Here is a 57,671-nt window from a genome sequence, read left to right on the forward strand (position 1 = left end):
GCAGGTGCAGTATGATTTCTAGAAATTACTGGATTTTCCGAAGCCCCGATTATTGCGAAACAGCCGGCTAAACCACCCCCCGCTCCTCCAGCATACGCACAAACATGGTGAGGCTGCGGGACACGGTGCCTTTGCGCCACACGAGCCAGGTGCGCAAAAAACGGAACGCTTCTGCCATCGGCCAGACGCTGACAGTGGTACAGCCCGGCATGCTCTGCAACATGCTGCGCGGCATGAGCGCCAGACCAGCACCAGCACTCACACAGGCGAGCATGCCGTGATACGACTCCATCTCGAAGATCTTGCCGGGCACTGCGGCGTCGTCGGCGAACCACTGTTCGAAGTGATGCCGATAGGAGCAATTGGAACGGAAGGCGTAAATATTCTCGCCGCTGACATCCAGCGCTCGACTGATCGGCGCGTGGCTGAGCGGCGCAATCAGCACCATTTCCTCCTCGAACGCAGGCACGCCTTCAAGTGCGGGGTGTAAAACCGGACCATCGACAAACGCCGCCACCAGCCGACCGGCCAGTACGGCATCGATCATGGTGCCGGACGGCCCGGTGGAAAGATCCAGTTCGACTTTCGAGTACTGCTGGTTGTAGGCCGCCAGCAGTTCGGGAATCCGCACCGCCGCTGTGCTCTCAAGTGAACCAAGGGCAAATGATCCCTGAGGCTCTTCACCGGCAACAGTGGCGCGGGCCTCCCCTACCAGATCAAGAATGCGCCGGGCGTAATCGAGAAAACTCCAGCCTGCTGGCGAAAGACGCAGACGGCTTTTTTCGCGGATAAACAGGTCCACGCCCAGATCCTGTTCCAGCTGTTTGATCCGGGTGGTCAGGTTTGAAGGCACGCGATGAATGTGCTGCGCCGCAGCGCTGATGCTGCCCTGCTCGGCAACGGCCTTGAACATTTCCAGCTGAACCAGATCCACACTATTCTCCTTTCGTGAAAGATACGCTCAGTATTATTCAGTTTTCATAAAAATCACAACACCGTAACCTGAACTCATTCCCCACCCAGCAGGACGGTGCAATGACTACTATCTCCAGCGTTTCCCATGCCATTTCGATCAACCCCGCCAACGGCGAACAGATCGGCCATTATTCTTTTGAATCTGATTCCGCTCTGGACGCCACTTTGTCCCGAGCGTCCAATGGTTTTGCTGTCTGGCGTAAAACGCCGGTCACGCAGCGCGCACGGCTCATGATCGCCCTGGCCAAAGTCTTGCGGGACAGCGCCGCCAACATGGCGAACATGATCACTCAGGAAATGGGCAAGCCAATTACCCAGGCCCGAGGCGAAATTGAAAAATGTGCGCAACTGTGTGAGTGGTACGCCGAACATGGCCCGGCGATGCTCAGTGCTGAACCGACGCTGGTTGAAGGTGGCAAAGCGCAAATCGAATACCGCCCGCTCGGCCCGATCCTGGCGGTGATGCCATGGAATTTCCCGATCTGGCAAGTGCTGCGTGGCGCTGTTCCGGTATTGCTCGCCGGTAATACCTACGTGCTGAAACACGCACCCAATGTGATGGGCAGTGCTTATCTGATGCAGGACGCCTTCAAGCGCGCGGGTTTTACGGACGGTGTTTTTGAAGTCATCAACGTGACACCTGAAGGCGTTTCCAAAGCGATCGCCGACCCGCGCATCGCAGCGGTGACGCTGACCGGTAGCGTGCGTGCTGGCATGGCCATCGGTGCCCAGGCCGGTGCAGCTTTGAAGAAATGCGTGCTGGAGCTGGGCGGCTCCGACCCGTTCATCGTGCTCAATGATGCGGACCTGGATGATGCGGTAAAAGCCGCCGTCATCGGGCGTTTCCAGAACAGCGGGCAAGTCTGCGCAGCGGCCAAGCGCCTGATTGTCGAGCAAGGTGTGGTCGAGGAATTCACCCGTAAATTCGTCGAAGCAACACGTCAGCTGTCGGTCGGCGATCCATTGCTGGCGGACACTTACGTCGGCCCGATGGCGCGGTTCGACCTGCGTGATGAGCTGGACGGCCAGGTCCAGGCCACTCTGAAAGAAGGCGCAACGTTGTTGCTTGGCGGCAAAAAAGCCCAAGGCGCGGGCAATTTCTATGAGCCGACAGTTTTTGCCGATGTCACCGACCAGATGACTTCGTTCAAGGAGGAGTTATTCGGCCCGGTTGCCTCGATCATTACCGCCCGGGATGCCGAACACGCCCTGGCATTGGCCAATGACAGCGAGTTCGGTCTCACCGCGACTGTCTATACCCGCAACGTTGATCAGGCGCGCAAAATGGCTGATGAACTGGAAACCGGTGGTGTATTCATCAACGGCTACAGCGGCAGCGACCCGAGGGTGAGCTTTGGTGGCGTGAAGAAAAGTGGTTTTGGCCGTGAGCTGTCGCACTTCGGTCTCAGGGAATTCTGCAATGCGCAGACTGTGTGGCTGGATCGTCGTTAAGCGACAGGTGACAATTCTGCCTTCCCTGCCCTCATCAGGGTGTCCTGTGGGCAGGGCTTTTACACAGGATTCACTGACGTGGGACCGGCTTTAGCCGGGAAGAGGCCGGGACATCCGCTGAATATGTGGCATCTGACAGGCAGCTTTCCCGGCTAAAGCCGGTCCCACATCATCAGTGTGTCCTGTGGGAGTAACCGGGGCGGCGCTCCACCTTGCTCGCGACAGCGTTTAATCAAACTATAGAGGGCAAGAACCAGCGCTCTGGTTTGCAGTTCTCTGATAAAAAGCCCGTTGCGCGAATATACGCAATGAAAATCGTTTCAGCTCATGCATAACCCCCTGCCAGACGGCGATCATGCAGTTTGTGCATGGGCCATTCTCAAACGTCATAACCCTATATTTTCGTGCGTGGTAGTCTCGCGCCACTACGAATAGAAGATGCCTAGAATCAGGAAACCTCATGCCCAGAATTTCCCACTTGGCGCTGCGCCAGAATTTTCGCGCGCTGCTTGCTTCACAAACCTGCTTCGAAACCGCATCTGTCTTCGATCCGATGTCTGCACGCATCGCCGGAGACCTGGGTTTCGAGGTTGGCATCCTGGGAGGTTCAGTGGCATCGCTGCAGGTATTGGCAGCGCCGGATTTCGCGCTGATTACCCTGACTGAGTTCGCTGAACAGGCCACCCGGATCGGCCGCGTTGCACAGCTGCCGTTCATCGCAGACGCCGACCACGGTTACGGTAATGCCCTGAACGTGATGCGTACCGTTGAAGAGCTTGAACGCGCTGGCGTTGCGGCACTGACGATTGAAGACACGCTGCTGCCTGCCCAGTTCGGCCGCAAATCCACCGACCTGATTACCATCGAAGAAGGCATTGGCAAGGTCAAAGCCGCTCTGGAAGCACGCATTGACCCCGAGCTGTCGATCATTGCCCGGACCAATGCCGGCGTCTTGCCGGTCAAGGACATCATCGAACGCACCAAGGCCTATGAAAAGGCTGGCGCCGACGGCATCTGTATCGTTGGCATCAGTGACTTCGAACACCTTGAACAGATCTCGGAACACCTCACCGTGCCGCTGATGCTGGTGACCTACGGCAATCCAAAGCTCAATGACTCGCAGCGTCTGGCAAGCCTGGGCGTGCGCATTATCGTCAAAGGCCATGCCGCCTACTTCGCAGCGATCAAGGCGACTTACGACTCCCTGCGCGCCCAACGTCAGGTCACACACAGCACGTCGAATCTGAGCGCTACCGAGTTGACTCACACTTACACCCTGCCTGAGAACTATGTGGCCTGGGCCAAAGAGTTCATGGATGTGAAAGAGTAATCGCGACGCGAGGCTTAGGCTGACATTCACAAGGGAAAATGACGCTGCCTTTCTTGTAGGCAGCGTTCAGATGAACGGCAGGTTCCTGCGTTTCTGAATCGAGCATCAGCTCTGACGTGATCACCCTGGCCCCGCAGTAATCAAAGATGCCGTGATCTATCTGCGTCTTCATGGCTGACGCATAGCCGTGACGCTCATAGGTTCCAGCATCTGCACCGCCGACTCCTACCAGATGCACCTCGAGGTCCGTGAGTTTCTTGATCAGGGTCGCCTCAGCGCTGAAGTCGAACGCCCAGCCGTTGGAGAAGACCCGATCTATCCATCCCTTGAGCAACGCGGGCATGGACCACCAGTAAACCGGATACACGATGATCAACGCGTCTGCGCGATCAATGCGTGCCTGCTCGGCTGCCACGTCTGCCGGGAACGGCCCTTCTTTTCGATGAACTGCGATATCAGCAGCGGTAAAGCGTGGATCGAACCCCGCAGCGGCCAGGTCGACCAGCTCGACCGTGTTGGCCTCGCTTGCATCGCTGATGCCTTCTGCGATGCGCCTGGCAATGCCATGAGTGAGGGAGCTGGAATCGTGATGGCTGACGACGATGAGTGCGTGCATGGTAAAGCTCCGACGCGGAATGATTGCTGATGGATGTTCACAGCTATATACTTTTCGTACATTAAAGTTAAGTTACCTTTGGTATATAAGCGTGTCAAGCCAGCCAAAAGACGCAAAGCCGCGCCAACGCATGTCCCGGGAAGGTCGCCTCAGTCAACTGCTGGAAGTGGCATGGCAAATCGTTCGCGAGGAAGGCACGGAAAGCCTGACACTGGGGCATCTGGCGCAAATCGCAGGGGTTACCAAACCTGTCGTATATGATCACTTCCCCACTCGCCCGCTGCTGTTGGCCAAACTCTATGCAGATTTTGATGTTCGACAAACCGCTCGCCTGGACGAAGCATTGCGCAACAGCGATTCGACCGTGCAGGCACGAGCGAGGGTCATTGCCGACTCCTACGTCGATTGTGTGCTGCTGCAAGGCCGGGAAATTCCTGGCGTGATCGCAGCGCTGAGCAGCTCTCCTGAACTGGAGAAAATCAAACGTGATTACGAGCTGATCTTCATGGGCAAATGTCGAGCAGCACTGGGAAGTCACAGCAAACCGAGTCAGATTTCGAACGCCCAGTTACGCGCCATGCTCGGCGCGGCGGATGCACTTTCCAATGCCGCCGCAGTGGATGAAATTTCCGCAGACGAGGCGAAGTCCGAGCTTTATGAAATTATTCTGGCCATGACTGAAAGAGCTCATTACGTGAGAACCCAATGATCAACGTCACAGAAGTTTCCATCGCGGATCTGCGCGCTGCGCTTGAGTCAGGCCAGACCACGGCCGTCGAGCTGGTTGAGGCGTATCTTGCCCGGATTGACGCTTACGACGGTCCGGATACACCTACCGCGCTGAATGCCGTGGTGGTTCGCAACCCTCAAGCCATTGCCGAGGCCCGGGCGTCTGACGCTCGTCGCGCGAATGGCCAAACGCTTGGCCCGCTGGACGGCATCCCCTACACCGCCAAGGACAGCTATCTGGTCAAAGGCCTCACCGCCGCGTCAGGAAGTCCTGCATTTGTCGACCTGGTCGCTCAGCATGACGCCTTTACCATCGGCCGACTTCGCGCCGCCGGGGCGATCTGTCTGGGCAAGACCAATATGCCACCGATGGCTAACGGCGGCATGCAGCGTGGGGTCTATGGTCGCGCCGAGAGCCCTTACAACGCTGAGTACCTGACCGCTCCGTTTGCTTCCGGCTCATCGAATGGCGCTGGCACCGCAACCGCCGCCAGCTTTGCCGCGTTCGGCATGGCTGAGGAAACCTGGTCCAGCGGCCGAGGTCCTGCCTCCAACAACGGCCTGTGTGCCTACACCCCATCGCGAGGAGTCATATCGGTGCGTGGCAACTGGCCGCTGACGCCGACCATGGATGTTGTGGTGCCCTACGCCAGAACCATGGCTGACCTGCTTGAAGTGCTCGATGTGATCGTCGCAGAAGATCCCGACACCCGAGGCGATCTCTGGCGGTTGCAGCCGTGGGTAGAGCTTCCGAGTGTGGCTTCGGTGCGCCCTGCTTCCTATGGCGAACTTGCAGTGAGTTCACAGACGCTCGCGGGCAAGCGCTTCGGTGTGCCGCGTATGTACATCAATGCCGATCCGCTGGCAGGTACGGCGGAGAAACCTGGCATTGGCGGTCCAACCGGCCAGCGCATCATCACTCGCCCGTCCGTCATTGAGCTGTGGCAAGAGGCGCGCAAGGCGCTCGAAGCCGCTGGAGCTGAAGTGATCGAAGTGGATTTCCCGCTGGTATCGAACTGCGAGGGTGATCGTCCAGGTGCGCCGACGGTGTTTACCCGCGGGCTGGTCTCAAAGGAGTTCCTGCATCACGAACTGTGGGATTTGTCGGCCTGGGCCTTTGATGAATTCCTGAGGGCCAATGGCGACCCGGCGCTGAATCGTCTGGCCGATGTCGACGGGGCGAAAATCTTCCCCCACGACCCAGGCACCCTGCCCAACCGTGAAGACGATCTGGCTGCCGGTATGGATGAGTATGTGCGCATGGCCAAGCGCGGGATCACGCCCTGGAATGAGATCCCTTCCCTGCCGGATGGCCTTCGCGGGCTGGAGCAGACGCGTCGCATCGACCTGGAAGACTGGATGGAAGGTCTGGGCCTTGATGCCGTGCTCTTCCCGACCGTTGCCGATGTGGGCCCGGCCAATGCCGATGTCGACCTGCAATCAGCCGATATCGCCTGGAGCAATGGCGTGTGGGTGGCCAACGGTAATCTCGCCATACGCCACTTGGGCGTGCCGACCGTCACTGTGCCAATGGGCGTGATGGCAGACATTGGCATGCCGGTGGGGCTGACGTTCGCAGGACGTGCGTATGACGACTCGAACCTGCTGCGCTTTGCTTCGGCATTTGAGTCGATCGGCAGCAAGCGGATGATTCCGCCAAGAACGCCGACACTGAAGTGACGCTATTTAGAGCTCAGCTCGCGAGACGGGCTGAGCTCTTTTCCATATTGGCTGCGCAATGTTTGAGCAAGGCTTTGATTGAGCCACGAACATTACGCTTGCCCAGTTCTTTGGCTTTAAACCAGCGACAGTCATCAATCTCGTTGGACGCTCGCGGCTTCTGATGCTCTGCGCGCTGAGCCTCAAAGAGGAAATGAACGGCCTTGTCGTCCTGGTATTCCGAAACGTAGGCAAGCTGATCGAAGGTCAATCCGGTCTCTTCTGCCATTTCACGCATGGCAGCCTGCAGCGGTGTCTCGCCCTGCTCGACACGGCCACCTGGCAGGTTCCATTTAGCGTTGCGCTTGCGAACGAAAAGGATCTCGCCATGATGACGGCAGATCACGGTGGCACGTCTTTTCAGGCTTTTATGCCCGGAGGTTGCAGCTTCCGTTGCGCCCATGTGCGTTCCTTCAAACGTTTATCCAAAGCCAATCCGGCAAATGCTCTTCGACGACAGTGCGCCATGCTTGTGTCGATATGATGACCACAGGGCTCGACGGGAAGTTCAGCTTCAGGGCGGGATGCGATGCTCTGAGCTAACCCTCATAATTGTAAGAGCGCACGAGCAATGCGAGGCCGCGATGACGGTGCGTCAGGCAGAACGCTATCGCGGCCTCGCGGTGCTCGTGCGCTCCTACAGGCCCCTTGTGTGCTGAGCGGCATTCATCTCACTGTCACTACGCCGTGCAACGCTGGACGCTATCGGTCCACCATCGCCCCATTGCTTGAGGTATGCCCATGAGACTCGCCTCCTACAACGTCGAAAACCTGTTCAATCGCGCCAAGGCGATGAACCTTGATGGCTGGGCGGAAGGCAGGCCAACACTGGAGCGCTTCGCGAAACTGAATGCGCTGCTGGGACAGGAAACCTATTCCGTCGCCGACAAGACAGCCATGGTCAAATTACTGGTTGAGCTAGGTCTCAGCCGCTCCGACCGTGGCCCATTCGTGATGCTTCGGCAAAACCGCGGCAATCTGGTCAAACGCCCTCGCAACGGAGACATGACAATCGTTGCCAATGGCCGTGCGGACTGGACCGGATCGCTTGAACTGATTCAGGCCCCGGTTGACGAAGAAGCCATGCGAAATACCGCCAGGGTGATGATTGACCTCCAGGCAGACGTACTGGCGGTGGTAGAAGCAGAAAGCAGGCCGGCCCTCCGTGACTTCAATGCCGAAATCATCGGCGGGCTTGGCGGCGATGTGTACAGCCATGTCATGTTGATCGACGGTAACGACGAGCGTGGCATTGATGTCGGCGTCACGACCCGGGCAGGATTCCCCATCGGTCTTATGCGCAGCCACGTTGACGACAGCGTTGACGGAGGCCAGCTGATTTTCTCCAGGGATTGCCCTGAGTTCTACCTGTCCATGCCTTCCGGCGCGCAACTTGTGCTGCTCGTCAATCACCTGAAAAGTAAAGGCTACGGCAGCCTCGCCGACTCGGCGAAAAGACGGCTTGCTCAGGCCAGCAGAGTGAAGGAAATCTACAACTCGCTCATCGAGCAAGGCGAACAGTATGTTGCAGTGGTGGGCGACTTCAACGACACCCCCGACAGCGAAGCCTTGAAACCGCTGCTTGAGGATACGACCCTGAAGGATGCATTTACCCACGAGCATTTCAACGACGGCGGCTATCCGGGAACGTACGGCTCGTGCAACGCTTCCAACAAAATCGATTACCTGCTGCTGTCCCCGGAACTGTTCAAAAAAGTGAGTGCTGGCGGGGTTTTCCGCAAGGGCATGTGGCCAGGATCCAGACCTGTGCGCTGGGAAACGTACCCCGAGCTGACCCGCAAAGAGAACGCCAGCTCTGATCATGCGGCGGTCTGGGTTGATCTGGATATCTAGCCATGAAGAAACCCGGAGCAGCGCAACGGATACTCGAGGAATCAATTCTCAAGCTTCAAACGTTCCGACATCTTGACCAACGTGGCCAGCGAATCCGCGCTCATTTTGCGCATCAGCGCACCGCGCCGAACCTTTACGGTTATTTCGCTCAAGCCCAGTCGTGCGGCCACCTGCTTGTTGAGCAGCCCTTGAACCACTAATTCCATGACCTCTCGCTCGCCGTCGGTCAGGCTGGCGTAGCACTGCTTCAACTGATCAATCCGGGCCGCCGCTTCACGGGTTTGCCTGTCCTGACTCAAGCCCTGACTGATGGCGTCGAGTAGATCCTGCTCGCGGAAAGGCTTGGTCAGAAACTCGATGGCGCCCGCCTTCATGGCTTTTACCGACATGGGAATATCACCATGGCCCGTGATGAAAATCACGGGCAGTGAAATGCACAGGCGCGCCATTTCCCGCTGGAAATCCAGCCCACTCATGCCCGGCATACGCACATCCAGCACCAGACAGCCGGGCACATCGGGCAATGTGGCGTCAATGAATTCGCGAGCGGAGCCGAACGTCATGCATGCCAGGCCAACCGACGCCATGAGGTCTTCCAGGGACTCACGCACCGATCGGTCGTCATCGACGATGTAAACCATGTCGGCAGCGATTTCACTAACAGTTTCAGGCATCGGATTCTCTGGCAATAGCGGGCAGCGTGAAGTGAAAGGTAGCGCCAAACGGCGAGTTGTTCGAGGCCCAGATCCGGCCATCATGGGCTTCGATAATGGAGCGGCTGATGGCCAACCCCATTCCCATGCCTTCCGGTCGGGTCGTGTAGAAGGCTTCGAACACCCGCTCGCAATCCCGTGGCGACAAACCGTTGCCTTGATCGGTAATCGAGAAGCGCAGTTGCTGGGGCGACTCAAGCACTACGTGGCAGTCCAGTGTTCGCCGCTCGGAGCTTACCTGGCGCATCGCATCGACCGCATTCATGGCCAGATTGAGGATAACTTGCTGAATCTGCACCTCATCAGCCAGCAGCGGAGGCAAGCCTTCTTCAATCTGCACGTGCAGCGCGATCTCTTGCTCAGCCAACTCACCGGCGATCAACCGGAGCGCCCCCTTGACCGCATCTTCGACGTTCAACCATTGCTTGCTCGGCGCCTGATGCCTCGCAAGGCTGCGCAGCCGGGCGATGATTTCACTGGCGCGATGTGTGTCTTCGATGATGCGCTCCACTGCCTGTCGGGCTTTGGGCAGGTTGGGAGGATCAGCCGCGATCCAGCGCAGGCAGGCGCTGCCGCTGGTCGCGGTGGCAGCCAGGGGCTGGTTCAATTCATGGGCAATCGAGGCGGCAAGCTCACCCAGCACATTGACCCGGGCGACATGCTCAAGGTGCGCACGGGTCTGATGCACTGCGCTGACGGCTGCGGACAGGCGCAACGCCAGCCATGTCGTGCAGCCAATGGCCGCGAGGCTGATCAGCACATTGACCAGCCCCGACTCCATATCGCCAAAACGCGTGAACCGGTAACTCAGAATCGTCAGCACCATACAGACGAGGGATATCCCCGCCACCGCCCGCGCGGGCAGGAACCTGGCGGCGATCAGCACCACGATGACCTGAAAGACCCCAACCGCAATTTCAAGATCGGTGACCGTGTCAATCGCGGCAATGCCCAATGCCAACGCAAACAACAGGACCAAACGAAGCGTTAATCGAGTCCGTTTCACTGGATCACCATCGCGCATCACCCCCAGCAGGATTGCAGACGCAGAGTGTATAGCGGCCGCCGTCGCCTGTTCACTGGAAACTTCAATCCACTCAGGAAGGGTTGTCCAGGCTGAACTGATCGGCCACGTCGTCATAGGCGAAAAGCTCGGCGTAGCGCCCCCACTGGGTCACGCAGTCCAGTGTGACGGCCGCATCGCTCTGCGACATGAAATCTTCCAGCTCGTCACGGAAGCGTCTGGCCGGTGCCGTGCGCCCAGGACGATCATCCAGCACCCGACGGATATGGCTGACCAGCGGCACATACCTGAGCAGGTGCTGGGCAAACAACTGTTTGCGCTCATCCACGTCCGACTGGGCATAACGTCGCCCGGCTGGCAGAAGCGTGATATCTCCCTCCCGCATTTCGGCAAATCGCATCAGTTGCAGCACTTCGGCCAACGAAAAAAGATCACCCGAGGTGGAGCGCAATGCCGTGGCCAGTTCGCGCAAATCGGCCTGCCCGTCATACGGGGGATTGTCTACTGCCTCGATCAGCCCTGCCAAAGCGTTGGTGGAAGTCAATGGCAAGACCATGCCGATGCCATTTCCTGCAAACAGACTTTCACGCGGCGAATGAACGGCGCTGCCGCCCGCCATGTGCACGTAAATGCTTTCCACCAGTGCCTGAAAAGCAGGGTCTGCGCGGTTTCGCGGCTGGGCGAGATCGACCTTGACCTCACACATGATCCGCCCCGGATTGGAGGAAAGAATCAGGATGCGATCACACATCAACACCGCTTCTTCGATGTTATGGGTGACCATCAGAATTGACTTGATCGGCATCCGGCCTTCGCTCCAGAGATCGAGCAAGTCAGTGCGCAGTGTTTCGGCGGTCAACACGTCCAAGGCGGAAAACGGCTCATCCATCAGCAGAATATCGGGGTTGACCACCAGTGCACGGGCCAGACCGACTCGCTGGCGCATGCCACCGGACAACTCTTTCGGATAGGCACTCTCAAACCCGTCGAGGCCGATCATATCGATGGCCGCCAAGGCCCGCCGACGCCGCTCGGGCGCTGCCACGCTCAATGCCTCAAGGCCGATTTCCACGTTCTGCAACACGGTCAGCCAAGGGAACAAGGCAAAGCTCTGGAACACCATCCGCACCGAGGTGGAAACGCCCGGCGTATTTGCCGGGAATGCTACGACACCGGTGGTGGGCGACACCAACCCGGCGATGGAGCGCAACAACGTGGACTTCCCCGACCCCGACCGCCCCAGCAGCCCGATGACCTCGCCGTCGTTGAGACGCATGGCGACATCATCCAGCACCACGCGTTTGGTGCCCCCAGCCGTGCCGTAAACATGACCGAGCCCCTGCACGTCCACCAGACAACGTTTTTCGATTACTTCCATTGGAATACCCTCAATCAATTCGAAGCCGACGTTCGGCAAAACGGTACAGCGGACGCCATAGCAGGCTGTTGAAACCGACCACAAATACGGACATCACGACGATGCCCAGCGCCACCCGCTGGAAATCACCCGCCGTCGTGGCCTGGGCAATGAACGACCCCAACCCCGACGCATACAGATGATCGCTGCCCCATGACACCGCCTCGGCGACGATGCTGGCGTTCCAGGAGCCACCCGCAGCCGTCAAAGCGCCGGTCACGTAATAAGGGAAAACACCCGGCAGCACGACTTTGCGCCACCATTGCCAGCCCCGCACGCGGAACACCCGTGACGCTTCGAGCAAGTCGGTCGGCAACGCGCTGGCACCGGCAATCACGTTAAAAAGGATGTACCACTGGGTACCCAGGATCATCAGCGGCGACAGCCATACATCAGGGTTCAGCTTCAAGGTGACAATCGTGACCACGGCGAACGGGAACAGAATGTTTGCCGGGAACGCTGCCAATAATTGCGCGATGGGTTGCAAACGTTCTGCCCAGCGCGGATTCAGGCCGATCCAGACACCAACGGGTACCCAGACAAGACTGGCCAGGACGATAAGCACCGCCACACGCGCCAGAGTGGCGAGCCCCAGACCAAACGCATTGACCACCTCCTCCACACCCAGCGTGCTGCCGATGAAGCACGCCAACTGATAGATGCCGGTCATGCACGCAATAACGATCAGGACTATCCACGCCAGATCGATGTAACGCTGCCACCGGCTATTGATCGTGAAGCCCATGCGCGCCATTTTCGGTATGCGCATCGCTGGCATCCACTCGCTCACACTGCGCAGCGACGCAAACAACAACGGGACAATTCGTGTGGACCTGAGCAGGTCATAAACCCGGGACCGCGGCCGTTTATGGGAAGCGGTCTGTTCAAATCGAAACTTGTCCGCCCACGCCACGATCGGCCGGAAAAACAACACGTCGTACAGAACGATTACCCCGACCATAGCCAGCACCGCCCAACTGATCGCGGCGATATCCTTCTGCTGAATCGCGAGCGCCAGCCATGAACCGATACCCGGCAAATTGACGGTGCTGTCCCCAACCGTGATGGACTCGGACGCCACGACAAAAAACCAGCCGCCTGACATAGACATCATCATGTTCCACACCAGCCCGGGCATCCCGAACGGCAGTTCGACCTTGATGAACCGCTGCCAAGGCGAGAACGAAAACTGCCGACTGACATCGTAAAGGTCGTTAGGCACTGTCCTCAGGGATTGGTAAAAACTGAAGGTCATGTTCCAGACCTGGCTGGTAAAAATGGCAAACACCGCAGCGCATTCCAGCCCCCACTGCCGCCCCGGAAAAATGCTCATGAAGAACACCACGGTAAACGTCAGGAAACCCAGCACCGGTACCGATTGAAGAATGTCCAGCGCCGGTAAAATTACCATCGCGGCCCTGCGACTTTTGGCGGCCAGTGTGGCGATGACAATGGAAAACACAAACGACACAAACAATGCGGCAAACATGCGCAAGGTGGTGCGCAACGTATAGGCGGGCAATTGCACCAGATCGAGTGACATCGGCGCAGAATCAAGAACGCTGAGCGGCTGATTCATTTGCCCGGCACTGTAAAAAACAAACAGCGCCAGCAAACCAATGGCGGCAATCAGCGCGCCCTCGGCGAGCAGGGATGCAGAGCGGGGTTGAGCCGTGTTGTTTACCGGGCTTCTCAGGGATAAAGGCAGGGAGAAACGCATAATATAGCCTCTGTCGGGCGTCTCAAACGTAGGCATCCACCTGTCAGGTGAAGCAAACGCATGAAGCACTTCGATCCAATAATCAGTTTTGCTTTACTTGGGTAAAGCATAAGGACTGACGCTGATCGGATCGACAGAAACTAAGGACGTCAAAATATACGTTGGTATATCAGGTACGTGTCTGGGTTATTGAATTATGTGTGCCGTTACTATCAATGAATGACGCAATTGCATGGCGGGTAACATTACTCACAAATGGGACTCAAAATCCAGGCTAAGGCTTGGTAAGAACATGGCCGAAATTGAAATTTCACAATGGCATCTGGCTGTTGCCTTAGAGCCATATCAGCGTTGACTGAATAGCATTTAAAAGAAAAAGCCCTGAGGGGTTCAGGGCTTTGGCCTTCACAGTCTTGGCGCAAGACTAGCGATTGCTTACTGGCTTTTCATTGCCAGCACGGCAGCCTGTTTCGCCTGTGTTGCATCCATGGTGCCGTTTTTTGAGGCTTTATCGAGCGCAGCAGACGCGGCCATCAGACCAGAATTGAGCGACGCCAAAGCTGTTTGCAAACCGGCCACTTTTGCCTGACGAGCCTCTGGGCTCATGCTTTTATTAGCCATTGCCGCTTGCAGCTCAGCCATCTTCTCGGCGATCTGCTGCTTCAATTCACGGATCCTGATCAGGGTTTGCTGGACCGAACCGGGCAAGCCACTTTCGGTGATGTCGCTGTTATCGTTTTTAGCCTTGGCTTTGTTCAGACCTGCCGCGGACAGCGAGACCTTTACGCCCACTGGCGCAGCTGCAGACTCTGCAGCATTCGGCTCACCCTGAGTGGCTTCAGTGTCTGCTTTTTTCGTGACGCCTTGCAGTAACGTCAGATCGTTGTTAACAGGCGATTGGGTACTAATAGTGGTCATGGCCATCCTTATCAGAAAAAGCTCTGGAAGGCGTATCGGCAGATGATTACGTATGTTTAGTGATCAGTGTGAGCTGCTGAATAAATACTTCGCGCTTAAGTTATTAGCGCCTCAAGCAGACGGGTCCAGAGCACTTTCAAGAATGTCCAGGAAGGCAGTCACTCGCAGTGGTGTGAAATGCCTTGAGGGGATCGCAGCCCAGACCGATAACGATTCCATGTCGGCGTCCAGAAGGTCAACACGTAAAAGTGAGCCCTCTTCCAACTGCTGACGTACATCCCAGTAGGTCAGCATGGCCAGCCCGAGACCTTGCAGGCATGCCGCTCGAATTGAATCGACGGAGCTTGCCGAAACACTCCCATGCACGCTAAGTAGTCGCACCTGACCATCAACGACGAAGGGCCACTGCGGCATCGCGTGCAATACAAGACATGAATGGCCGACAAGATCCTTCATCACTTTTGGCACACCGTAGCGAGTCAGGTAATCAGGTGATGCGCAGAGCAATCGCGGGTTGTCTGCAAGGCGCCTGGCGATTAATCCGGAATCCCGCATGGGGGCGATTCGGATCGCCAAATCCAGGCCTTGACCCACCACGTCCATCAGGCTGTCAGAAAAGGCCAGGTCGACTCGCGACGCAGGATTTCTGGCAAGAAACGCCGGAATCAGCGGCATTATCACAGCCTGACCGAACACTGATGGCGCAGTCATCCGCAGCGTGCCGCTGGCACCACTTGAAGTGGGTGCCAGCATCGCCCGTGCAGCCTCCTCTGCCTCCAGCATGGTCTGGGCGTAGGGAAGAAATGCTTCGCCCTCGGGTGTCAGTGCAACGGAGCGCGTGGTGCGATGCAGGAGTCGAACACCCAAATCATGCTCCAGTGCCGCCAGACGGCGAGAGACAGACATAGGACTCGTGCCCAGCTGCCTGGCAGCGCCGGATAAGCTTCCGCAAGACGCAATGGTTGCGAGGACAGCAATATCAGTTAGTTGCATGGTTATATCACTTATCGTTAAACAGGCTTATCAGCTCCAGACAGTACTCCCGCTGAAGGGTCATCGCTATCCTGTTGCTATCTATCAACAGCCGCTGGCAGTCGTCTACTTTCAGCTATCAGATTCAGGATAACTCGATGACCGATCACCACAACCATGCTTTCTCATCATTCGATATAAACGGCACATTCATCAGAAACCGCTTTGCGCTGGCGCCGATGACCCGCGTCAGTGCAAGTGAAGACGGCACTGTGACCAAAGAGATGGTGCAGTATTACGAACGCTTCGCCCGGGGCGGCTTCGGACTTTTGATGACTGAAGGTATCTATACAGACCAACGCTATTCTCAGGGCTACCGCTCGCAACCCGGCATGAGCGACGACATTCAGGCGCAGTCGTGGCAGGCGCTCATAACAGCGGCTCACACTCACTCAACACCGGTCTTTGCACAACTCATGCATGCAGGAGCCTTGTCGCAAGCCAACCGGTTCAAGCCCGAAAACATTGCTCCATCCGCCATCCAGCCCAGCGGCGAGGAAATGGCGTTTTACTATGGGAGCGGACCATACAAACAGCCACTGGCAATGACTGATGAGCATATCGCTGACGTAATTGCAGGCTTTACGCAGGCGGCACATAGGGCAATTTCAGTAGCAGGATTTGATGGCTTGGAGATCCACGGCGCGAATGGCTATCTTCTGGACCAGTTTCTGACCGATTACACCAACGTGCGCGGGGACAAGTGGGGCGGCGATCTTAAAAACCGCCTGAGGCTAACGGTTGAAATTCTTAAAGCCGTGAGGCTAAAAGTGGGAGACAACACCCCGGTCGGGGTGCGGATATCGCAAGGCAAGGTCAATAACTTCCTGCACAAATGGGAAGGCCGTGAGGCTGACGCTGAAACCATCTTCGGAACGATCGCCGACTCTGGCGTCGATTTTATCCATGTGACTGAGCATGATGCTTTGGCTCCCGCCTTCGATAATGGCGGACACAGCCTGAGCCGGCTGGCAAAGCGATTCGCACCCGGCATAGCCATTATCACTAATGGAGGTCTGCATGACCCCGCCAGAATTGCACAAGCCCTCGAAGAAGGCGGTGACATGATTGCTATCGGCAAAGCGGCGCTGGCCAATCCTGACCTGCCTGACAAACTTCAAAAAGGCATTGCGCTGGATGAGTTTGACGCCGCCATTCTGGGTCCAATTGCCAACATCAAAGAGGCAGAACTCGCCTGAAAAACATAACCTGCTGGATAAATGGTGGGCCTGTAGGACTGGGTTTAGCCGGGAGCAGGACAGTACATTCGCCGAGTATCCTTCTCCAGACATGATGCCCTCCCGGCTAAAGCCGGTTCTACGGGTAATATTTCCCGCGCGATCTCTTGTCAAACACAACGCAATCGCCGCAAGTGCCACGCCGTCATAAATCCATCATTTGACGCTCAAACGGTGTGATGTGTGACGGCACCCTCTACAGGCAACTCAACCGGCTTGCGATTGGTAATCCCGAAAGGAATATGAACCGAAGGTGCCACGGCACTCGCGGACTTCAGGTGCCCGGACTGATCGTCGAAGAAGATGTGTGGCTTCAGTACGGCAAGCACTTTGCCCTTCTCGATGCCGCCCAGGAAGAACGCGTCGTTGACCATCACGCCCCAGCTTTTCAGGGTGTTCAGCGCGCGCTCGTGTGAAGGTGCGCTTCGGGCAGTGACGATGGAAACCCTGATCCGGTTTTCATAGTCAGGGTTGAGCTTTTTGTGCTCCTCCTCAACGGACTGGATCTTCGCCATCCGGACCATGAATTCCTTCAGAGGACCTGGGTTGTGTGGCTCCATGGCGTTTTTCACTTCATGCGCATGGAATTCCACCAGACCGGACGATTGCATGACAGTCTCGGCCTCATCCCCCGCCAGCACCCCATCAAAGTCGAAAGCGATACGCAGGGTCTTGTCGTCTTCATCGTCATCAAACTGCGAATCCAGCACTTGGCCAGCCGGATGCCCGGCCTTGATCGCAGCCTCGACGTCAGCCTTGTTACCTGACAGAAACAGGGCGATGTTCAAAGCCGGAATGTATTCGTAAGGCGACCGCCCCTGCATGAAGATAGCGCGGGTCATGCCCAGCCCGTAATGCTCGATGGTCTTCATCACCCGCAATCCCGTGTCCGGGTCGTTCCGGGATAACAGCACCACCTCGACCAGTGGATCGGAGGGGTCTTCACACAAGTCATTCAGCGATAGCAAACGCTTGATGAAAGGAAAAGCGATCCCCTTGGGCAGCGGATTGTTCAGGTTCTTCTCCTGAAACTTCCGGTACTCCTCCTCACCCTGACTGCGAAACACAGCGTCCGAGTCCAGCAGATCAAATACCGCGCTGGAGGCGACGCCGATGACCAACCGATTGTCCAGCTCGTAAGGCATTAGGGTTCTCTTTGTCAGGCCGTGGGATACACGATGAAGTGCGTCAGGGATGAGTGATTTAAATAAACTTTCGCGTGCCTGCCTTTACGGCAAGCGGTCAGGCAGGTTATAGCTTTTACGCCATGCGCACCTCGTTTAACAATTCCGGGGACGGTCCAGAACCTTAAGCAACTTTTGGACTTGGCGCCACGACGACATCAGTGATCCCCTCAAAATCGAAACCTAACGCGGCGCCATCCGACAATGCTGATCTGGTTGAACGCACCTTTCCAGCCTCCACCAGGCTCTTGACGACCACTGGCTTGCAATGCGGTGTTTTTTCTCTACGAGCAGAAATCAACCTACCAGGTTTAATTGGGCAAGTAGGTTAACGACATTGCTCGCGGGTCAATACATAACTATTTATATGAGCGCATGGTTTTTGCAGTGCCCTATCTGCGTGGCAGCTGAATGATGATTCTTGTCGCTGCCTCGCTTAGATGTGTGCCACTAAACAGCTACAGCCGTGAAAAAATCCTCACACTTCCTCCCGCAACACCGCCAACCTGTTCAGTACATTAAGCACATAGCCCTTCTCGATAACCAGGCCATGATGCCCATCACTGAAACGCTCTCCTCTGAGGCACAGCGTCAGCATCGCCTGAATGTCTGCCAGGCTCGCCCGAGCGATGTAGCCTTCGTCCTTGAGCATGATTGCGGCACCGTGCTTCATGTAATCGATATCGGTCCAGCATTCTTTTTCCAGCACTCGGAAGAAGTCCTTGAAGACATCGAAGTACACGGGCCAACGATCCTCAAGCACATGGGTTTTTATTGCCACCCCGCCGGGATAGAGCGTGGGCAGCCAGGCCAGCAGTTCGTCCATGTCGGCGGCCTGAGGCACGGGCTCGCTGGGCGGACGCACTAATGGGGCGGCACTCTCCGAAGTGGCGCTGTGCAATTCAACTCTGTGGAGATGTGACGCTACGTATAGCTCAAACGCCTGGACCTGACCGGATCTATAGGGGTTTTTACCGTAGGAATGAACATCTTTGCTGTAGCGGAGAAAAGCTTCCGATTGTGGCCCCTCTGCAAACAGCGAAACGATCGCTGCACTTTGCAGCAGCCAGTAAATATCCTCCGAGCCCTCTCGCCCCTTCATGCTGGAGAGATCGAGAACACTCGAAAACAACTTCCCCGCCAATTGGCGACCTGCTTCACGAAACTCCCAACTCAAATCATGGGGTTCAGCTTGTTCAGCCTGGGCGACCCAGGCTTCGTAGCGACTGATCAGGGTGGTGTCATCCAGCCCTATCGGCGGGCATGCTGGCGGAGTGAGTGACAGTGGTTTTGGCTCCTCATAGACCGGCAGCCAACTCAGGTTTTGGGCAACACGCGACAGCGGCTCGCCTTCGTTGCGGGTCGGGGAATTCGAAGCAACCTTGGGCTTAACAGGGCTTTGCTGGGGCTCAACGGGGCTTTGTTTGTGGCCGAAGTACGCTTTCAAACGATCCAGAAGTTTCATCTATGAAATCCCACCTTAGTCCAGCTCCTGCACTTTAAGATTTTTGGCATCAGGTCAGTATGAGATACCTGCGATGTTCGGCCCGCTAGCAAATCCGATAATTGATGAGTTAGCAGCGGGGGTAATATTGAAATGATTGTCCGGCGTTTCATGACGTGGAGCGAAGGTAACAGGCACTGTTTTTTCATAACCAAGGCCATAACTTGCAGGCTTCATTGAACAGCGCCATAGCGAATGAAAAAAAAGTCAGGATCAGAATCACCATGGACATGCGGCGCCCCGTGTAACTACGACTCCACGGAACAACGTATAGGCGCTCTTCACTGGACAGGTTTTTCAGATAGCGATGACGGATAACAAAAAAAACCACACTGATGACCGGGTAGATGAATATCACAAGCTGGGCCATTTTTTTCCCACCAAGAAGCCCCAATAGCAAAGGCGTCACCAGATAGGCGCAACCTACCCAGAAATCCATCTTTTTCAGAACCCGGCGTGCGTTGTCGCCTGGGCACGGCCTTGCCTTTCGCGGCTTCCTCGGTTTCCTGGCCTTTTCCGTTATCATGTAATACTCCTTTGCCTCCCACTCAGCCTCTGCCCGCGATACGTTGTAGTACAGTATCCCCCGGTCACCTATCGGGAAACCAGAAAGGCCGGGGATGAATTTTCGTCATCGGCGTGATGACGAGTGCCACGCAACACCGCATAGCTGACCGACGACCCGGAGCTGGCTAATGCTTTGAGAGCCGCCTGCTACATCGGCATGCAAATCGCCCGGGGCCTGAAAATCCAGTTACCCAATGGAATGCCACCTGAAAAGGCTTCCCCGCAATTAACCACCTGCTCTGGAGACAGCCGTATGCCTGGTGATGACCTGCAACGCCTTTATAACAAAGCCTGGCTATACGCCTCTCACGCCCACCTTGGGCAGAAAATGACAGGCTCGGACCTGCCCTATACAACCCACGTGGCGATGGTTGCCAATGAACTGATTTTTGCCGCCCGGGAGTCCTCGGTCGGCGATCTGGCAATTGCCTTACCCGCTGCGTTGCTACATGACGTGCTGGAGGACACCCCCACTACGCAGGAAGCGCTGACAGACGCCTTTGGTCCAGAGGTGTCTTCGACTGTCGCGAGCTTGAGTAAAAACCTGATTGTGCCGTTCTCCGAAGAGCGCTACTTCCAGGGTATCGCCAGCCATTCTCGTGAAGCTGCTTCGATAAAACTGTGCGACAGAATTACCAATCTGCAGTCGGCACCCGCCACATGGGCCAAGGCAAAACGCGCTTCATACCTCGTCGAGTCCGAACAGATTCTGGCCGCGCTCGAGCAGGCTAATGACTACCTCAGGCAGCGACTGACTGACACCATGGCGCGCTATGAACAGCTTTACGTCAGGGAATTCAAAGGCTGAGATCATCAGGAGCAACTAAAGAGCCTCTGACACAACTCTGCCGAGAACCAGACACAGACCTGTAGGAGCGCGCTTGCCCGCGATGCGGTGCCTCAGCGAAAAATGTGTAACCTGACCTGACGCCATCGCGGGCAAGCGCGCTCCTACAGATCCCATGTTTGCTGCGCGAAAGCGCGGTGTCAGGGACACTGTGCGACCTCCTACAGATAGAGCGCGCACGAGCAACGCTAGGCCGCGATGGCGGTGCATCAGACAGGACGCCATCGCTGCCTCGCGCTGCTCGTGATCACCTACAGAAAGTTTTAATTCAGTTAGGAGTTTTATTTTTGATCAGAGCCGCACAGGATTCAAAGCGTTCTTCCCAGGCCGGTTACTGACTGAGCTCTTCCCTAAGACCCTCAGCCCATTCATTCAAGGACTGGTACGCGATACTCCGGTCGTCCCAATCGTGCCAATAATGGATGAGCTCTCCAGTGCCTGAAGGCGACGCATCCACAACGACATAGTCCCCGGAATCATTGGTCAGGAACGGTACCCAATATCGCTCCCATGGCTCACAGAACTCTTCCTCCGGGTCGAGAAAAAATTTCAATGCATCCATTATTTCACTGGCGGCGAGCAAGCGCCGGTTGTCACTTTCGCGCAGCTCCGCATTCCACTCCTGGCCGTCATGCCAGAGCAACAACTGACGTAAACCCAATGGCAAAGGCGCACCCAGCAATTGTTCTATCTGCTGGATTGAAGTCTCGCTTGCTGGAGGTCGAAGTGTCACGAGACTATCGGGTGGCAGCAGCTTCTCGATAGTAGTGAGGCATTCGGTAAAGGCTTGAGGTGTTGTAGGCATGACTCTTTTCCTTGCGATTAACCATGAAGGCGCGACTAGAAGAGTGTGGGATTGACGTGATGAGCCATCAGCGGCCTGAGGTCTTGCTCAGCGACATCAGCCAATTCAGCAGCCTGCCCATCCACCAACGGCGACGAGCCTCCCGAATTTCATCGATGTTTTCAAAGGTCAATTCCGAAGCACGCTTCTCCTTCGCTTTAATAGCCTTCAACATACGAATCGAGTTTCGGCAGATATAGAGCAAATAAAAGACACTCAGTGTTAGTACGTAAACTGCAACGAACCCATCGCTGACCTGCCACACTATCTTAATCCCAAACGCCGACACCAGCGCTATAGATGCCAGCACGTTCCCTGCGAACTGGCTGTACTGTCCGCCTACCACCAGTACTCTGTTATCTCTGACCTCGTAACCGGGCCTGCCATCTGGAGAGCGGGTGAAGTAGAAAAACCCGACTACGACTGCAAAGAGCAGGACGGGCACCATGGCCAGAGAGATGGAGTCAATGAAAGACTGCTCATAGTCGCCCCGACCCACCATATACAAACAGCCTGAAATCATGAGGGTAAACGAAGCAAGCGACCACTTCTGAAAATGCGAGAGAAACGCAACATAACTCTCGTTTATATAGATCAAATACAGGGTACGTAACAGCAGCACCAGCAACGCAATGCCAACAACCCAGAAATACCCGGAGCTGAAAAAAAATATCGAACTGAATAGCGCTGTCAGGGCCCATATACTATAAAGACCAGTCTTCAAGTTTTCTGAATCCATGAGCACTTCCTCCTCCTCTCTCAGGTTAACGTTAGTGAAACAATCTGATTCGGGCTCAACGTCCTGAGGCCTTGCTCAGCGAAATCAGCCAATTCAGCAGCCTGCTCATCCACCAGCGACGGCGAGCGTCCCGAATTTCATCGATGTTTTCAAAGGTCAATTCCGAGGCGCGCTTCTCCTTGATCCTGATAGTGTTCAATACCCGAAACCAGTGTCGGCGGATATAGATTAAATAAAGGGTCAACAGTGTTAGCACGTAAACCACAAATACCATCTCGCTGAGCTGCCACGCGATCATCATTGCAATACCCGATGCCAGCACTATCGATGCCAGAAGGTTCCCCGCAAAGTGGCTGAACGGTTGGTCTACCGCCACCACTTTATTACCCCTGACCTCGTAACCGGCTCTGCCCTTCTGAGGGCGGGTAAAGTAGAAAAACAATACCTCAACCGTAAAAAGCAAGACAGGCACCATGGCCAAAGAGATAGCGTTACTGACAGACTGCTCATAATCGCTCCGCGCCACCAGATACAAAGAACCTGAAATCATGATAGAAAACGACACAACAAAGCCCACGTGATAATGGGTGACCACAGCGACAAAACTCTCACTTATATGTATCAAGTAGATGGTACGTGCCAGCAGCACCAACAAAACCCCACCCAAAACCCAGAAATACCCGGTACCTGCAAACATGAATGAGCTGAACATTGCTGTCAGGCCGAAGACACCATAAAGGCTCTTCCTGAGGTTTTCCGGGCCCATGTCCATCAACACTTCCTCCGTCGTCATCAGGTGACGATCTTGAAACAATCTGATTCAGACCCGGATATGGACGCTTAACCTGAAACAGGAGCAGTGGCCATGGCCACTGCTCCCGATACCGATCAAGCCAGAACGGGCTCTACCTGGTCGCGGTTTCCGGTTTCAGCGCCAAGCAGCACGTGCAGCGTATTGAGGAACAAGTCATGACTCAGAATGCCGGTGCATATCGTCGACAGCACCACTTTTCCATTCTCGTCTTTGATAACGACTTTCTCGGTCCAGTTGCTCAGGTCAATCGTGCGCAAGGTTGACATGGGTACCTTGCTTCCCTGTACCTCAAGAAAATCTCTGGTGACGGTGATCGGCGAGGTCTTGATGTTCAGGAAGTTGCCAGACACACGTTTGCTCCAGACTTGCCCGGAACTTATGTAATTGAAGGTCACCGCACGCCCCGACTCTAGCGTGTCCATCACTTCAGGAAAACGAGCCCGTACGTGCAACTCACGCACCAACTGTTCAAAGTCATGAAAGCCTTTCAAGGTTTCAATGACCCGATGGAAAGGCTCGCTTGCATTACGACGGTAGGCGACGTTGGTGATCATGCCGGTCATCACGGTCTGGCCGGAACCAAAGAGGTAGAGGTCCTCGATATCAGCAAACGCAGTGTACTCCCGCTCGCCCTTGATCAAACGAGCGATGCCATGCTCAAACACTTCGTAAACCGGCTCACGCAGTTTTTTATGCCATACGTAAATGGCAAACGTGCAAAGCCCTAAAATAGCCAACCCTGCGCTCGTTAAATTGATCAGCATCTGCGGGCTTGAAAAGTTGAGTGTCATGCCACGGCTGACGGTGGTTACCGGACCATTGTTGCCAGGCGGCAGGATCGTGCCCAGATACAACACGAATGCAGCCAACCCCAATAATACGACGCCGAAAATCAAGCTAAACACCAGAAACCCTTTGCCGTGGCGAAAGGTAGCGATCAATTCGCCAGTTTCTGGAGACTGAGAGGATTGCTGCATAAATTCTGCTTCCCTGTATGGAGTTTGAAGAGCAAAGCTGCCCAGGCAACCTGCCACATACGTGGCGCTCATGAGAGTTTCAAATGGACCTGAACATTGCCTGAGCAATCTCTGTCGGCGGTTGGAACATGGCTAAACGATATCGTTCACCAACCGATGGTAATTTTTCAATTCAGAAGAGTTTTCGAGGAGCACGGCTTGCCGTACTTTCGAATCAAAATCGCTCTCGCCGCGGAGGCACTGGCTCGAGTACATGAGCAAGTGGTTTAATCCCTTATTAGCCAGCCCTGCCGGTGCTGACAAAGCCTGGTGCGAGTTACGGATATTGAGCTAACTATCAAGTGAGAACCTGTTTAAAACAGGTAAGGAGAATTAGTATTAACAACTTGAAAGAAAAATACCTGAGCCTCCACAAAGCCGACACCTCCTCTGCCGAGGAGATAAGATGGGTAGAGAACGCCTTAAGCGTGAGTTTGCCCGACGACTTCAAAGAAATTGCAACATTTTATACAGGTGGTTTTTTAGGTGGCATTAGTCACCATGCGTTTTTTAGCGCGGCTAACCCATTGAACATTGTAAGCGAGACGCTACGTCTCAGGAAGGCGATAAATCTGGCCAAGGAATATATTGTATTGGCGGAACCCGCTGAAAGCCTCATCGTTATGAACCTATCAGCGCCTCCTGCGATCATCTGGTGCGATGCCAATGACGCTGAGCATTTGGGCACAGGCGAATTTTCAACACCTCCCGACTATTGGGAAAACTATGCCAGCTTTTTTTCCTATCTGCTGGAACGAGAAGCGTCCGAAGATTATTAAATCTTTGGATAGGATCAACCGGGAGAAGAAATGTCTATTTTAGCTATCGTTATTGACGAACCCACCCTCAGGCCCGCCACGCTCATCAAGCTTCATAAATTCTTGACGCTACCATTACAGAAGGTTAAAAGTCTTTGCACTGGTGGCAATCCTATTCTGGAAATCGAGCTCTTTGACGGTGATCTTCAGGACACTTCAACATTCGTACGCGGTGTATTAAAAATAATTTCCGATGAGAAAATCTCGGCGAAATTCTATGAGATACCGTCCGGGGAAAGGTATGCAGGCAACAAAAATCTGCAGAAACGTGAGGTGACGGCAGACCTGGTCAATAGTATTCTAGACGCGGCAGGTGAAGAATTTGAGCGCCAGCAAGACGGCCAAGCTTAACCTAAGGATAAGACAATGATAGACTTTACGCTGTTTAGCGTGCCCATGCTGTACAGCAGAAACAAGAACACCCAATACAAAGAACATATAATCCAGATGTCCACTGCGCTTTTAAAGTTCTTGCATGACGAGGGGATAATAAGCACGCTTCCTTTCACCGAGAATGGTGACCTTAAAATGGATTTTTTAATTCGCAAATCCGACGTGACTGAAGAAGGCGTCGAGCTATTTAAAACCGCCATACCCAAATGGTGGCAAAAAATAGACCGTGGGCTTGATCGCTCAGATGTTAGTTATCTCAAGTGGGAGCTTGATAAAATGAGAGCCTCCAAAAAACACTAAACCAGGCACCTAAAAAAATTTACAAAGATCATAAAACTAAAACCCAGAGACACCAGCGGAGTGTTTATGTCTTCAGAACAACATTTTGTTAACGCTATATACGATGAACTTTTTAAAGATAATTTCAACCGGTACCAAGCATCGTTGAACAGCCCCCCGGATAACGGCACAGATCCCTTCGCAAGGGCAAGAAATGCTCTGGCTTCACTGGATGACGCTCAAAGGTCTGACGTTATAAACTTTTTGAAAGTCGTGATATCCGATAGCGCCTGCGTAATTTTAGGAACGTTGGACGGCGTACACTTCCCCGGCTACCTAGACGGAGAGTTTCTACTTTCTTGCGACGGCGAAGAAATTCAGGGTGATCTGATGGATACTTTCATTGGAAAAGCACAAGACGACGGCGTTTATGAATACTTCTCGATGTAGCGTCACCGGAATTAAAACGGGGCGCTCGGCCGAGCGCAGCCACAGAGCAGTTTCGGCGCAACAGAGCTTCGTCATCGTCGATAGATATCGTCATTAACGTGTCGCTGAACACCCGTTTTCTTTCCTTAACAAAGGGCCTGTCGTACGTCGGTGCATTGTTGTCTATCGGCAGGAAACTTCAACGTACGTTCGAGCTTGTTTCAGCCACTCGCCAGGAATACTGAATACGATCCCGAAAACTCGTCACTCGGGCTTTCAGTCTGGCGATCCCTCTGCGATGATTAGCGCTAATTACAACCTGGATGTAGGCAAGCATAATGATCACTCTTGTTTTTTTTGCAGTCACCCTGGCTGGATTAGCTTACCCGGCTATCGTAATGTTCCGGGTCGTCAATGCCGATGCCAAAGGCGGCCTCTCAAAGGTACTCACTGCGGGTACTTTATTCAAGATGTCGCTGTCGTTCATGGTCTTGTGTCTGGCGTCGGGTGCTATTTTTCTGGGCGGCAGTGCCAGCGGCATCAGCGGGAGTGGAGGCAACGCAGAGAACCAACAGTTTCTCGATACAGCCTCACACATCAGTGAGTTCTGTTTGTATACAAGTTTGGCACTTGCTGTAATAGCACTGATTAGTTATGCCCTTAAGAAGAATGCCCTATAGTTGCGTCAGTTGGAGTGGTGACGGCAATTCACGTAACACAAGCTGCACCCTCCGTTACTAAAATAATAAAATTGCCTGCAAGCGTTTCAACGTTTGAAACGGATACACGCGCCAATATCTTACCGCCGATACTGCAAGACTCCCAATGATGGGGTAATTGTCAATTGGCAGTACGTCCTCAGCTGGCGGCTAGCGAACCGGGATACGGGTCGATATAGTCGTTTGATAACGCGATTCATCTCGCATGTACTGATTAGCGCATGGCGCGGCCGAACAAAAAAATGAGGAAGTCACCATGAGAAAAAAGCTGGCCTGTATTTCAATGGTTCTGATCTCTGCATTTCTCCCGGCAGCGGCCCAGGCCGAGACGAATGACAAGTGGGTTGCAGCGTGGCTGGGTGCCGTTCAAGGGCCCTATCCGGCAGGCAATCCCTCTGCGCAACCGGACTTGAGTCTCGCCTTTCCCGTGCCTGAGCAAGGTGCGCAGGATCAGACATTCCGCTTGATGGTGCGACCGGACATCTGGGGGACACACGTGCGGATACGTCTGTCCAACGTGCTGGGCACCCGCCCCGTCACGTTTGATGGCGTTTATGCCGGGTTACAGCAAGGCAGTTCAGCCGTCCTGAAAGGCACTAATCAGCCGGTTTCTTTCGGCGGAAAATCAAGCGTTGATATTCCCGCTGGATCGTCAGCCTGGAGTGATCCCATAGCGCTGCCATTTGTGAAGCCTGATGACGTCCCGTTACTCAACGGGCGTCGTCTGGCAGTGAGTTTTCATATCAAGGGTCAGAGCGGGCCGATGACATGGCACGCCAAAGCGCTGAATACCTCTTATGTAAGCCAGCCTGGAGCAGGCTCTGTCGGCCAGTCCGAGAGCGAAACAGCTTTCCCGTTCAGTACAACCTCCACTTATTTCCTGGACGCGGTAGACATGATGGCGCCTGCCGATACTCAGGTTGTGGTTGCCTTTGGAGATTCCATCACTGACGGCACAGGTACGACGCTGAACGGCGATGATCGGTGGTCAGATGTGCTGTCGAGAAAACTTCATGCTGTTCATGGGAACAAGGTATCGGTTGTCAATGCGGGTATTGGCGGCAATCAGGTCATTGGCCCAGCCAGCTACTCGCCTCAGACGCCATTCTCTGGCGGCCCCTCTGCACAAATGCGCGTCGAAAGAGACGTGATAGGTGTATCCGGTGTTACCAGCGTCATATGGATGGAGGGCATCAATGACTTCAGCAAAAATGGCAATGCTTCAGCCGAAGCTGTGAAGGCCGGAATGAAGGATGTTGTTGGCCGAATCAAGTCGCAGCTTCCAGGTGTCAGAGTCATTGGAGGCACCCTCACTACGGCCCTTGGCAGCACCAGCGCGGCACATGGTCACGCTGAGCAGAATGCCAAGCGAGAAGAGTTAAATGAGTTCATCCGTACGTCGGGCCTCTTTGATGGTGTAGCGGATTTCGATGCAGCGACGCTCGACCCATCGACAGGCGGCATGAAAAAGGACTATGTAGCGGACAGCACAGTAGGTGGGCCCGGGGACAAATTGCATCCCAATAGAGCCGGGTATCAAGCGATGGCTGAAAAAATAGATATTTCGCGGTTATTCAAGCCTGAGGCGAATTGAGTCTTCAACCTTCGGAGACACGCCCCCATACATGCAAACTACTGGATTGAAATGCATTTTCTGCAGGAGCTGCCGAAGGCTGCGATGCATTTCTCCTGATACACCGCGATCGCAGCCTTCGGCAGCTCCTACAGGCCCAATGCTTGCCGCGAGACAGCGCGGTTGGCTTCAGCGGTGATCGAACTCGATCAGAACCTTGCCGATGTGCTTTGCAGCCGCAAAATAGGCATATGCCTCGGGTGCGTCGTCGAACTTGAACGTCTTGGCGACGACGGTTTGAATGCCGTTAACTTCTATGGCGCGCAGAAGCTCTTCAAACATTTTCCGGTTGCCGTTGGCGATGCCCCGAATGGTTACATTTTTCAGAATGAGCGATACATAGTCAGGTATTGGCGACTTCTGTCCAGGGCTTACACCGATCACGGCAATACGCCCATTCACCGCCGCTGCCGCGATGGATTGGCCCAACGTGTCCTGCCCGCCCGTCTCGATGATAACGTCGGCACCTGCGTTATCGGTAAGCAGCATCAACTGTGCGGCCCAATCGGTATGGGTGCGGTAATTGACGGTGATGTCCGCACCGAGTTGGCGAACAAATTCCAGCTTCTCATCGCTTGAGGAGGTCATTGCCACGCGCGCGCCCAAGACCTTGGCGATTTTCAAAGCTGCCAACGACACGCCCCCGGTGCCCAGGCAAAGAACCAGTTCGCCCGGCTTGACCTTGAATACCTCGACCAATGCATTCCATGCAGTGAGCCCGGCGGACGCGAGTGCGGCGACGTCTTTATCCATCAACGCTTCCGGGACACGGATCAACGCCGCGGCCGGAAGTACAACCTGTTCAGCAAGCCAGCCGTCGTGGCTTACACCCACATCATGGCTGAAAACGTCAGCGCGAAACGCTCCGTCCAGCCAGTTGGGAAAATGACCGCAAATGACTCGGTCACTTGGTTTGAATCCTTCAACTCCCTCACCGACGGCAATGACTTCTCCCACGCCCTCGGACACCGGAATACGCTCGGGCGCCTGCATGGGGCCATAGACACCCCGGAGAATCTGGACGTCTCGACTGATGAGGCTCACAAGGCGGGGGGCGATAACCACCTCACCTGCCCCGGCAGACAATTCCGGGCGGGTAGTCGCGGTCAGCGAGTCCAAGCCATTCTGAGCACCTATCTGGAAAGCTTTCATCAAGTAATTCCCTGTGTAGTGAATAAGAACTTTGAGTCAATCAAACCGATGAGTTGGGGACGGTTTGCAGCGTCGAGGCGATAAGGTCGCGTAGCCATATATGGCCGGGATCTCGATGCAGTCGTTCGGGCCATAACATGAGCATTTCGAAACCCGGAATGGCAAGTGGAGGCGCCTGGACGTGAAGTGCTGGCTCATCTCGCACCAGCCTTTCTGGCACCACCGCAACGAGATCGCTGTGCGCCAATGCGCAGACAAGCGAATTGAAATTCGAGACTGATAAAACAACTCGCCGCTCCAGACCTTCAGCGGCCAGTGCCTGGTCAGTACTCCCAACGAACCCGGCGCCATTCGGCGACATAACGGCATGTTCAAGGTCGCAGAACGCTTTGAGCGATAGCTGGGTTGTCAAAGCGGGATGACCGCGCCGACCTGCCAGCACATAGCGTTCGTGAAACAACGAACGCTGGCGCATTTTCGGCGGCGCGTCATCCCGAGTGTGCAGCGCCAGATCGAGTTGGCCGTTTTCAAGATCATGGACAAGGCTGACGGGGTTTTTATTCAAGAGTGCCAGGCGAGTATTCGGGGCCAGTCGCCTGAGCATTGCCAGCGATGGCCAGACTAACGCAGTCGCGGCGTAATCACTGGCAGCCACCCTCCACGTCTGACTGGACAGTGCGGGCTCAAATGTACCCCCAGGACTCAATGCGCCCTCCAGCGCTACCAGCGCTTCACGCAGTGGCCCGCGCAATTCACGGGCACGCTCGGTGGGCGACATCCCACGGGGGCCGGGTAGCAGCAATGGGTCGTTCAGGATTTCCCGCAGCCGCCCCAGTTGCAGGCTGACCGTCGGTTGAGCAAGGTTGAGCAATCGCGCCGCCCGAGTCACGTTTTGCTCAGACAACAGCGCATCTAGCGTGACCAACAAATTAAGATCCAGACGACGCAAGGTATTGTGCATGTAAATACCAGATGTTTCGGAAATTCATTTCTATCATACCGGGTTCGTCGATACGGTTGGGACTGCATTCACCTGGAGTCCCTCATGAAGCTACTGCTGATCTACGCCCACCCTGAACCTCGTTCCCTCAATGGCTCGCTCAGGGATTTCGCGATCGCTCATCTGAAAACTGCGGGTCACGAGGTCAAGGTCTCGGATCTGTACGCTATGCGCTGGAAAGCGCCCATTGATATGGACGACGCTCCTGGCTATGACGACGAGAAACCTTTCAACCCGGCCATAGAATCGCAACGTGTATTTGCCGCTGGCACCCAGCCGGCAGACATCGAAGAGGAGCAGGCCAAACTGCTATGGGCAGACGCCGTGATCTTTCAATTCCCACTGTGGTGGTTCTCGATGCCTGCGATCCTCAAAGGCTGGGTCGAACGCGTCTACGCCTACGGATTTGCCTACGGTGTCGGTGAACACAGCGAAAGCCACTGGGGCGATCGATACGGCGAAGGCAGCATGGCCGGAAAGCGGGCGATGTTGGTGGTTACCATGGGCGGGTGGGAATCCCATTACAGTGGTCGAGGGGTGAACGGTGCGCTGAATGACCTGCTATTCTCTATCCAGCATGGGGTGCTTTTCTATCCCGGGTTCACTGTCATGCCGCCCTTCCCGATTTATAAAACCAGCAAAATGGACGCCGCTCGGTTCGAACAGCTATGCACCGCATATGCTGCTCGGCTGGATAACCTGTTCGTTGATCAGCCGTTGCCATTTCGTCGCCAGAATACCGGGGACTATGAAATTCCGGCGTTGACACTCAAGCCGCATCTTGCACCCGGCCGTCACGATTTAGGCATCCATATTGATGAGGGCATGCCACCTGAAGGCTAGAAGTTTGCAGTTGGATAGAGACCTTGCTGCCACATGGGTGGCAGCCGGTTTAATCATGCAAAGAGTGGTGCCCGCCCGCTTACATTTGAGCGCCAAAGGCTATTGCCTCCCAACGGTCAACGAAAATGACGATCAGGACTCAACTGGTTATTGGACGGTTTGATGTGCGGCACAACCATCCGCATCAAGTGCTGACGCCTCGGCGCCCTGACAGGCGACGCGCTCAACGGGTGTCCATGCTCGCAAAAGCGTTGTCACCTCCTCCGCACGCACAGGAGGACTGAGGAGATAGCCCTGCACGAAGGGACATTCCATTTCCTTCAAACGCTGAAGCTGGGCAAGGGTTTCAACGCCCTCGGCGGTAATACCAAGACCTAAAGTCCTGCCAAGGGACAGAATGCTTCTGACAATCGCATCGCTTCGATCGTAGGACATCATTCTGGACACAAACGAACGGTCTATTTTGATAGCGTCGATGGGATATCGATCGATATAACCAAGAGAGCTGTAGCCCGTTCCGAAATCATCAAGAGCGACTCTTATGCCAAGTTCCCGAACACTTTCCAATACCTTTGCCGTTTCATCAGGCTCGTGGAGAAAAACCGATTCCGTGATTTCTATCTGTAGTTCATGAGGAGCAATGCCCGTTTGCAAAAGTATTCTTGCTACCTGGGCTACATAACCAGGACGATTGAGCTCATTCCCCGACACGTTGACGTTCAGATGCAACCCCAGTGCAGAGAACTCGTCTTTCCAGCGCCGCAGTTCAGTACACGCCTGAAGCATGACCCAACCTCCGAGCTCATGGATGACGCCGTTATCTTCGGCGACCGAAATGAAGACGTCGGGCGGCACATGTCCCAGTTCTGGATGAAGCCATCTGACAAGCGCTTCGACACCACTGATCTCGCCTGTCGCCACGTTGTAAATGGGCTGATAAACCACTGACAACTCATCGCGTGCAATGGCTTGTTTGAGCGCGTTTTGCATGAGCAGAGCATCTACAGCGGCTTTACGCATAGAGGCGTCAAAAATTGCCCAGCGCCCCCTACCCTGTTTTTTTGCGGCATACATGGCAACGTCTGCATCGCGAAGAAGATCTTCCGGTGATGCATGACTGAGGTCAGCTGACACGATCCCCAGGCTGCATGAGGTGAATATGTCCTGCCCATCGATGACAACGGGCATCCGCAACCGGGTAACAATCCTTTGTGCCAGCTCGATCGCCAGATCCAATTGACCCTCACCCTCAAGGAGGATGGCGAATTCGTCGCCCCCCACTCGCGCGAATACATCCTCTTCTCTGATACACATCTCCAGACGCCTGGCGACGACGGTCAGCAGCAGGTCGCCGGCCCTATGCCCGAGGCTATCGTTAACGTATTTGAAGCGGTCCAGATCGAGGAATAACACCGTAGCAGCAGGAGTCTGGCTGCTGCCATCCTTGGTGAAGATGCTCAGCAAACGTGACATGAGATAGGCCCGGTTGTACAAAGACGTCAGGTCGTCATGAAACGCCGCATAGGACAACTCTTCCTCTATGCGCTCTCGTTCAAGCAAACGCGTTTCCAGTGCAACCTTCTCCTCCCTGTCGGCATTGCCCTGCCGAATCAACGAGTCGGCCTCCTTTCGCTCGGTGATGTCCCTCTGCACGGATACCCAATGGGTAAACCAGCCACGCTCGTTGGCAACCGGGACAATACTCAATTGGACCCAGAACCGGCTGCCATCACTACGTGTGTTGATGAGCTCAACCTCTATGGGTTGCCATTTGGAAAGCGCCTCACGTATCAGGTCTAACGTCTCGCGGCTGGTCTCTTCACATTGAAGAATCCGAGGCGTTTTACCTATCACTTCGGAGGCGTTGAATCCTGTAGTGCTCAAAAAAGCCGGGTTGCAGTAGACGATTCTGGGGCCGGGTTCACCAATTGGTTCAGCCTCGGTGATGAGAATCGCGTCCTTGGCGTTGACCACCACGGACTCCAGCAAACGCAGGCGCTCAATGGAAGGGCTATTACTGCGCAAAGCCGTTTCGGCGCTCAGTTTAAAAAACTCACTGATGATCGCTGCATGGGTCTGGAGTGCGTATGTCTGTGCAGCACTTAACCGTTGAAGCGGGTCAGCACTGGTTACAAATATCACCCCTACCAGATTTGCCTGATTGTCACGGACAGCTACACCGATGAAAAAAACCTGGCCGGCGTGCCTGATCCGGTGAAACCACATGGGCAACGTCTGACCCAAAACCTCGTTCAAAATCACAAGGTCACCGCTTGTGAACGCCGCCACCAGCCAATCGTCAATTGATGACTCAAACGACTCGGGTTGCTCCGCGCCATAACGCGCGACCTGCTCCCAATGATCAAGATCACGCCGCACCAACAGCCCATTGGTGCAGTCTGCCGAGCGTGCTGCCGCCTGCAGTAACATGTCCAGAGCATTTTTATGCTCATTGTTTAAGACTTTAGCCATGGTTACTGCCTGATGAGAAATATAGGCCAGCAATAGCCGGGCCATCTGAAGATGTACTATCACTTAGCCATAGCCCAGTCTACTTGTAAACATGACTCATGTACTTAACGGGGGACTGGAAATTAAACCACTCAAAAAGATAGAGCTCTATTGAATATTATCTAAATGAATATCTATTGAGTCAGCAACGGCGGAGATGAGGCGGTTAAACGCACTAATATCCAGGCCCCTTGAGGGTCGCCAATATTTCATATAGACGGAACTGGCCAGGTACACATGGGTAAATAATGCCTTCAATATCGGACTTTCATATTAGTGCGCGAAATATCAATATCACCAGATCAGTCAGATAAGGGATAAGCCCGCAAGACTTCAATTCCAGGCCAACGGCGGTACTCGTTCGCGTTTATTCCGACCTCGAATACGGCACTGGTTGGGTTCACCAGGTCTCTAGCCCAAGGCTCTCTGCATCGAACGATTCGTGCCATATTCAGGTCTGGTTGTCATTGGGAGCTTGAATGGATGGCAGGTAGATCATGGTGCTGAAAATAACTGGTGTCATCATGGCGGTAGTCGCTGTCGCCATTTTATACATGGGCGGCGCTTTGGTTGCGGCTGGAGGGAGTCCTGCCTATGCCCTGATCGGGCTTGGTGTGTTGATCACTGCAGTGTTGTTATTTCTCAGGAAAAAGTCGGCACTCACGCTCTATGCGCTACTCATGTGGGCGATTCTGATCTGGATCATCTATGAAGTGGGCTTCGACAAATGGCAGTGGATTCCACGTGGTGATCTGTTCGCGTTGTTGGGGTTCTGGCTTGCATTGCCATGGGTCGTGCGCCGTTTGTACTTAGCACAGACACCGGCAGAGTCACGAAGCTTTCACCCGTTCCTTGGCGGCACGGTGGCGGTGATGATCGTGATCGTTGTCGGCATCATGTTCTACGACCCCTACCCTGTTCAGGGCGAGATCACTAACCCGGTTTCTGCAAAAGGTGCCAGTGGCGCTGCAGAGGACTGGGTTGCCTACGGGGGCACCAACGACGGTCAGCGGTTCTCCACACTTGATCAAATCGATGCGGGGAATGTCAAGAAACTCACGGTCGCCTGGGAGTACCACACCGGCGACCTGCGTGATCCGGAGAAGGACGCCAGCGAATACACCTTTGAAGCCACTCCGTTAAAGGTAAACAATCGGGTTTATGTCTGCACTGCGCACAACGAAGTCCACGCGTTAAACCCCGAGACGGGAAAGCTGGAGTGGAAATACGAGCCTCAGAAAGACCGTTCATACCTGCAGCAGCATCAGACATGCCGAGGGGTCAGCTATTACTCTGCTGCGTCTTCCAGCACCCGGAGCGGCGACGTATCAGTACCCCTTACGAGCGCTTCGGCGCTCTGTGACAAGCGCATCATTACCGCGACAGCAGACGCGAGGCTGGTGGCACTGGATGCCGATACGGGTAACGCCTGTAGCGAATTCGGTAATAACGGCGTGGTCAACCTGAGCGACAACATGGGCAAGATCCGCCCTCACGCGCTCATGCAAACCGCCGCCCCGCTGGTGGCCGGTGATCTGATCATCGTCGGTGGCTCAGTAATGGACAATGGCTACAACGCCGGTAATCCGTCCGGAGTGATCAGGGCTTATGACGTCCTCAGCGGCAAACTGGTCTGGAATTTCGATCCTGCCACGCCTGAATCCACCCAGCCCATTGCGGCTGGCCAGGACTACCCACAAGACACGCCCGTGGCCTGGGGCACTTTGAGTGCCGACCTGCAGAACGGCCTGGTTTACGTCCCCTTTGGTAACGCCTCCCCCGATGAACTCGGCATTCGACGCGATTCGGCCAGCAATACCGAAAAATTCCGCGACACCCTGGTTGCTCTGGATCTGAAAACGGGTGCGTTCAAATGGAAATTCCAGACCTCTCATAACGATTTGTGGGATCGCGATAACCCTTCGCAACCTTCACTCATTGAACTGGGCAAGGACGGCAATAAGCAGCCCGCTGTGGTGCTGCCGACGAAGGTAGGTAATATTTTCGTGCTTAACCGATTGACTGGTGAGCCGATCATTCCTGTCGACCAGGCCAAGGCGTCGGCTGAAGGCGGTGTTGCCGGTGAGCGTTTCGCGACCCGTCAGCCGGTCTCCAGGCTCAACTTCATTCCTGAGCCTTTGAACGAAAAATCCATGTGGGGACTGACACCGTTTGATCAGATGTCCTGTCGTACCAACTTCAAAAAGCTTCGGTACGATGGCAACCCATGGACGCCGAGCACCGAATCCGGGACGCTGGTGTTTCCGGGAAACATCGGCGCCTTTAACTGGGGCTCGGTGGCCGTTGACCCGGAACGGCAAATCCTGATTGGCGCGCCCGTGCGCCTGGCTTACAAATACACCATGATCAAACGGACGCCGGAGACCGAAGAAAAACGGCTGTTTACCGCAGAAGGTAAGCCCTACTGGAATGAAAATTTCAAAGGCGACTATGCGATCAGGATTCAGCAGTTTGCCTCTGATCTGGGTATCCCCTGCATCGCTCCACCTTGGGGCCGCATGGTTGGAGTTGATCTAAATACCGGTAAAACGGAGTGGATGCGCCGCATCGGTACCACCAAAAACCTGAAGACCAGTTTCCTGCCAGGAGGCTTTCCGATTGGTTTCCCAATGGGCATGGTGGCGCACGGCGGCCCATTGATCACAGCCGGAGGATTGGTGTTCCACGGCGCAACCGCAGATGGCTTCATGCGCGCCTACGACATCAATACCGGCAATATTCTTTGGCAGACCGAATTGCCAGCGGGCGGCCAGGCGACTCCGTCGACCTACATGGGAAGTGATGGCAAACAGTATGTGATCATTGCTGCTGGCGGTCACGGCTCCCTCGGTACGACAATGGGCGACAGCGTGATTGCTTTCAAGTTGAACTGATTAACAGGCGTTGAGCAGCGCCTGCAAGATTGCTACCTGTGCACATCGTGTAGAACTCTGTCTTGAGGGTTTTGGCAGAACATCACATGTCCATGGGGAGCAATATATTCTTGTGTGAGATACTTCTTTTTGCACGTTGCAGTGCTATTGCCGATGCATAACGATTGTTTTATTGACAGGTGTTTACTGTGACGCTAGTGAAGGTGGTTTTTATTAACTGCCAAACTATGCTTTACAAGATTCAGGTATTTCTCATCTTCTTCTGAAAAAATCTCCTCACCTTCCAGCATATAAGCTTTGCATAAATAATCGACACCTTCAGGTTTGCCCTGTTCATGAAGTGACTGCCCTAAACGCATCATGATGAAAGGGTTGAATGCACCTTCGGGGCCATTCATGGCGTCATGGAGCGCCTCAATGGCATGCACATAGTCCTTCATGCCAAACAGCGCGTCAGCGATGCCAGCTTTTAGCCACGTGTAGGCTTCCCAAGTGTCGCAAGGAGCGGGCAACAAACTGAGTGCTTCTTCGAAAATATTCAAGGCACTTGGGTATTCACCATCGTCCATAAACGAGTTTCCCAACTCACTCATTTCAGAAATTTTCTCGTACAGTTCGTCATCGAGTTCCAGCATGATTTACACCTTTATATTCTCAAGATAGAAGTTCAGATGCTTATTATCGTAGCCCTGAAAAGCTCTTTTCTTACCCAGCTTGTAAGCCTTGTCAAAATATTCAATGGCAAGCTCTTTTTCGCCAAGCTTATGGCATATTATTGCAAAATCGATAAAACTGCTGGTTTCTCGTGGTGGTTTTGTCTCCATTGCAATAACGGCCCATTGCCTGGCTTCCGTATAGTTTCCCAAATCGACAAACACGCGAGAAATACAACTGGAAATCCAATTGGCAAGATCCCATTTCGTGGGCGGAGCAGGTAGTAACCCCCACGCCTCGTTATACTTTTCAAGTGCCTTGGCGTGATTGTTCTGAATTTTCAATCTATTACCAGACTCTACCAAGTCTACAATTTTTTGGGAAAGCTCACTATTTGAAATGTCCAGGTCTTCCATAAATTCCTCAGTCACTAAGCTCCAGTATGTTGCCTTGACAATACACGATTTAAACTCGCCTCGGTCTCCAAAACCTCGACGAGTTTGATATATCACCAAGCCAACTGGGCATCTACCGGCGTAACACCTACCAATTCAATAGCGCCATCGGTGGCATGCTCAACCGATGAAGTGGTATTCGCGACGACCAAGTTATCTGCGGTGAAGGTCTTGGTAAAGGTGCCTTGCAAGCCAATCTCAAAACGCTGGCCATCAGTATTCAGGTCATAATCCTTGAGGTAAGTGCGGTGAAGGTCTTTGTCGTACACCAGCTTCAACGTACCGTCAGTGCCATCGCCCAGGCCCGTATAACCGAGAGCCGATACATCAATCTTGTCATGGGCCACGTCAAACCCCGTAATCAGGTCAGCGGCGCCATGAACGCTGTCACTGCTATCCAGATAACGGAAAACGTCTACCCCTGCACCACCTGCAAGTGCATCGCCTGCCCCGCCGCCAATCAGGACACCGCCGTCGTTCGGGGTGTGCAGCGAATCCCAACTTTGTTTCCCGGTCAGCGTTTGCCCGGCGTTGTCGTGGCTGTTATCACCCGCGAAAATAAATCCATCGGCATCCTGATACGCAGTGCTGCCGTGCCGGTCAGCCTGGTCGATGTACACTTTGAAGCGGTTGCCTTGCGCATCGGTTTCAAAAGACTGGGCCACAATATGCCCTGCGGTTTTGTCATAGGCATAACTGAGCGTGCCATTGTAACCATCACCCAAGCCGGTGAAGTCGAGCGCGGACACATCCAGTACATCCCCGCGAAACAGGTTGAATCCGCTGATCAAGTCGACACTGGAAACTCCGGAAGCATCATTAACGTAACTATCGCTGACTTGGTGGTAAAGGAAGGTCTCTGTATTGATGTTGCCGATCATGTGATCGGCACCTGCACCACCATCCAGTACGTTGTCGATCTTTCCGCCATGCAGGGTGTCGTCTCCGTCTCCACCATTGAGCACGTAGTGCTTGGTGCTCGAACTGTAGTCGAGGACATCGTTGCCGACAGTGCCATCGTGACGCAGTACAAAATTTGAGGTACTCAGCTTGCCTGAATAATCCCCAGCCAGCCGAAGCTCAAAGAAATCGCCGACGGCATCCTTGTCCAGCGAACGCAGGTAGGTGATATCCGCAGATGCGTCATAACTCACGGCCAAATCCCCATTGTGGCCGTTACCGACCCGCTCCAGGCCAAGGGCGGTTAGATCCAGCACGTCATACTGACTAAAGCCGGTAATCAGATCGGAGTGGGAGCCTTGGGCGTTGGCGTAACTGTCGGTGAGCGATGTGTACACGAATTCCACACCACTTCCGTAGGTTGCGCCGCCAACCAGAGTATCTACCCCTGCCCCGCCTACCAATTTATCGTCATCGCCGTGGCCATCCAGGGTGTCATTCCCGGCACCGCCGAACAGGTAGTCTTTCACATAGGTACCGCTCACTACATCGTCGCCAGCCGTACCGGTATAGGTGTTGAAAGATGGCCGATCGTGAAAGGCAGCTTGCTCGTCCAATACGGTTGGCAGGGCAGATTTAAAAACCGTCGACATAATAGTTCGCCTGAACAGGAAGGAAATTCACCATGGATAGACTTCTCAGCCCTTCCTGAATTCAAGGGCTCGCATCAATGATGCGCGATTTTATTGAGGCGCCGTGCAGACCAGGTGTGTGGGCCGAATTCCTGACAGTTGGAATCACACCGAGCACACTGGGCTCCAGTCCTAGGACATGAGTAACGAAAGCGAACGGTTCGAATGCGGATGCGCAGCTTTTAGGAGAAATAGTGAAACAGGCTCGATAGGCGCTGAAAAAGCGATGAGTTGCGGCGTCCTGTGAGAGTTGCGGACTTTTTGACAGGTTTGGCAGCCTTGCGCCACCAAAACCCAGAAACGAAAAAGCCCTGAAAATTCAGGGCTTTGACGTATCTAAGATGGCGGAAGCATAGAGATTCGAACTCTAGGACCTGTTACAGTCGGCAGTTTTCAAGTCTCCAATTTTTTCCTTTACAAACAGTCACATACAAAATCTCGCGTTCCCAAACTATAATATTTGAAGTGTGCTGCACACCGCATTCCCCCGTCATAAATCCATTTGTTTCGGAACGGCATTTCCGTGGTTCCAAGGTTGCTCGCGGCCATTAATCGACCCCCACTACGGTCGACCAAGTTGCCGGGTTCTGGTTTCCATTAGACGCAATGAAGCCCGCCAGGACGAGCTTCTCTGTGAGGGCCGTTTAACGAATGTCCCGTTATGAGAACCTTTCGAAATGCAACAATGCCGGTGGTTAACCGCAGTGTCCACTGCGTTGGCAGCATTCGGTCAGTTACATGATGCGGTTGACAGCTAGCCCCAGCCCTTCAAACTCAAGTTACAGCTACGTCAATGTGCAAACGGGCGAATTCGTACTCCCCTGAGACAACTCGCAAATCGTAGACGCCTGCTACTTTCGCTTGAAACTGTACGGGTATAACTTGTATGAAGTTAAAAACCGGTACGGCTTCCCCCTTGACCGGGGTGAAGGGCAGCCTAAAAATCTCTTCTCCATCTGGACTATTTACAACAACAAAAAACGTCAGTATTTGAGAGACAGACAACTGTCCCATTGAAACAACAACAGTCGCCCAGCAAGCAACATCTCCAGGGAGCGACGGGATAGAACAATTATTTATCCCGCCACCCAAAACGTACAACAAACCGTTTTGCACATGAACGCCATGCGCAGCCATGAATGTAGGGACATTGAGGCCGACAGCTATTTCAGCTGACGTCACCTCTCTTGCTTCTGGTGGAATTGCAAAACCTGGCTCGCCTCTTCTACCCCCCTTCGCGACAATAGATCTGACTATCTTTCCGTCGGTCGTAACAAACTCCAGTTTGGTATCACCTCCATTACTACTATGCTCTCCGGGATGCATTCCTCGGCGCCCCCCCTCACCAATAGAAACTTGAAGAGTGAGGGGGCCGTAAGCGCCTTCTAATTCTCGTGAAGAGAAAATTGCTTCAATTTGTTCTCCGCCGCTCCCACCACCGCCTCCCGCAGCATTTTCACCTTCAGCGCCTGCACCGCCTCCCCCTGCGCCTGGAAACTCCCCAGACGGAAGCACGAAATTTAGTAAGTCTCTGTAATTGAAACTGCCTTCATGTCGAATATCTCCACCTTTGCCACCCTCGCCAGCTTTTGCATTGTTGCCTATGGCTCCCCCGCCCCCACCACCAGCGCCAGGTCCCTTACCGCCTTCACCTCCCAAGTGGAGTGTAGAGTTGTTGAATATGATTCCCTCTTTGGAAGCTTTTAAGACCTCCGCTGTCATCCCGGGTGTAAGCATCCACCCCTGACGCCCAAGCGCGTCAAATTCATTGAGCTGCTTTTGCTTCCAATCTCTAAGCAGCGCGGGGGGAAAAGCATCAGCCCTGTTCGGCTGGTCGACTTCCAACGCGTGCTCGACGCAGAGAATCACGAGATTGCTGGCTGATCGATTCACCTCCGCCGTCATATTCTCGTCCCAGCGCGGTCCACCCTCGCGGCGCGCGCAGATGTGGGCAACGTTGGAATTCAGAGATCGCTCACCGGTAAGCGGATCAACTTTGTACAGCGGGCGCTTGCAGGACGGCTCCGCGCATCTGAAGGCATTGGCATAAAGCTGCTTCACTGTCGCAAGTGTTGGTAAGGGATGCTCTCTTGGCATGCGTGTAGCCTTTTATAAAGGAATTTGACGGTCAGTTCAGCGTAGCGCAATTGCCACATGCGGGATGCTTTCAAGGGAGCTGATGCGAATTGAGTTGGTTGTAAAAGCGGCAGGGTTTGACATCGTGGTTACTAAATCAATAATTCCATTTCGGATGGGCTAAGCTCGACCACTTACCTGCTGTGGGGTTCCATCAAACTAAAATAAGCCCGCCAGGGAAGACTTATTTTGGGCATAAATGGGATACTAGATCCTCTGTCGGAAATTTTTGACGGACCGGACTATCATCTAATTTTGAAAGAATGTGGTCACTTAACGCTCTTATGGTCTTAGTGTTATCTGAGATAATTTTCACAGTCTCGAGCCAGTACTTTGCAAACAAATTATCAAATAGCTCACTCGCATTTTCTTTATCCATGAACGTATTTGAGTCGAAGCCTGAAACAAAGTAAATATATTCACTTATCTTGTCAAAATCGTTCGCACCATTACCACGGAAGATTTCCATTACGCAGCTCCACTCTGCAGTCTTCCGATCAATCAACTGTGCAGCAGCACCTGCCATCAGCGTACGAATCCTTGATTCTATTAACTTTCTCGCATCGCCAATTTCGCGCAACCTGGGAAAAATAAACAAATTACAATGACCATAGTAACTATTCCCATCTCGGGTAATTTCTATATGGTCTGTATAGATCCCGTGATGACGGGCTGTAATCCAGTGTCCAACTTCGTGTTCAACTACCTCACGCTTGAGACGTACGCATGAAGCCATTTGATATTTTCCTCACACCTTGAAGTCGCGCCCATCTTCCTGATTGCTATCGGAGTCACGCGCCCTTACCTTCAGAAATCTGCCGCGTGCCTCTCTGCTTACCGCTTGATACTCATGTATCTGGTGCACAGTCCTAACTAAAGAGGTTACCGGCATCGACTCAATCTACTTGAGACTTTTGAAAAATCTTCAAGCGAATCGATTAACTCTTTAACGGGCTTATCAAGATGCTCACACCGCCCCCCTCCTGCCGTAGATACCCAACAAACCTTGAGCATAATGGAGTTCAACCACCCGCGTGGTTATCGATATCAAATTTTATTACTTCAAATAGAGCTATAGACACCCAATTCACTCCCAAGTCTATGATAGGCTTAAAGAAAAGATCGGGAAATATAATCTGGCTTGTGCTTATATTTTTTTGCCAACCTCCTTGCAGATAATGAAAATAACGATTGCGCAACTCTATCATAAACTCCATAAATCCTATAAAACTGATTTTAAGCTCTTCATCCTCTGTTTCACTTTGAAGACCAGTTTTGGCTTTCTCTTTATAGAGGTTAAAGTAAACACTTCTCATTTCTTCTACCTCTATACTGCCCACATCGATATCCAGCGTTAACCTAAAAAAATATTCATCTTTCCATTCACTTTTTATGAAGTTTTTAAAAAAAAGCAACTCACCCTCATTATTCTTGGTAGGCATGTACTTCTGCAGACTTTTAAATGACTTATTAAAGCTCTTGGATTTTGAAACATAGATTAGTGGGATACTGTAACTAATACCCTCAAGCACTCTATAGAGAAAAAGAAAAGCCTCCAAATAGCGCTCGCTTTTTCTAGCCACAATACAGTTAATCAGTTCAAACTCTATAATTTCGTAAAACTCATCATTACTCCTGAGAGAGCGAAAGTATGTTGAAATATCCAGAAGACTAACATCATCAGGAAAAACGCCCAACAACGAACTTTTGTTAGGTCGCGCATTTTGCGTGTATGGAAAGTTTAAATAATTAGTAGACAATTTAAATTTTTTATCAAAAAACACATCGGAGATATTACAAGTCCCCGTCAGCAGACGAAAAATTCGCAGCGCAGGGCTGTTATTTTTATTTAAAGATAGCCCAGCAGATATCTCATCTTCTTTCGAGAAGATTGACTCCAAATAAACATATCTCTCAATCATTTAGAGTAAGCTCACTAAAGTGCTCAAGCAAGTCTTCCGCATCCAAATCCTTATACTCTACGAAACTTTTAAAATACTCACAGGAAAGCTCTCGTCGAAACTTACCAACTTTGATTCGCGAGGGATTGAAGTCTGCGAATGCCTGATCAAATACACTAGTACACTCAGCAAATTCTTTTTCATTTATGAGCTTCAACTTTTCTATTGAGTGTTTCGCTCCAGCTGCGAACCCGACGAGATTATTTGTGACTTTTAACCACTTTAATGAATCAGGATCTTTTTGATAGATCGCAAGAAGCTTTATGAACTCCTTGAAGCTTGACTTATACTTTGTGGGTTCCACCGCCATAATTTTCCCAACTAATAAATCATCCATCTTTTCCTCGATGATCTTTTTATTGTCTACAACTGGACTATCTGCCATAAAAGCCAGATACGCTTGAATGATGTCTGACTTCCTAAAAGCCTTACGCGCGCTAACGGTTGATGAGTCTTTTTCAGCAACAACGCTAATGCCTAACTTTTTAAAATCAAATGCATTGGCAATCATTATCTCAACTTGGTGCCGAGGCGTCATGGGCCTTTGCCCGTTATTGAGAGTGATCATTCTGTACAATAATTTTTCGACAGAGTCACACAAAATAAAGTTTATATAAATAATATACTTATCACCAAACTCTACTTCTTCCGACGCACGAAACAAAGTATTAAGCCTTTGAATACCGTCCAAAACAAACGAGCTTTCTATATGACTATTTACAAAAACTTCAATTTCCTTAATTGTTTCAAGCTCCTTATCTGTTACAAATGCAACAGTAATCGGCGGCATCACGCACCCGTCTACAATGTCACGCTCAAGTTTGCTATAGAATTTCTTATCCTGTAGTTTTCTTTGGAACTCTGTTTTATCAATCAGCGGTATGAGTGACTTTATTGCCTCCGTGTAAGTTGCCTTTCCAAATGCAACGGTACCATTTATCACGCTATCAGCCTGTATGTCTAATATTTTCATTATGCGCCCAATTTTATTCAGCTTTCTTCTCAAGCCCTGAATACTACAATCTCTCGGCCAAGTGTTCATAGCAAAATTTCGGCTAGCTTCCTGCACTCGGATGCCAGAAATGCCGACCTTGGGGGGAGCGCTTCTGGCCTTAGTCCTACCATGCTCGTCTAGCAGTGAGTTCCAAGCCCCAGGCCGAGTTGAGTCTTGGCTCTGACAATGGAGGCCCATACAGGTGAATTGTCGCGGATTGACGAATGCGTGTGGGCAGCAAGCACAACTCAACAGTGCGCAAATCTGCCTGATACCTTCTACTTTATCACCTGAGATTCGCGCACCCGATTACTAGTCGCTTCAAGCTCGTCAGATGAACGTTTTAAAATTCTGAGTAAATGTTAAAAAATGTGCTGCTTCCCACCGTTGGAGGCAGAGTAGCACTACTTTTTCTCACTCGATCCGATCATATACACTACGCGGCATCGTGCTCTTTTTGCTTAACTGATCTGCTCGGTTATTCGAGATCTTAACTATTGATATTTGGCGGAATTTTTATCCGTGTGCATTAATTGCATTTAACCGTCCAAAGCTGATCGAGCCTAGTTGTAAAGCTTTGACTCATCATTTCCCGCCGCATTCCCCAATCCGGATCAAACGGTACATTGGCGGTTCGAAGCGTTCCACGGCCCCATCTCTGGTTTATTTCGTCAAGTATACCCATCACCCTCTCTGCAGCCTGCGGCTGATTTAGGGCAAACAGGTCATCGGTAAATTCGCCGGGCTGCCGCAAATCCATGAACAGCACTTCAGCCTTGCTGTATTTGAAGCCTGGCCGAAACAGTCGGTTGACAGCCTCGGTCGCAGCCTTTGTCATCAAGCGCACGTCATTCGTGGGATATGGCAGTTCAACCAAAGCGCCGTTGGCATACTTCGCCTCGTCGGGGTTGAACATGCCTGTGCGGATGCTGACTCGAATCTTCTTGCACAGCGAGTTTTGCGCCCGCAGCTTCTCCGCTGCGCGCTGAACGTAGGTGGCCACCGCCTCTTTTATAGGCTCGATCGTGGTCAGGCGCTTGCCGAACAACCGGCTTGAGCATATTTCCTGCTTTGGCGGCTCTTAATCGCCCAGCTCTAGGCAACTGATTCCAGATAGCTCGCGTACCGTCTTCTCGATGACCACGCTGAATTTCTTCCCGAGCATTGTCGGGTCGGCCTTGGCCAGGTCCATAGCCGTCAGGATGTTCATCGCTTCGAGGTGGGCCTTCATCTTTCGGCCGACACCCCACACCTCTGAAACAGCAGTGTTACGCAGCACCCAGTCGCGTTTGAATGGATCACAGATATCGACTACCCCACCCGTATTGGCCTGCAGCCGCTTGGCCGTGTGGTTGGCCAGCTTTGCCAGGGTCTTGGTGGGGCCAATGCCTACGCCGACCGGAATGCCGGTTGACCGGTGCACCGCGGTGCGAATCGTTCGGCCAAATGCAGTCAGGTCGCCGGGAATGCCCGTCAGATCGCAAAACGCCTCGTCGATGCTGTAGACCTCAACGACGGGCACCATGGACTCTATGACGGTCATGACCCGTTCGCTGATGTCGCCATAAAGCGCGTAGTTGCTGCTGAATGCCTGGACGCCGTTCTGGCGCAGCGCATCTTTGATCTGGAAGTATGGTGCGCTCATCTTCACGAACGGCTTGGCGTCGTAGCTGCGTGCAATGACACAACCGTCGTTATTGCTCAGCACCACTATCGGTGTTTTCGCCAGATCGGGCCAGAACACCCTTTCGCAACTGGCGTAGAAGCTGTTGCAGTCGACCAGCGCAAAGACTGGCTCACGAGTTGTCATGATCGCGCACGCTGTATTTCACAACGCCCCAGATCACTAGCTCGTCGCATTCCATCACATGGCATGGCGGGTATTTGGTGTTTTCGGAAGTGAGCATGCATACGTTGTCACGCATGTGCAGGCGCTTGCACACCGGCTCTGAGTTGAGCGCGGCGATGACGATATCGCCATGTTCCGCGTACAGGCTGCGGTCAACAATAACGATGTCACCACTGTAGATCCCCGCCCCCTGCATGCTGTCTCCCTCAATCTTAACCAGGTACACATGCGGCGCCCGGATGTCGAACAGCTCGTCCAGCGAGAGATGCTTTTCGATGTGATCGGCGGCCGGTGACGGGAATCCCGCAGGCACATGAAAGGAATAGAGAGGGAGCTTTTCGCCCCCAGTGGACACTGGGCCAAGGACGGTAATGGTCATGATGCTAACCTAACACTGAATACTGTATGAACGCACAGTTAGCGATTTCGGCTGCGCGCGGTCAATCTCATATATAGGACATTTCGACGGGTGACATCATGTGCGGACGCTCTACGAACCCATGGCCCATTACCTGAAGGAACTGGGCTCAAAGCAGATCGTTATCAATGGCTACGACGAGTGGCCCCTTGAGCGCTACAACTTCGCGCCGAGCACTCGGGTTCAGATTATTCGGGGATTGGAAGACGGTCTAAGCGTGGACAAGGTTCGCTGGGGATGGTCGCCATTCTGGGCGAAGGGAAAAAGGCCTGACCCGATCAATGCGCGGGTCGAGACGGTGACGACGGGGAAATTCTTCATGCAGCTTTGGCCAAATGGCCGGGTGCTTGTGCCAGCAAATGGTTGGTTTGAGTGGGTCAAGGACCCTGACGACCCGTAGAAGAAGCAGCCCTACTTCATCAGGCTGAAAAGCCAGGCTCCCATGTTTTATGGCGGGCTGGCCCAGGTGACGCCCGGGCTGGAGCCGCGTGAGGACGATGGTTTTGTGATTATCACCGCTGCCAGTGATCAGGGCATGGTCGACATTCACGACCGCCGCCCGCTTGTGCTGACGCCGGAATACGCGAACGAATGGCTTGAGCCTGACCTATCACCCGGACGGGCGGCGGAGATTGCGATGCAGTGCTGCAGGCCGGTCGATGATTTCGAGTGGTATCCGGTTGGCCGTGCAGTAGGTAATGTTCAAAACCAGGGGCCGGATCTGATAACACCTAGCGAGCATCGGTAAGATTTTAGCCGCTAAAATTGATGCCCTTGGACGGGCATCCGTATCAGATCGATTTCACGCCTTCGTACCTTCGTAACCTTCTACCTTTGTACCTTTCTACTTTTGTACCTTCGCACCTTTCTACTTTCGTACTTTCGTACTTTCGTACCTTCGTACCTTTCTACTTTCGTACCTTTCTACTTTCGTACCTTCGTACCTTTCTACTTTCGTACCTTCGTACCTTTCTACTTTTGCACCTTCATACCTTTCTACTTTTGTACCTTCCTACTTTTGCACCTTCGTAACTTTAACGCTTTAACGCTTTAACGGATAACGGATTAACGCTTTGACGGATTAACGCTTTAACGAAATGACGCTTTAACGCTAAGCCGCTACGCCGCATTGCGCATTCACGCCCCGTGAAAGGCCCGAAATACGGACCCTTCACCACTTTTACAGCGTAACTTCCAGCGCAAACCCTTTATGCATCCAGACAGGTTTTCCGTGCACACTCCACCCCCATGACGATCTAAGATACGGAGTAATGTACTTATATCGAGCGAGGGATATCAGTCGAGTACGGATCTGTTTCGTACGATACAGAAAAGTTGCCAGCTAAAAATATTTGACGGAACAATCGCAGTTCATTAAGGTGACTGAAATCTTCGCCCCCAGTAGAGTCAAACACCCTCAAGGGATGTTCTGTGCGCGAGTGATTTTATGAAGAGAAACAACTAATAGTGTCCGCTAAAACAAAAAAGGTGGAGGGTTGCAGCCCCCCACCCCACTTGTAAAAGCGCCAAAACGTAAACCCTGGCGACGTTGAAGCCTTCAGCGTCTCGCGCTTCGTCTTACCTACAGCAAGGGGACGTTAGCACAAGACGCTGTTGGGACCAAGGCACAGGCAACCGAACCATGGGATATCTCTATGTTCAAGGCGCTGATAATCATGCTAATGATTGAAGTCGTGAAACTGCTACAAATTCTGTGTGCGTAGGGAGGGAGGCAGGGTCTCATGATCCTGCCGTCGCCTTTCAAAAAAGCCCACCTAAGGACGCAGGGGTCCAGTTCATGACGATCAGTTCCCCTGTCACCTCTGCCTTGCCTTGCCTTGCCGCTGATTGGTCGTGGTATACCGAATGTCCAGCGTTTCAAAATGGAAGCCATCGAACACCCGGCGAATATCGAATGGTCGTTGATGCTGACCATGACCTTGCCTTTGCAGCGCCGCATGAAGTCGGCCATCCGCTCGTAGTTCTCAAACGGGAAGTCGACGCCATACCCGTTGGTCTGCCAATACGGCGGGTCCATATAATGGAACGTGTGAGCACGGTCGTAGCGTTCAGCGCACTCTAGCCAAGGTAGATTCTCGACGTAGGTGCCCGACAGGCGCTGCCACGCTGCAGACAGGTTCTCTTCAATCCGCAGTAAATTAATAGCCGGGGCAGTCGTCGCGGTACCGAAGGACTGACCAGACACCTTGCCCGCGAACGCGTGGTGCTGCAGATAAAAGAATCGAGCAGCGCGCTGGATATCGGTAAGTGTTTCCGGACGAGTCATCTTCTGCCATTCAAAGACCTGCCGCGAACTGAGCGCCCATTTGAACTGACGGACAAACTCTTCAAGGTGATTTTGGACAACACGATATAAGGTCACCAGGTCGCCGTTGATGTCGTTTAAGACCTCGACGGGAGCCGCTTGGGGACGCATGAAATAGAGGACCGCACCTCCAGCGAATACTTCAACGTAGCATTCATGAGGTGGGAAAAGAGGAATGAGACGGTCGGCCAGGCGACGCTTGCCGCCCATCCATGGAACGATAGGTGTGGACATTAATTGCAAACCTTTACTGTATGGATAAACAGTTTCTAGACTCCGCTCCGCTTTGTGCACGAAGCGGGAGCCTTGGCTGGACTTGCAGGAAAAGGGCTGCGGGGTTCGGCGTTCAGTCCGGATGTTGACGCATCCGGGCTGATCGCTCCTTTTGATTACTCGGCCTGTCCGAGGCAAACCGTTCTGACGTACTGCTGCAGTGCGCTCAGTTGCCGGATGGCGTCATCGCCGTCTGTTCCGGTATGGAGAGTTCTCTCTGCAACCGCTGGGTCAAGTTCGGCTCTACCATCTTCATAAGGCTGGCCGGTGGGGCTGGCCTATCTAACCGGACAGCGACCATCAGATGTGCTTTCTATGCGCTATGCGGGCAACCGACTTTATTGGCGATTATCTAAATGTTGCCCAAGGGAAGACGTCGAAGAAACTTCGCATTCAGTTACTCAACAGCGAAGCTGGCAGTAACGGCCTCGGCGTTCTGATATTGCGTCTGCTGGAACAGCGTAAAGCTAGGGCGGTACGCAATCCTTATCTGATCGTGACGGAGGATGACAGGACGTAACCAAAGCGATACTACGACTTAGGTTCGATGACGCGAGAAAACTGGCAGCGGCAGAAGCGATCAAGGATCTCGACCAAGTGCTCAGCTCTGGGATAAAGGCGTTCCAGTTTCGAGACATTCGTCCTAAGGCTGCGAGTGAAATCGCCGACCTGGACAACGCAAGCAAGCTCCGTGGGCACACGGACAAGCGCATTACTCAGACAGTTACAGACGGGTTGGAGAGGTCGTTGCCCCCACCAAATGATCGACTTTTTAAGCTTGGTTTCGGAACGCGGCCAAAAGTATCGGAACGTTTGACGATTTAGCAGCCTTGCGCCACCAAACCCCAGAAACGAAAAAGCCCTGAATAATCAGGGCTTTGACGTATCTAAGATGGCGGAAGCATAGAGATTCGAACTCTAGGACCTGTTACAGTCGGCAGTTTTCAAGACTGCTGCCTTAAACCACTCGGCCATACTTCCGTTTGCATTGCGGGCGCCATAATACCGGAATGAAACACGCTGTCAAACTCTCTGGGTGGCTGATTTCAAGTCGTCTGTTATGATCTTTGCAACTCAACATTTCAACCACTAGGAGTTTCGCCATGCGCGAACAGGATTACGCAGTTAATAACGGCGTGCAGGCCGATCAGCTAGAGGTTAGCCGCGTCCTGCGCAACACATACGGCCTTCTGGCTCTGACCCTTGCTTTCAGCGGTGTCATGGCTTTTGTCGCGCAGCAGATGCGCGTTGGCTACCCAAACATTTTCGTCGTGCTGATCGGTTTCTACGGTCTGTTCTTCCTCACCAATAAACTGCGCGATTCGGCGTGGGGTCTGGTGTCGGCGTTTGCGCTGACCGGTTTCATGGGTTTCCTGCTAGGCCCGATCCTCAATCGTTACCTGGGTATGCAGGGCGGCGCTGAAGTTGTCAGCTCGGCATTCGCCATGACGGCACTGGTGTTCGGTGGTCTGTCGGCTTACGTGCTGATCACCCGCAAGGACATGAGCTTCCTGGGTGGCTTCATCACCGCTGGTTTCTTCGTTCTGCTGGCGGCGGTGCTGGCGAGCATGTTCTTCCAGATCAGCGGCCTGCAGTTGGCGATCAGCGCTGGCTTCGTGCTGTTCTCGTCGGTCTGCATTCTGTTCCAGACCAGCGCGATCATTCATGGTGGCGAGCGTAACTACATCATGGCGACCATCAGCCTGTATGTTTCGATCTACAACCTGTTTGTCAGCCTGTTGCAGATCTTCGGCATCATGAGCCGCGACGACTGATTCAGCTGTCCCGCTTCATCAAAAAGCCCGCTTAGCGGGCTTTTTGCTGTCTAGTGCTCGTGAATTCTTTATCATTGGCCAAGTTTTCTGCTCAGAGCCTGTCATGAAGTTCGCGATCAATCTGTTCAGCGCAGCCCATGCGCCCTCCTCGCGCCGCGCCCTGCTATTTGCACAGGCGGCGCTGGCGGGGGGGCATGAGATTGTGCGGCTGTTCTTCTATCAGGATGGCGTCCACAGCGCGTCGGCCAATGTCGTGACGCCTCAGGACGAACACGACCTGCCCTCACAATGGCAAGACTTCATCAGCCGGCATCAATTGGACGGCGTGGTGTGCATCGCGGCCGCTTTGCGCCGTGGCGTACTCAATGATGAAGAAGCGCAGCGCTATCAGCGACCAGCGGCCAATCTGCTGACCCCGTGGGAATTATCCGGATTAGGTCAGTTGCACGACGCCGCGCAAACAGCTGATCGCGTGATCTGTTTCGGAGGGCCTTGAAGTGGCTAAATCAATGTTGATCATCAGCCGCCAGGCGCCATGGTCCGGACCGGGCGCGCGCGAGGCGCTGGATATCGTATTGGCCGGTGGTGCGTATGATTTGCCCGTCGGCTTGCTGTTTCTGGACGATGGCGTCTTTCAGTTGTTGCCGGACCAGAATGCCAAGGCTTTGCAACAGAAGGACCTGACCGCCAACCTCAAGGCGCTGTCGATATTTGGCGTCGAAGATATCTATGCCTGCGGCACCAGCCTTGCCGAGCGCGGCATCCTGCAGGAAGCGGTGGATGAGGAAATCATTCAATTGCCGCAATCTGCGGAAATCGCCGCACTCATTGACCGCTACGATCACGTGATCACAATCTGATGTCGACTCTGCATGTTTTATCTCATTCGCCCTTCACCGACACCCGCCTGACCAGTTGCCTGCGCCTGCTCGGCCCGGCTGACGGCGTGCTGCTGTGCGGCGACGCCACTTACGCGCTGACGGACTCGACAGCGCCACTCCAGGCACTGCAAGCGCTGAGCGCCAACGAAGTGTTCGTGCTTGACGAGGATATTCAGGCGCGGCGCATGGCGGCGCCAGACTGGGTCAAAGTCGTTGACTATTCAGGCTTCGTCGAGCTCTCCATTCGCTTTGACAAGGTCAACACGTGGCTATGAACGAGCTGAACATGGCGGGGCAAATCATTGCTCTGGATAAGGACGGGTTCCTGCAAAACCTCGATGACTGGTCGATGGATGTTGCCAACGCGCTATCCGCCCGGGAAGGTATCGACCTGAGTCCCGAGCACATCGAAGTGTTGCTGTTGCTGAGGGAGTTCTACAGCGAGTTCCAGCTTTCACCCGCGACCCGGCCGTTGATCAAATACACGGCCTTGAAGCTGGGTCCGGAAAAAGGCAACAGCATGCACCTCAACCGCCTGTTCAACGGCACTCCCGCCAAACTCGCCGCCAAGCTGGCGGGCCTGCCCAAGCCGACTAATTGCATATGACTGACTACGCCCCACTCGTCCTTGAAACACCCGTCGAGCATCCGTTCGCACAATTCGTCCGCATCCTGGGCAAAGGCAAACGCGGAGCGCGCAATCTGACCCGCGAAGAAGCCCGTGAAGCCATGGGCATGCTCCTTGATGAAAAGGTCGAAGAAAGCCAGCTAGGTGCTTTTCTGATGCTACTGCGCCACAAGGAAGAAAGCGCCGAGGAATTGGCTGGCTTCACTGAAGCATTACGCGAACGCTTGAACGCCCCGCCACTTCAGGTCGATATCGACTGGCCCACTTATGCGGGCAAGAAGCGCCATTTGCCTTGGTACCTGCTGGCGGTTAAATGCCTGGCCCAGAACGGGATACGTATCTTGATGCACGGCGGCGGTGCACACACAGCCGGGCGGCTGTACACCGAACAATTGCTGGATCTGCTAGGCATTCCATTGTGTCGTAACTGGCAAGCGGTGGATCAAGCGCTGCAACAGCACAACCTGGCGTTTTTCCCGCTAGGCGACTGGGCTCCACAATTACAACGCATGATCGATCTGCGTAACACCCTCGGATTGCGTTCGCCGATTCACTCTCTGGCTCGTATCCTCAATCCGCTCAACGCAAGGTGTGGCCTGCAAAGCATTTTTCACCCCGGCTACCAGGGCGTTCATCGTGACGCCAGCGGCTTGCTCGGCAACCACACCATCGTCATCAAGGGCGATGGCGGCGAGGTGGAAATCAATCCAGACACCATCAGCCATCTTTACGGCACTACAGACGGGCAACCATGGGATGAAGAATGGCCAGCCCTGTCGGATCGTCGCCATGTGAAACCGGCAACTCTGGATCCGCAGCAACTCGTCGCGTTGTGGAAAGGTGAAGTCGAAGACAGCTATCCGCAACTGGCACTGATTTCGACGATGGCTCTGGCCCTGCGCGGCTTGGGATTGCCCCGCGCAGAGGCATTTGCACAGGCTGAAGTTTTCTGGAAAAACCGTAACACATCAATTTAACCGATCATTACTCCCCACCCTTTGCGTTATTTGTTCGAACGAATCGGCCTAGACTCTTCTCCAACGCACATAAGCACACCATTTTGGAGTTAGATATGGGCCTCCTCGTTGAAGGACGCTGGCAAGACCAGTGGTACGAAAGCAGCAAAGATGGCGCGTTTCAGCGCGAGCAGGCGCAACGCCGTAACTGGATCACCGCAGACGGTCAGCCAGGACCGTCGGGTGAAGGCGGCTTCAAGGCCGAAGCCGGGCGCTATCATCTGTACGTATCGCTGGCCTGCCCCTGGGCTCACCGCACGCTGATTTATCGCAAGCTCAAAGGCCTCGAAAGTGTAATCGACGTGTCCGTGGTCAGTTGGCTGATGCGCGAGCACGGCTGGACCTTCGATACCGAGAAAGGCTCGACGGGCGATCCACTCGATAATCATGAATTCCTCTATCAGCGCTATCTGGCTGACACGGCAGACTACACCGGCCGCGTCACTGTGCCCCTGTTGTGGGACAAAAAGCTGCAGCGCATCGTCAGCAACGAATCAGCGGAAATCATCCGCATGTTCAACAGTGCGTTTGATGACCTGACCGGTAATCGTCTGGACCTCTATCCGGACGCCTTGCAGTCGCCGATCAATGCGTTGAACGACCGCATTTATCCGGCGGTAAATAACGGCGTGTATCGCGCGGGCTTCGCCACCTCTCAAGGAGCCTATGAAGAGGCTTTTGATGACGTGTTTGCCGAACTCGACGCACTGGAAACGCTACTGGGCGAGAAGCGCTATCTGACGGGTGAATACCTGACTGAAGCTGACGTGCGCTTGTTTACCACCATCGTGCGCTTCGACCCGGTGTATCACGGGCACTTCAAGTGCAACCTGCGACGGATTTCGGACTATCCGAACCTGAGCAACTGGATGCTGGAGTTGTATCAGTGGCCGGGCATTACCGAAACGGTGGATTTCACGCACATCAAGCATCACTACTACGAGAGCCACGGCACTATCAATCCGACTGCTGTGGTGCCTAAAGGCCCGTTGCAGAATCTGGACAGAGCGCATGATCGTGAGCGACTGACGGGACGTGGTATCTGGAGCAAGACAGGCGTCTAACCTTGGCGCTGTCTCAACGCTATGTCAGGTAGGAGGCAACTTGTTGGCGAGAGGTTTCCGCTGTAAATCACGCCTGACGCCTCGCGAACAAGTTCGCTCCTACCGGTTAGCGCTATGGTCAGATGCGTTAGACCGTAGCCTGAGCCCCTTCAAACCAGGCGAGTTTTTCACGCAGCTTGACCACTTCACCCACGATCACCAGCGTCGGCGCATGGACTTCATGCTCCGCGACCATTCGTGGCAGATCGGCCAAAGTGCCTGTAAACACCCGCTGACTGGAGGTAGTGCCCTGCTGAATCAATGCTGCCGGGGTATCAGCGGATCGACCGTGCTTGATCAGTTGCTCACAGATAATCGGCAGACCGATCAGCCCCATGTAAAACACCAGGGTCTGTGCGGGCGCTACCAAGTCACTCCACGGCAGATCACTGGTACCGTTTTTCAAGTGCCCGGTGATGAAGCGTACTGATTGCGCATGATCACGGTGAGTCAGCGGAATACCGGCATAGGCCGCGCAACCGCTGGCTGCCGTGATACCCGGTACCACCTGAAATGGAATGCCGTGAGCCGCCAGTTCTTCAATCTCTTCTCCACCACGGCCGAAGATGAACGGATCACCGCCCTTCAACCGCAGAACGCGCTTGCCCTGCTTGGCCAGATCAACCAGTTGCTTGTTGATCTCGTCTTGCGGGACGGCGTGATCAGCACGGCGCTTGCCTACATAGATCCGCTCGGCATCACGTCGGCACAGATCCAGAATCGCCGGCGCCACAAGGCGGTCATATAGCACCACATCAGCCTGCTGCATAAGGCGCAGCGCTCGGAAGGTCAGCAAATCCGGGTCACCCGGTCCTGCGCCTACCAGATAAACTTCACCGGGAGCATGCGGCGCGTCGCCTGCAATCTTGGCGATCAGCAAACGCTCTGCTTCAGCACCCTGCCCGGCCAGTTGCCGGTCAGCAATCGGGCCCTGGAAAACCTCTTCCCAGAAGGCACGGCGCTGGGTGACGTCCGGAAACAGATTCTTCACCTGACTACGGAAACGCGCCGCCAGCCCGGCCAGTTGACCGTAAGTCGACGGAATCCAGGTTTCCAGCTTGGCGCGAATCAAACGCGCCAGCACCGGAGCATCGCCGCCGCTGGAAACCGCGATGACCAGAGGCGAGCGGTCGACAATGGCCGGGAAGATCACGCTGCACAGAGCAGGCGCATCCACCACGTTGACCGGCACACAACGCTGCTTGGCATCCTGCGACACCTGAGCGTTGAGAGGCTCGTCATCGGTGGCAGCAATGATCAGCACGCAGCCGTCGAGATCACTGACGTTATAGCCGCGCAGAATCAGGTGCCCACCACTTCGCTCAACCAGTTCGCGCAGTTGCGGCTCGATCTCTGGCGCGACTACCCGAATCACAGCACCGGCCTCGGCAATGAGGCGGGATTTGCGCAATGCAATCTCGCCACCGCCCACGACCAGCACTTGGCTGCCACGCAGGTTATGGAACAGCGGCAGAAATTCCATCTAGCCGATGACCTCTAGGCCGCCCATGTAAGGTTTGAGCACGTCCGGCACGCGGATCGAACCGTCGGCCTGCTGGTAGTTTTCCAGCACAGCAACCAGGGTGCGGCCAACCGCCAGACCCGAACCGTTCAGGGTGTGAACCAGTTCTGGCTTGCCGGTTTCCGGGTTGCGCCAGCGAGCCTGCATACGACGCGCCTGGAAATCACCGCAGTTGGAGCACGACGAAATCTCGCGGAATTTATCCTGGCTAGGAATCCATACTTCCAGATCGTAGGTTTTAACTGCGCTGAAGCCCATGTCGCCCGTGCACAGCGCCAGAACGCGGTAAGGCAGCTCAAGCAGTTGCAAGACGCGCTCAGCGTTAGCCGTCAGGCTTTCCAGGGCTTCCATGGACTTTTCAGGCTCGACGATCTGGACCATCTCGACCTTGTCGAACTGGTGCTGACGGATCATGCCGCGAGTATCACGACCCGATGCGCCCGCTTCGCTGCGGAAGCACGGAGTATGAGCCACGAACTTCAACGGCATCTGCTTGGCGTCGAGGATTTCGCCAGACACGATGTTGGTCAGGGAGACTTCCGCAGTCGGGATCAGGTACAGATCCGCCTCGCCTTCGCGGGAGATCTTGAACAGGTCTTCTTCAAATTTCGGCAACTGACCGGTGCCCTGCAACGCTGGCGCCTGAACCAGATAAGGCGTGTACGCCTCTTCGTAGCCGTGCTCGTTGATGTGCAGGTTAATCATGAACTGCGCAAGTGCACGATGCAGGCGAGCAATCGGACCACGCAGCAATGCGAAACGGGCACCGGAGAGCTTGGCGGCGGTTTCAAAATCCAGCCAACCGTATTTCTCGCCCAGCGCAACGTGATCCTGTACCTGGAAGTCAAACGAGGCTGGAGTGCCCCACGTACGGACTTCGACGTTCTCGTCTTCGTCAGCGCCAACCGGAACCGATTCGTGAGGCAGGTTCGGCATGCTCAGAAGCATGGCGTCCAGTTCTGCCTGAATACCATCCAGTTCTTTCTTGCCGGTGTTGAGCTCTTCGGCCATACGGTCGATATCGGCCATCAGCGGCGCGATATCTTCACCGCGTTGCTTGGCCTGACCGATGGATTTGGAACGGGAATTACGCTCGGCCTGAAGCTGTTCAGTACGGGTCTGAACGGTCTTGCGCTGAGCTTCCAGCGCTTCGATGCGGGCAACG

Annotated in this window: 51 protein-coding genes, 1 tRNA gene and 3 pseudogenes (1 of these 55 running past the window's edge); 23 read left to right on the forward strand and 32 right to left on the reverse strand. The window is 54.0% G+C overall.

What is annotated here, in order from left to right; all coding sequences use genetic code 11:
- Positions 1–67: 67 nt before the first annotated feature.
- The gene (ptrR, locus tag H8S59_RS03945) at positions 68–934 is read right to left on the reverse strand and encodes a putrescine utilization regulator PtrR (RefSeq protein WP_187520566.1); all 867 of its coding nucleotides are present in this window, start codon (positions 932–934) and stop codon (positions 68–70) included.
- A 101-nt stretch (positions 935–1,035) separates the two neighbouring features.
- Here ptrR and H8S59_RS03950 point away from each other — a divergent pair, with 101 nt between their 5' ends.
- Positions 1,036–2,427 (forward strand): aldehyde dehydrogenase family protein, encoded by a 1,392-nt coding sequence (locus H8S59_RS03950; protein ID WP_187520567.1) that lies wholly within the window; start codon positions 1,036–1,038, stop codon positions 2,425–2,427.
- A 460-nt stretch (positions 2,428–2,887) separates the two neighbouring features.
- Positions 2,888–3,757 (forward strand): isocitrate lyase/PEP mutase family protein, encoded by an 870-nt coding sequence (locus H8S59_RS03955; protein ID WP_095097342.1) that lies wholly within the window; start codon positions 2,888–2,890, stop codon positions 3,755–3,757.
- Here H8S59_RS03955 and H8S59_RS03960 read toward each other — a convergent pair.
- Positions 3,738–4,373 carry an NAD(P)H-dependent oxidoreductase gene (locus H8S59_RS03960; protein WP_187520568.1) on the reverse strand — a complete coding sequence of 212 codons (636 nt, stop codon included), beginning with the start codon at positions 4,371–4,373 and terminating at the stop codon, positions 3,738–3,740. The genes H8S59_RS03955 and H8S59_RS03960 overlap by 20 nt on opposite strands.
- A gap of 91 nt (positions 4,374–4,464) precedes the next feature.
- Between H8S59_RS03960 and H8S59_RS03965 the strand changes: the two genes are divergently transcribed.
- Together H8S59_RS03965 and H8S59_RS03970 are read left to right on the forward strand one after the other, a co-directional pair.
- The gene (locus H8S59_RS03965) at positions 4,465–5,082 is read left to right on the forward strand and encodes a TetR/AcrR family transcriptional regulator (RefSeq protein WP_343073034.1); all 618 of its coding nucleotides are present in this window, start codon (positions 4,465–4,467) and stop codon (positions 5,080–5,082) included.
- The gene (locus tag H8S59_RS03970) at positions 5,079–6,782 is read left to right on the forward strand and encodes an amidase (RefSeq protein ID WP_187520569.1); all 1,704 of its coding nucleotides are present in this window, start codon (positions 5,079–5,081) and stop codon (positions 6,780–6,782) included. Before H8S59_RS03965 ends, H8S59_RS03970 begins: the two co-directional genes overlap by 4 nt.
- Positions 6,783–6,795: 13 nt before the next feature.
- Here the strand turns inward: H8S59_RS03970 and H8S59_RS03975 are convergent, their stop codons facing one another.
- Complete coding sequence (locus H8S59_RS03975) at positions 6,796–7,224, reverse strand: NUDIX hydrolase (RefSeq protein WP_187520570.1); 429 nt, start codon at positions 7,222–7,224, stop codon at positions 6,796–6,798.
- Between the two features lie 338 nt (positions 7,225–7,562).
- Between H8S59_RS03975 and H8S59_RS03980 the strand changes: the two genes are divergently transcribed.
- Positions 7,563–8,675 (forward strand): endonuclease/exonuclease/phosphatase family protein, encoded by a 1,113-nt coding sequence (locus H8S59_RS03980; protein ID WP_187520571.1) that lies wholly within the window; start codon positions 7,563–7,565, stop codon positions 8,673–8,675.
- A 41-nt stretch (positions 8,676–8,716) separates the two neighbouring features.
- On the opposite strand, the gene H8S59_RS03985 is transcribed toward H8S59_RS03980, so the two are convergent.
- The 6 genes from H8S59_RS03985 to H8S59_RS04010 form a co-directional block, all read right to left on the reverse strand.
- On the reverse strand, positions 8,717–9,349 hold the full coding sequence (locus tag H8S59_RS03985) for a response regulator transcription factor (RefSeq protein ID WP_187520572.1): 633 nt from the start codon (positions 9,347–9,349) through the stop codon (positions 8,717–8,719).
- Complete coding sequence (locus H8S59_RS03990; protein WP_187520573.1) at positions 9,342–10,412, reverse strand: sensor histidine kinase; 1,071 nt, start codon at positions 10,410–10,412, stop codon at positions 9,342–9,344. The genes H8S59_RS03985 and H8S59_RS03990 overlap by 8 nt, the downstream gene beginning before the upstream one ends.
- 73 nt (positions 10,413–10,485) lie before the next feature.
- Positions 10,486–11,790: an ABC transporter ATP-binding protein gene (locus H8S59_RS03995; protein ID WP_187520574.1), complete on the reverse strand. Its 1,305-nt coding sequence runs from the start codon at positions 11,788–11,790 to the stop codon at positions 10,486–10,488.
- A 10-nt stretch (positions 11,791–11,800) separates the two neighbouring features.
- On the reverse strand, positions 11,801–13,408 hold the full coding sequence (locus H8S59_RS04000; protein ID WP_187520606.1) for an ABC transporter permease subunit: 1,608 nt from the start codon (positions 13,406–13,408) through the stop codon (positions 11,801–11,803).
- A 576-nt stretch (positions 13,409–13,984) separates the two neighbouring features.
- A complete protein-coding gene (locus tag H8S59_RS04005) occupies positions 13,985–14,467 on the reverse strand; it encodes a hypothetical protein (protein WP_176469903.1) in 483 nt (160 codons plus the stop codon).
- A gap of 111 nt (positions 14,468–14,578) precedes the next feature.
- Complete coding sequence (locus tag H8S59_RS04010) at positions 14,579–15,460, reverse strand: LysR family transcriptional regulator (protein WP_095097373.1); 882 nt, start codon at positions 15,458–15,460, stop codon at positions 14,579–14,581.
- 137 nt (positions 15,461–15,597) lie between these two features.
- Between H8S59_RS04010 and H8S59_RS04015 the strand changes: the two genes are divergently transcribed.
- A complete protein-coding gene (locus H8S59_RS04015) occupies positions 15,598–16,698 on the forward strand; it encodes an NADH:flavin oxidoreductase (RefSeq protein ID WP_187520575.1) in 1,101 nt (366 codons plus the stop codon).
- A 206-nt stretch (positions 16,699–16,904) separates the two neighbouring features.
- Here H8S59_RS04015 and H8S59_RS04020 read toward each other — a convergent pair whose 3' ends face one another.
- The 3 genes from H8S59_RS04020 to H8S59_RS04030 form a co-directional block, all read right to left on the reverse strand.
- Positions 16,905–17,882 (reverse strand): 5'-nucleotidase, encoded by a 978-nt coding sequence (locus tag H8S59_RS04020; RefSeq protein WP_095097379.1) that lies wholly within the window; start codon positions 17,880–17,882, stop codon positions 16,905–16,907.
- Positions 17,883–18,399: 517 nt separating this feature from the next.
- Positions 18,400–19,386: a DUF6508 domain-containing protein gene (locus tag H8S59_RS04025; protein ID WP_187520576.1), complete on the reverse strand. Its 987-nt coding sequence runs from the start codon at positions 19,384–19,386 to the stop codon at positions 18,400–18,402.
- Between the two features lie 184 nt (positions 19,387–19,570).
- On the reverse strand, positions 19,571–19,951 hold the full coding sequence (locus H8S59_RS04030) for a hypothetical protein (protein WP_187520577.1): 381 nt from the start codon (positions 19,949–19,951) through the stop codon (positions 19,571–19,573).
- A 294-nt stretch (positions 19,952–20,245) separates the two neighbouring features.
- Between H8S59_RS04030 and H8S59_RS04035 the strand changes: the two genes are divergently transcribed.
- Entirely contained in the window at positions 20,246–20,800 is a 555-nt protein-coding gene (locus H8S59_RS04035) for an HD domain-containing protein (RefSeq protein WP_187520578.1), read from the forward strand.
- A 370-nt stretch (positions 20,801–21,170) separates the two neighbouring features.
- Here H8S59_RS04035 and H8S59_RS04040 read toward each other — a convergent pair whose 3' ends face one another.
- From H8S59_RS04040 to H8S59_RS04055, 4 genes are all read right to left on the reverse strand, one after another.
- Complete coding sequence (locus tag H8S59_RS04040) at positions 21,171–21,644, reverse strand: SMI1/KNR4 family protein (protein ID WP_187520579.1); 474 nt, start codon at positions 21,642–21,644, stop codon at positions 21,171–21,173.
- Between the two features lie 67 nt (positions 21,645–21,711).
- Complete coding sequence (locus H8S59_RS04045; RefSeq protein ID WP_187520580.1) at positions 21,712–22,422, reverse strand: hypothetical protein; 711 nt, start codon at positions 22,420–22,422, stop codon at positions 21,712–21,714.
- 55 nt (positions 22,423–22,477) lie between these two features.
- Positions 22,478–23,194, reverse strand: a complete 717-nt coding sequence (locus H8S59_RS04050) for a hypothetical protein (protein ID WP_187520581.1) — start codon at positions 23,192–23,194, stop codon at positions 22,478–22,480.
- Positions 23,195–23,310: 116 nt separating this feature from the next.
- Positions 23,311–24,285 carry a hypothetical protein gene (locus H8S59_RS04055; RefSeq protein WP_246475062.1) on the reverse strand — a complete coding sequence of 325 codons (975 nt, stop codon included), beginning with the start codon at positions 24,283–24,285 and terminating at the stop codon, positions 23,311–23,313.
- 314 nt (positions 24,286–24,599) lie between these two features.
- On the opposite strand from H8S59_RS04055, the gene H8S59_RS04060 reads away from it, so the two are divergent.
- The 6 genes from H8S59_RS04060 (at position 24,600) to H8S59_RS04085 (ending at position 28,484) form a co-directional block, all read left to right on the forward strand.
- Complete coding sequence (locus tag H8S59_RS04060; RefSeq protein WP_214658188.1) at positions 24,600–25,031, forward strand: SMI1/KNR4 family protein; 432 nt, start codon at positions 24,600–24,602, stop codon at positions 25,029–25,031.
- A gap of 30 nt (positions 25,032–25,061) precedes the next feature.
- Positions 25,062–25,421 carry a hypothetical protein gene (locus H8S59_RS04065; RefSeq protein WP_187520582.1) on the forward strand — a complete coding sequence of 120 codons (360 nt, stop codon included), beginning with the start codon at positions 25,062–25,064 and terminating at the stop codon, positions 25,419–25,421.
- Between the two features lie 15 nt (positions 25,422–25,436).
- On the forward strand, positions 25,437–25,763 hold the full coding sequence (locus tag H8S59_RS04070; protein WP_187520583.1) for a hypothetical protein: 327 nt from the start codon (positions 25,437–25,439) through the stop codon (positions 25,761–25,763).
- Between the two features lie 66 nt (positions 25,764–25,829).
- Positions 25,830–26,192: a hypothetical protein gene (locus H8S59_RS04075; protein WP_187520584.1), complete on the forward strand. Its 363-nt coding sequence runs from the start codon at positions 25,830–25,832 to the stop codon at positions 26,190–26,192.
- A gap of 317 nt (positions 26,193–26,509) precedes the next feature.
- Positions 26,510–26,851: a hypothetical protein gene (locus tag H8S59_RS04080; RefSeq protein WP_187520585.1), complete on the forward strand. Its 342-nt coding sequence runs from the start codon at positions 26,510–26,512 to the stop codon at positions 26,849–26,851.
- 295 nt (positions 26,852–27,146) lie between these two features.
- Positions 27,147–28,484, forward strand: a complete 1,338-nt coding sequence (locus H8S59_RS04085; RefSeq protein ID WP_187520586.1) for a GDSL-type esterase/lipase family protein — start codon at positions 27,147–27,149, stop codon at positions 28,482–28,484.
- Between the two features lie 168 nt (positions 28,485–28,652).
- Here H8S59_RS04085 and H8S59_RS04090 read toward each other — a convergent pair whose 3' ends face one another.
- Together H8S59_RS04090 and H8S59_RS04095 are read right to left on the reverse strand one after the other, a co-directional pair.
- The gene (locus H8S59_RS04090) at positions 28,653–29,675 is read right to left on the reverse strand and encodes a zinc-dependent alcohol dehydrogenase family protein (protein WP_187520587.1); all 1,023 of its coding nucleotides are present in this window, start codon (positions 29,673–29,675) and stop codon (positions 28,653–28,655) included.
- Between the two features lie 40 nt (positions 29,676–29,715).
- Positions 29,716–30,636: a LysR family transcriptional regulator gene (locus H8S59_RS04095; protein WP_187520588.1), complete on the reverse strand. Its 921-nt coding sequence runs from the start codon at positions 30,634–30,636 to the stop codon at positions 29,716–29,718.
- Positions 30,637–30,720: 84 nt separating this feature from the next.
- Between H8S59_RS04095 and H8S59_RS04100 the strand changes: the two genes are divergently transcribed.
- Complete coding sequence (locus tag H8S59_RS04100) at positions 30,721–31,518, forward strand: NAD(P)H-dependent oxidoreductase (RefSeq protein ID WP_187520589.1); 798 nt, start codon at positions 30,721–30,723, stop codon at positions 31,516–31,518.
- A 147-nt stretch (positions 31,519–31,665) separates the two neighbouring features.
- Here the strand turns inward: H8S59_RS04100 and H8S59_RS04105 are convergent, their stop codons facing one another.
- On the reverse strand, positions 31,666–33,990 hold the full coding sequence (locus H8S59_RS04105) for a putative bifunctional diguanylate cyclase/phosphodiesterase (RefSeq protein ID WP_187520590.1): 2,325 nt from the start codon (positions 33,988–33,990) through the stop codon (positions 31,666–31,668).
- 536 nt (positions 33,991–34,526) lie between these two features.
- Between H8S59_RS04105 and H8S59_RS04110 the strand changes: the two genes are divergently transcribed.
- Positions 34,527–36,923 (forward strand): membrane-bound PQQ-dependent dehydrogenase, glucose/quinate/shikimate family, encoded by a 2,397-nt coding sequence (locus tag H8S59_RS04110; protein ID WP_187520591.1) that lies wholly within the window; start codon positions 34,527–34,529, stop codon positions 36,921–36,923.
- A gap of 194 nt (positions 36,924–37,117) precedes the next feature.
- On the opposite strand, the gene H8S59_RS04115 is transcribed toward H8S59_RS04110, so the two are convergent.
- From H8S59_RS04115 to H8S59_RS04155, 9 genes and pseudogenes are all read right to left on the reverse strand, one after another.
- Entirely contained in the window at positions 37,118–37,558 is a 441-nt protein-coding gene (locus H8S59_RS04115; RefSeq protein WP_187520592.1) for a tetratricopeptide repeat protein, read from the reverse strand.
- A 3-nt stretch (positions 37,559–37,561) separates the two neighbouring features.
- Entirely contained in the window at positions 37,562–37,993 is a 432-nt protein-coding gene (locus H8S59_RS04120) for a tetratricopeptide repeat protein (protein ID WP_187520593.1), read from the reverse strand.
- A 92-nt stretch (positions 37,994–38,085) separates the two neighbouring features.
- A complete protein-coding gene (locus H8S59_RS04125) occupies positions 38,086–39,585 on the reverse strand; it encodes a M10 family metallopeptidase C-terminal domain-containing protein (RefSeq protein WP_187520594.1) in 1,500 nt (499 codons plus the stop codon).
- A gap of 813 nt (positions 39,586–40,398) precedes the next feature.
- The gene (locus H8S59_RS04130; protein WP_187520595.1) at positions 40,399–41,721 is read right to left on the reverse strand and encodes a hypothetical protein; all 1,323 of its coding nucleotides are present in this window, start codon (positions 41,719–41,721) and stop codon (positions 40,399–40,401) included.
- Positions 41,722–41,944: 223 nt separating this feature from the next.
- Positions 41,945–42,496 carry a hypothetical protein gene (locus H8S59_RS04135; protein ID WP_187520596.1) on the reverse strand — a complete coding sequence of 184 codons (552 nt, stop codon included), beginning with the start codon at positions 42,494–42,496 and terminating at the stop codon, positions 41,945–41,947.
- Between the two features lie 286 nt (positions 42,497–42,782).
- The gene (locus H8S59_RS04140) at positions 42,783–43,682 is read right to left on the reverse strand and encodes a hypothetical protein (protein ID WP_187520597.1); all 900 of its coding nucleotides are present in this window, start codon (positions 43,680–43,682) and stop codon (positions 42,783–42,785) included.
- Complete coding sequence (locus H8S59_RS04145) at positions 43,675–44,694, reverse strand: hypothetical protein (protein ID WP_187520598.1); 1,020 nt, start codon at positions 44,692–44,694, stop codon at positions 43,675–43,677. Before H8S59_RS04145 ends, H8S59_RS04140 begins: the two co-directional genes overlap by 8 nt.
- Positions 44,695–45,244: 550 nt before the next feature.
- Positions 45,245–46,525, reverse strand: a pseudogene (locus tag H8S59_RS04150) (Y-family DNA polymerase).
- Entirely contained in the window at positions 46,512–46,943 is a 432-nt protein-coding gene (locus H8S59_RS04155) for a LexA family protein (RefSeq protein ID WP_187520599.1), read from the reverse strand. The pseudogene H8S59_RS04150 and the gene H8S59_RS04155 overlap by 14 nt, the downstream one beginning before the upstream one ends.
- Before the next feature lie 121 nt (positions 46,944–47,064).
- Here H8S59_RS04155 and H8S59_RS04160 point away from each other — a divergent pair.
- Positions 47,065–47,730: pseudogene (locus H8S59_RS04160) on the forward strand (SOS response-associated peptidase family protein).
- A 1,013-nt stretch (positions 47,731–48,743) separates the two neighbouring features.
- Here H8S59_RS04160 and H8S59_RS04165 read toward each other — a convergent pair.
- Positions 48,744–49,542 (reverse strand): annotated as a pseudogene (locus H8S59_RS04165) (DNA adenine methylase).
- Positions 49,543–50,474: 932 nt separating this feature from the next.
- A tRNA-Ser gene (locus H8S59_RS04170) sits at positions 50,475–50,562 on the reverse strand.
- Between the two features lie 122 nt (positions 50,563–50,684).
- On the opposite strand from H8S59_RS04170, the gene H8S59_RS04175 reads away from it, so the two are divergent.
- From H8S59_RS04175 to H8S59_RS04205, 7 genes are all read left to right on the forward strand, one after another.
- Positions 50,685–51,356 carry a Bax inhibitor-1/YccA family protein gene (locus tag H8S59_RS04175; protein ID WP_027899209.1) on the forward strand — a complete coding sequence of 224 codons (672 nt, stop codon included), beginning with the start codon at positions 50,685–50,687 and terminating at the stop codon, positions 51,354–51,356.
- 103 nt (positions 51,357–51,459) lie between these two features.
- Positions 51,460–51,852, forward strand: coding sequence for a sulfurtransferase complex subunit TusD (gene tusD, locus H8S59_RS04180; RefSeq protein WP_095097449.1), 393 nt, complete (start codon positions 51,460–51,462; stop codon positions 51,850–51,852).
- A gap of 1 nt (position 51,853) precedes the next feature.
- A complete protein-coding gene (gene tusC / locus H8S59_RS04185) occupies positions 51,854–52,216 on the forward strand; it encodes a sulfurtransferase complex subunit TusC (protein ID WP_187520600.1) in 363 nt (120 codons plus the stop codon).
- Positions 52,216–52,512 carry a sulfurtransferase complex subunit TusB gene (gene tusB, locus H8S59_RS04190; protein WP_187520601.1) on the forward strand — a complete coding sequence of 99 codons (297 nt, stop codon included), beginning with the start codon at positions 52,216–52,218 and terminating at the stop codon, positions 52,510–52,512. The genes tusC and tusB overlap by 1 nt, the downstream gene beginning before the upstream one ends.
- Entirely contained in the window at positions 52,509–52,844 is a 336-nt protein-coding gene (locus H8S59_RS04195; protein WP_187520608.1) for a TusE/DsrC/DsvC family sulfur relay protein, read from the forward strand. Before tusB ends, H8S59_RS04195 begins: the two co-directional genes overlap by 4 nt.
- Positions 52,841–53,842, forward strand: a complete 1,002-nt coding sequence (locus H8S59_RS04200) for a glycosyl transferase family protein (protein ID WP_187520602.1) — start codon at positions 52,841–52,843, stop codon at positions 53,840–53,842. The genes H8S59_RS04195 and H8S59_RS04200 overlap by 4 nt, the downstream gene beginning before the upstream one ends.
- Positions 53,843–53,937: 95 nt before the next feature.
- Positions 53,938–54,945 (forward strand): glutathione S-transferase family protein, encoded by a 1,008-nt coding sequence (locus tag H8S59_RS04205; RefSeq protein WP_187520603.1) that lies wholly within the window; start codon positions 53,938–53,940, stop codon positions 54,943–54,945.
- 127 nt (positions 54,946–55,072) lie between these two features.
- Here H8S59_RS04205 and cysG read toward each other — a convergent pair whose 3' ends face one another.
- Positions 55,073–56,467, reverse strand: coding sequence for a siroheme synthase CysG (cysG, locus tag H8S59_RS04210; RefSeq protein ID WP_095097465.1), 1,395 nt, complete (start codon positions 56,465–56,467; stop codon positions 55,073–55,075).
- Positions 56,468–57,671 carry the 3' portion of a serine--tRNA ligase gene (gene serS, locus H8S59_RS04215; RefSeq protein WP_095097468.1) on the reverse strand. 77 nt of this gene lie beyond the right edge of the window, so 1,204 of the gene's 1,281 nt are visible here — the last part of the coding sequence; the start codon falls outside the window, past its right edge; it ends in the stop codon at positions 56,468–56,470. It lies immediately after the preceding gene.

The sequence above is a fragment of the Pseudomonas folii genome (assembly GCF_014357575.1).
GTDB lineage: Bacteria > Pseudomonadota > Gammaproteobacteria > Pseudomonadales > Pseudomonadaceae > Aquipseudomonas > Aquipseudomonas folii.

Excerpts from the sequence above, each read along its gene's own strand:
- H8S59_RS04140 (WP_187520597.1), bottom strand. The coding sequence starts at position 43,682 with ATGATTGAGAGATATGTTTATTTGGAGTCAATCTTCTCGAAAGAAGAT.
- H8S59_RS04105 (WP_187520590.1), bottom strand. The coding sequence starts at position 33,990 with ATGGCTAAAGTCTTAAACAATGAGCATAAAAATGCTCTGGACATGTTA.
- tusB (WP_187520601.1), top strand. The coding sequence starts at position 52,216 with ATGTCGACTCTGCATGTTTTATCTCATTCGCCCTTCACCGACACCCGC.
- H8S59_RS04040 (WP_187520579.1), bottom strand. The coding sequence starts at position 21,644 with ATGCCTACAACACCTCAAGCCTTTACCGAATGCCTCACTACTATCGAG.
- H8S59_RS03980 (WP_187520571.1), top strand. The coding sequence starts at position 7,563 with ATGAGACTCGCCTCCTACAACGTCGAAAACCTGTTCAATCGCGCCAAG.
- H8S59_RS04070 (WP_187520583.1), top strand. The coding sequence starts at position 25,437 with ATGATAGACTTTACGCTGTTTAGCGTGCCCATGCTGTACAGCAGAAAC.
- H8S59_RS04195 (WP_187520608.1), top strand. The coding sequence starts at position 52,509 with ATGAACGAGCTGAACATGGCGGGGCAAATCATTGCTCTGGATAAGGAC.
- H8S59_RS04135 (WP_187520596.1), bottom strand. The coding sequence starts at position 42,496 with ATGGCTTCATGCGTACGTCTCAAGCGTGAGGTAGTTGAACACGAAGTT.
- H8S59_RS04100 (WP_187520589.1), top strand. The coding sequence starts at position 30,721 with ATGAAGCTACTGCTGATCTACGCCCACCCTGAACCTCGTTCCCTCAAT.
- H8S59_RS04005 (WP_176469903.1), bottom strand. The coding sequence starts at position 14,467 with ATGACCACTATTAGTACCCAATCGCCTGTTAACAACGATCTGACGTTA.
- H8S59_RS03975 (WP_187520570.1), bottom strand. The coding sequence starts at position 7,224 with ATGGGCGCAACGGAAGCTGCAACCTCCGGGCATAAAAGCCTGAAAAGA.
- H8S59_RS04120 (WP_187520593.1), bottom strand. The coding sequence starts at position 37,993 with ATGGAAGACCTGGACATTTCAAATAGTGAGCTTTCCCAAAAAATTGTA.
- H8S59_RS04050 (WP_187520581.1), bottom strand. The coding sequence starts at position 23,194 with ATGGACATGGGCCCGGAAAACCTCAGGAAGAGCCTTTATGGTGTCTTC.
- H8S59_RS04175 (WP_027899209.1), top strand. The coding sequence starts at position 50,685 with ATGCGCGAACAGGATTACGCAGTTAATAACGGCGTGCAGGCCGATCAG.
- H8S59_RS04015 (WP_187520575.1), top strand. The coding sequence starts at position 15,598 with ATGACCGATCACCACAACCATGCTTTCTCATCATTCGATATAAACGGC.
- H8S59_RS04155 (WP_187520599.1), bottom strand. The coding sequence starts at position 46,943 with ATGACCATTACCGTCCTTGGCCCAGTGTCCACTGGGGGCGAAAAGCTC.
- cysG (WP_095097465.1), bottom strand. The coding sequence starts at position 56,467 with ATGGAATTTCTGCCGCTGTTCCATAACCTGCGTGGCAGCCAAGTGCTG.
- tusD (WP_095097449.1), top strand. The coding sequence starts at position 51,460 with ATGAAGTTCGCGATCAATCTGTTCAGCGCAGCCCATGCGCCCTCCTCG.
- H8S59_RS04085 (WP_187520586.1), top strand. The coding sequence starts at position 27,147 with ATGAGAAAAAAGCTGGCCTGTATTTCAATGGTTCTGATCTCTGCATTT.
- H8S59_RS04125 (WP_187520594.1), bottom strand. The coding sequence starts at position 39,585 with ATGTCGACGGTTTTTAAATCTGCCCTGCCAACCGTATTGGACGAGCAA.
- H8S59_RS03970 (WP_187520569.1), top strand. The coding sequence starts at position 5,079 with ATGATCAACGTCACAGAAGTTTCCATCGCGGATCTGCGCGCTGCGCTT.
- H8S59_RS04110 (WP_187520591.1), top strand. The coding sequence starts at position 34,527 with ATGGTGCTGAAAATAACTGGTGTCATCATGGCGGTAGTCGCTGTCGCC.
- H8S59_RS04090 (WP_187520587.1), bottom strand. The coding sequence starts at position 29,675 with ATGAAAGCTTTCCAGATAGGTGCTCAGAATGGCTTGGACTCGCTGACC.
- H8S59_RS04145 (WP_187520598.1), bottom strand. The coding sequence starts at position 44,694 with ATGAAAATATTAGACATACAGGCTGATAGCGTGATAAATGGTACCGTT.
- H8S59_RS03955 (WP_095097342.1), top strand. The coding sequence starts at position 2,888 with ATGCCCAGAATTTCCCACTTGGCGCTGCGCCAGAATTTTCGCGCGCTG.
- H8S59_RS04080 (WP_187520585.1), top strand. The coding sequence starts at position 26,510 with ATGATCACTCTTGTTTTTTTTGCAGTCACCCTGGCTGGATTAGCTTAC.
- H8S59_RS03950 (WP_187520567.1), top strand. The coding sequence starts at position 1,036 with ATGACTACTATCTCCAGCGTTTCCCATGCCATTTCGATCAACCCCGCC.
- H8S59_RS03960 (WP_187520568.1), bottom strand. The coding sequence starts at position 4,373 with ATGCACGCACTCATCGTCGTCAGCCATCACGATTCCAGCTCCCTCACT.
- H8S59_RS03995 (WP_187520574.1), bottom strand. The coding sequence starts at position 11,790 with ATGGAAGTAATCGAAAAACGTTGTCTGGTGGACGTGCAGGGGCTCGGT.
- H8S59_RS04010 (WP_095097373.1), bottom strand. The coding sequence starts at position 15,460 with ATGCAACTAACTGATATTGCTGTCCTCGCAACCATTGCGTCTTGCGGA.
- H8S59_RS04020 (WP_095097379.1), bottom strand. The coding sequence starts at position 17,882 with ATGCCTTACGAGCTGGACAATCGGTTGGTCATCGGCGTCGCCTCCAGC.
- H8S59_RS03990 (WP_187520573.1), bottom strand. The coding sequence starts at position 10,412 with ATGCGCGATGGTGATCCAGTGAAACGGACTCGATTAACGCTTCGTTTG.
- H8S59_RS04065 (WP_187520582.1), top strand. The coding sequence starts at position 25,062 with ATGTCTATTTTAGCTATCGTTATTGACGAACCCACCCTCAGGCCCGCC.
- H8S59_RS03985 (WP_187520572.1), bottom strand. The coding sequence starts at position 9,349 with ATGCCTGAAACTGTTAGTGAAATCGCTGCCGACATGGTTTACATCGTC.
- H8S59_RS04035 (WP_187520578.1), top strand. The coding sequence starts at position 20,246 with ATGCCTGGTGATGACCTGCAACGCCTTTATAACAAAGCCTGGCTATAC.
- H8S59_RS04075 (WP_187520584.1), top strand. The coding sequence starts at position 25,830 with ATGTCTTCAGAACAACATTTTGTTAACGCTATATACGATGAACTTTTT.
- H8S59_RS04025 (WP_187520576.1), bottom strand. The coding sequence starts at position 19,386 with ATGAAACTTCTGGATCGTTTGAAAGCGTACTTCGGCCACAAACAAAGC.
- H8S59_RS04130 (WP_187520595.1), bottom strand. The coding sequence starts at position 41,721 with ATGCCAAGAGAGCATCCCTTACCAACACTTGCGACAGTGAAGCAGCTT.
- H8S59_RS04200 (WP_187520602.1), top strand. The coding sequence starts at position 52,841 with ATGACTGACTACGCCCCACTCGTCCTTGAAACACCCGTCGAGCATCCG.
- H8S59_RS04045 (WP_187520580.1), bottom strand. The coding sequence starts at position 22,422 with ATGGATTCAGAAAACTTGAAGACTGGTCTTTATAGTATATGGGCCCTG.
- H8S59_RS04000 (WP_187520606.1), bottom strand. The coding sequence starts at position 13,408 with ATGAATCAGCCGCTCAGCGTTCTTGATTCTGCGCCGATGTCACTCGAT.
- H8S59_RS04055 (WP_246475062.1), bottom strand. The coding sequence starts at position 24,285 with ATGAGCGCCACGTATGTGGCAGGTTGCCTGGGCAGCTTTGCTCTTCAA.
- H8S59_RS04205 (WP_187520603.1), top strand. The coding sequence starts at position 53,938 with ATGGGCCTCCTCGTTGAAGGACGCTGGCAAGACCAGTGGTACGAAAGC.
- H8S59_RS04115 (WP_187520592.1), bottom strand. The coding sequence starts at position 37,558 with ATGCTGGAACTCGATGACGAACTGTACGAGAAAATTTCTGAAATGAGT.
- H8S59_RS04095 (WP_187520588.1), bottom strand. The coding sequence starts at position 30,636 with ATGCACAATACCTTGCGTCGTCTGGATCTTAATTTGTTGGTCACGCTA.
- H8S59_RS04030 (WP_187520577.1), bottom strand. The coding sequence starts at position 19,951 with ATGATAACGGAAAAGGCCAGGAAACCGAGGAAGCCGCGAAAGGCAAGG.